54 protein-coding genes and 1 tRNA gene (1 of these 55 cut by a window edge) are annotated in these 56,005 nt (G+C 72.4%); 37 read left to right on the plus strand and 18 right to left on the minus strand.

The window, feature by feature from the left end:
• Window positions 1-448 precede the first annotated feature (448 nt).
• Window positions 449-1,222: a DUF4097 family beta strand repeat-containing protein gene (locus ACIBEA_RS20075; RefSeq protein ID WP_399262655.1), complete on the plus strand. Its 774-nt coding sequence runs from the start codon at window positions 449-451 to the stop codon at window positions 1,220-1,222.
• A 26-nt stretch (window positions 1,223-1,248) separates the two neighbouring features.
• Here ACIBEA_RS20075 and ACIBEA_RS20080 read toward each other — a convergent pair whose 3' ends face one another.
• The gene (locus ACIBEA_RS20080; protein ID WP_399262657.1) at window positions 1,249-1,776 is read right to left on the minus strand and encodes a DUF1877 family protein; all 528 of its coding nucleotides are present in this window, start codon (window positions 1,774-1,776) and stop codon (window positions 1,249-1,251) included.
• A gap of 149 nt (window positions 1,777-1,925) precedes the next feature.
• Between ACIBEA_RS20080 and lon the strand changes: the two genes are divergently transcribed.
• Both lon and ACIBEA_RS20090 read left to right on the plus strand, forming a co-directional pair.
• Window positions 1,926-4,322, plus strand: a complete 2,397-nt coding sequence (gene lon, locus ACIBEA_RS20085; RefSeq protein ID WP_399262659.1) for an endopeptidase La — start codon at window positions 1,926-1,928, stop codon at window positions 4,320-4,322.
• A gap of 99 nt (window positions 4,323-4,421) precedes the next feature.
• On the plus strand, window positions 4,422-4,868 hold the full coding sequence (locus tag ACIBEA_RS20090) for a MarR family winged helix-turn-helix transcriptional regulator (protein WP_399262661.1): 447 nt from the start codon (window positions 4,422-4,424) through the stop codon (window positions 4,866-4,868).
• 76 nt (window positions 4,869-4,944) lie between these two features.
• Here ACIBEA_RS20090 and ACIBEA_RS20095 read toward each other — a convergent pair whose 3' ends face one another.
• Entirely contained in the window at window positions 4,945-5,736 is a 792-nt protein-coding gene (locus ACIBEA_RS20095) for a hypothetical protein (RefSeq protein WP_399262663.1), read from the minus strand.
• A gap of 462 nt (window positions 5,737-6,198) precedes the next feature.
• Here ACIBEA_RS20095 and ACIBEA_RS20100 point away from each other — a divergent pair, with 462 nt between their 5' ends.
• The 5 genes from ACIBEA_RS20100 (at window position 6,199) to ACIBEA_RS20120 (ending at window position 12,068) form a co-directional block, all read left to right on the plus strand.
• Window positions 6,199-9,177 carry a nitrate- and nitrite sensing domain-containing protein gene (locus ACIBEA_RS20100; protein ID WP_399262665.1) on the plus strand — a complete coding sequence of 993 codons (2,979 nt, stop codon included), beginning with the start codon at window positions 6,199-6,201 and terminating at the stop codon, window positions 9,175-9,177.
• Entirely contained in the window at window positions 9,174-9,683 is a 510-nt protein-coding gene (locus ACIBEA_RS20105; protein ID WP_399262667.1) for a roadblock/LC7 domain-containing protein, read from the plus strand. The genes ACIBEA_RS20100 and ACIBEA_RS20105 overlap by 4 nt, the downstream gene beginning before the upstream one ends.
• Window positions 9,680-10,072 (plus strand): DUF742 domain-containing protein, encoded by a 393-nt coding sequence (locus ACIBEA_RS20110; protein ID WP_399262668.1) that lies wholly within the window; start codon window positions 9,680-9,682, stop codon window positions 10,070-10,072. Before ACIBEA_RS20105 ends, ACIBEA_RS20110 begins: the two co-directional genes overlap by 4 nt.
• On the plus strand, window positions 10,053-10,682 hold the full coding sequence (locus ACIBEA_RS20115; protein WP_399262670.1) for a GTP-binding protein: 630 nt from the start codon (window positions 10,053-10,055) through the stop codon (window positions 10,680-10,682). The genes ACIBEA_RS20110 and ACIBEA_RS20115 overlap by 20 nt, the downstream gene beginning before the upstream one ends.
• Window positions 10,683-10,757: 75 nt before the next feature.
• Window positions 10,758-12,068 carry a styrene monooxygenase/indole monooxygenase family protein gene (locus tag ACIBEA_RS20120; RefSeq protein ID WP_399262672.1) on the plus strand — a complete coding sequence of 437 codons (1,311 nt, stop codon included), beginning with the start codon at window positions 10,758-10,760 and terminating at the stop codon, window positions 12,066-12,068.
• Here the strand turns inward: ACIBEA_RS20120 and ACIBEA_RS20125 are convergent.
• The 3 genes from ACIBEA_RS20125 to ACIBEA_RS20135 form a co-directional block, all read right to left on the minus strand.
• Window positions 11,969-13,378, minus strand: a complete 1,410-nt coding sequence (locus ACIBEA_RS20125) for an NlpC/P60 family protein (RefSeq protein ID WP_399262674.1) — start codon at window positions 13,376-13,378, stop codon at window positions 11,969-11,971. The two genes, ACIBEA_RS20120 and ACIBEA_RS20125, sit on opposite strands and share 100 nt — an antisense overlap.
• A 216-nt stretch (window positions 13,379-13,594) precedes the next feature.
• Window positions 13,595-13,855 (minus strand): SHOCT domain-containing protein, encoded by a 261-nt coding sequence (locus ACIBEA_RS20130; RefSeq protein ID WP_399262676.1) that lies wholly within the window; start codon window positions 13,853-13,855, stop codon window positions 13,595-13,597.
• Entirely contained in the window at window positions 13,855-14,289 is a 435-nt protein-coding gene (locus ACIBEA_RS20135) for a DUF6325 family protein (protein WP_399262678.1), read from the minus strand. Before ACIBEA_RS20135 ends, ACIBEA_RS20130 begins: the two co-directional genes overlap by 1 nt.
• A gap of 119 nt (window positions 14,290-14,408) precedes the next feature.
• On the opposite strand from ACIBEA_RS20135, the gene ACIBEA_RS20140 reads away from it, so the two are divergent.
• Window positions 14,409-15,836: an FtsW/RodA/SpoVE family cell cycle protein gene (locus ACIBEA_RS20140; protein WP_399262680.1), complete on the plus strand. Its 1,428-nt coding sequence runs from the start codon at window positions 14,409-14,411 to the stop codon at window positions 15,834-15,836.
• Window positions 15,833-17,290 (plus strand): penicillin-binding transpeptidase domain-containing protein, encoded by a 1,458-nt coding sequence (locus ACIBEA_RS20145; RefSeq protein ID WP_399262682.1) that lies wholly within the window; start codon window positions 15,833-15,835, stop codon window positions 17,288-17,290. The genes ACIBEA_RS20140 and ACIBEA_RS20145 overlap by 4 nt, the downstream gene beginning before the upstream one ends.
• A gap of 30 nt (window positions 17,291-17,320) precedes the next feature.
• Here ACIBEA_RS20145 and ACIBEA_RS20150 read toward each other — a convergent pair whose 3' ends face one another.
• The gene (locus ACIBEA_RS20150; protein ID WP_399262684.1) at window positions 17,321-18,466 is read right to left on the minus strand and encodes a ferritin-like domain-containing protein; all 1,146 of its coding nucleotides are present in this window, start codon (window positions 18,464-18,466) and stop codon (window positions 17,321-17,323) included.
• 187 nt (window positions 18,467-18,653) lie between these two features.
• On the opposite strand from ACIBEA_RS20150, the gene ACIBEA_RS20155 reads away from it, so the two are divergent.
• The 3 genes from ACIBEA_RS20155 to ACIBEA_RS20165 all read left to right on the plus strand — a co-directional run bounded on the left by ACIBEA_RS20155 (window position 18,654) and on the right by ACIBEA_RS20165 (window position 20,787).
• Window positions 18,654-19,583, plus strand: a complete 930-nt coding sequence (locus ACIBEA_RS20155) for a diiron oxygenase (protein ID WP_399262686.1) — start codon at window positions 18,654-18,656, stop codon at window positions 19,581-19,583.
• 98 nt (window positions 19,584-19,681) lie between these two features.
• Window positions 19,682-20,419, plus strand: coding sequence for a TetR/AcrR family transcriptional regulator (locus ACIBEA_RS20160; RefSeq protein WP_399262688.1), 738 nt, complete (start codon window positions 19,682-19,684; stop codon window positions 20,417-20,419).
• 29 nt (window positions 20,420-20,448) lie between these two features.
• Window positions 20,449-20,787, plus strand: a complete 339-nt coding sequence (locus ACIBEA_RS20165; RefSeq protein ID WP_399262690.1) for a hypothetical protein — start codon at window positions 20,449-20,451, stop codon at window positions 20,785-20,787.
• Here the strand turns inward: ACIBEA_RS20165 and ACIBEA_RS20170 are convergent.
• The 3 genes from ACIBEA_RS20170 to ACIBEA_RS20180 all read right to left on the minus strand — a co-directional run bounded on the left by ACIBEA_RS20170 (window position 20,770) and on the right by ACIBEA_RS20180 (window position 23,934).
• A complete protein-coding gene (locus ACIBEA_RS20170) occupies window positions 20,770-22,107 on the minus strand; it encodes a histidine kinase dimerization/phospho-acceptor domain-containing protein (RefSeq protein WP_399262986.1) in 1,338 nt (445 codons plus the stop codon). The genes ACIBEA_RS20165 and ACIBEA_RS20170 overlap by 18 nt on opposite strands.
• 74 nt (window positions 22,108-22,181) lie before the next feature.
• Window positions 22,182-23,060: a hypothetical protein gene (locus ACIBEA_RS20175; RefSeq protein ID WP_399262692.1), complete on the minus strand. Its 879-nt coding sequence runs from the start codon at window positions 23,058-23,060 to the stop codon at window positions 22,182-22,184.
• 193 nt (window positions 23,061-23,253) lie between these two features.
• A complete protein-coding gene (locus ACIBEA_RS20180) occupies window positions 23,254-23,934 on the minus strand; it encodes a hypothetical protein (protein WP_399262694.1) in 681 nt (226 codons plus the stop codon).
• Between the two features lie 184 nt (window positions 23,935-24,118).
• Between ACIBEA_RS20180 and ACIBEA_RS20185 the strand changes: the two genes are divergently transcribed.
• Entirely contained in the window at window positions 24,119-24,937 is an 819-nt protein-coding gene (locus ACIBEA_RS20185) for a nuclease-related domain-containing protein (RefSeq protein ID WP_399262696.1), read from the plus strand.
• 388 nt (window positions 24,938-25,325) lie between these two features.
• Here the strand turns inward: ACIBEA_RS20185 and ACIBEA_RS20190 are convergent, their stop codons facing one another.
• Entirely contained in the window at window positions 25,326-26,315 is a 990-nt protein-coding gene (locus ACIBEA_RS20190; protein ID WP_399262988.1) for an ATP-dependent DNA ligase, read from the minus strand.
• Entirely contained in the window at window positions 26,315-27,256 is a 942-nt protein-coding gene (gene ligD, locus ACIBEA_RS20195) for a non-homologous end-joining DNA ligase (protein ID WP_399262698.1), read from the minus strand. The genes ACIBEA_RS20190 and ligD overlap by 1 nt, the downstream gene beginning before the upstream one ends.
• Before the next feature lie 31 nt (window positions 27,257-27,287).
• Here ligD and ACIBEA_RS20200 point away from each other — a divergent pair, with 31 nt between their 5' ends.
• Entirely contained in the window at window positions 27,288-28,388 is a 1,101-nt protein-coding gene (locus tag ACIBEA_RS20200; protein WP_399262700.1) for a Ku protein, read from the plus strand.
• A gap of 78 nt (window positions 28,389-28,466) precedes the next feature.
• Here ACIBEA_RS20200 and ACIBEA_RS20205 read toward each other — a convergent pair whose 3' ends face one another.
• From ACIBEA_RS20205 to ACIBEA_RS20215, 3 genes are all read right to left on the minus strand, one after another.
• Window positions 28,467-28,799: a DUF6479 family protein gene (locus tag ACIBEA_RS20205; protein ID WP_399262702.1), complete on the minus strand. Its 333-nt coding sequence runs from the start codon at window positions 28,797-28,799 to the stop codon at window positions 28,467-28,469.
• A 63-nt stretch (window positions 28,800-28,862) separates the two neighbouring features.
• Window positions 28,863-29,861 (minus strand): XdhC family protein, encoded by a 999-nt coding sequence (locus ACIBEA_RS20210; RefSeq protein ID WP_399262704.1) that lies wholly within the window; start codon window positions 29,859-29,861, stop codon window positions 28,863-28,865.
• Window positions 29,862-30,091: 230 nt separating this feature from the next.
• Entirely contained in the window at window positions 30,092-30,640 is a 549-nt protein-coding gene (locus ACIBEA_RS20215) for a TetR/AcrR family transcriptional regulator (protein ID WP_399262706.1), read from the minus strand.
• A 128-nt stretch (window positions 30,641-30,768) separates the two neighbouring features.
• Between ACIBEA_RS20215 and ACIBEA_RS20220 the strand changes: the two genes are divergently transcribed.
• Window positions 30,769-31,077: a hypothetical protein gene (locus ACIBEA_RS20220; RefSeq protein WP_399262708.1), complete on the plus strand. Its 309-nt coding sequence runs from the start codon at window positions 30,769-30,771 to the stop codon at window positions 31,075-31,077.
• On the opposite strand, the gene ACIBEA_RS20225 is transcribed toward ACIBEA_RS20220, so the two are convergent.
• Both ACIBEA_RS20225 and ACIBEA_RS20230 read right to left on the minus strand, forming a co-directional pair.
• Window positions 31,068-31,199 (minus strand): hypothetical protein, encoded by a 132-nt coding sequence (locus ACIBEA_RS20225; protein WP_399262710.1) that lies wholly within the window; start codon window positions 31,197-31,199, stop codon window positions 31,068-31,070. The genes ACIBEA_RS20220 and ACIBEA_RS20225 overlap by 10 nt on opposite strands.
• Before the next feature lie 290 nt (window positions 31,200-31,489).
• Window positions 31,490-31,561, minus strand: a tRNA-Arg gene (locus ACIBEA_RS20230).
• Window positions 31,562-31,666: 105 nt separating this feature from the next.
• Here ACIBEA_RS20230 and ACIBEA_RS20235 point away from each other — a divergent pair.
• The 15 genes from ACIBEA_RS20235 (at window position 31,667) to ACIBEA_RS20305 (ending at window position 49,740) form a co-directional block, all read left to right on the plus strand.
• Entirely contained in the window at window positions 31,667-32,161 is a 495-nt protein-coding gene (locus tag ACIBEA_RS20235) for a response regulator (protein WP_399262990.1), read from the plus strand.
• 10 nt (window positions 32,162-32,171) lie between these two features.
• Window positions 32,172-33,167 carry an ArgS-related anticodon-binding protein NrtL gene (gene nrtL / locus ACIBEA_RS20240; protein ID WP_399262712.1) on the plus strand — a complete coding sequence of 332 codons (996 nt, stop codon included), beginning with the start codon at window positions 32,172-32,174 and terminating at the stop codon, window positions 33,165-33,167.
• Between the two features lie 48 nt (window positions 33,168-33,215).
• A complete protein-coding gene (lysA, locus tag ACIBEA_RS20245; protein WP_399262714.1) occupies window positions 33,216-34,607 on the plus strand; it encodes a diaminopimelate decarboxylase in 1,392 nt (463 codons plus the stop codon).
• Between the two features lie 150 nt (window positions 34,608-34,757).
• The gene (locus ACIBEA_RS20250; RefSeq protein WP_399262716.1) at window positions 34,758-36,062 is read left to right on the plus strand and encodes a homoserine dehydrogenase; all 1,305 of its coding nucleotides are present in this window, start codon (window positions 34,758-34,760) and stop codon (window positions 36,060-36,062) included.
• Window positions 36,063-36,069: 7 nt separating this feature from the next.
• A complete protein-coding gene (gene thrC, locus ACIBEA_RS20255; protein WP_399262718.1) occupies window positions 36,070-37,140 on the plus strand; it encodes a threonine synthase in 1,071 nt (356 codons plus the stop codon).
• A 350-nt stretch (window positions 37,141-37,490) separates the two neighbouring features.
• Window positions 37,491-38,417 (plus strand): homoserine kinase, encoded by a 927-nt coding sequence (gene thrB, locus ACIBEA_RS20260; RefSeq protein WP_399262720.1) that lies wholly within the window; start codon window positions 37,491-37,493, stop codon window positions 38,415-38,417.
• Between the two features lie 428 nt (window positions 38,418-38,845).
• A complete protein-coding gene (gene rho, locus ACIBEA_RS20265; protein WP_399262722.1) occupies window positions 38,846-40,987 on the plus strand; it encodes a transcription termination factor Rho in 2,142 nt (713 codons plus the stop codon).
• Between the two features lie 317 nt (window positions 40,988-41,304).
• Complete coding sequence (locus ACIBEA_RS20270) at window positions 41,305-42,408, plus strand: LCP family protein (protein WP_399262723.1); 1,104 nt, start codon at window positions 41,305-41,307, stop codon at window positions 42,406-42,408.
• Between the two features lie 147 nt (window positions 42,409-42,555).
• Window positions 42,556-42,774: a 50S ribosomal protein L31 gene (rpmE, locus tag ACIBEA_RS20275; RefSeq protein ID WP_385774256.1), complete on the plus strand. Its 219-nt coding sequence runs from the start codon at window positions 42,556-42,558 to the stop codon at window positions 42,772-42,774.
• Between the two features lie 136 nt (window positions 42,775-42,910).
• Window positions 42,911-43,990 carry a peptide chain release factor 1 gene (gene prfA / locus ACIBEA_RS20280; RefSeq protein WP_399262726.1) on the plus strand — a complete coding sequence of 360 codons (1,080 nt, stop codon included), beginning with the start codon at window positions 42,911-42,913 and terminating at the stop codon, window positions 43,988-43,990.
• Between the two features lie 46 nt (window positions 43,991-44,036).
• Window positions 44,037-44,918 (plus strand): peptide chain release factor N(5)-glutamine methyltransferase, encoded by an 882-nt coding sequence (prmC, locus tag ACIBEA_RS20285; protein ID WP_399262728.1) that lies wholly within the window; start codon window positions 44,037-44,039, stop codon window positions 44,916-44,918.
• Between the two features lie 61 nt (window positions 44,919-44,979).
• Complete coding sequence (locus ACIBEA_RS20290) at window positions 44,980-45,627, plus strand: L-threonylcarbamoyladenylate synthase (RefSeq protein ID WP_385774262.1); 648 nt, start codon at window positions 44,980-44,982, stop codon at window positions 45,625-45,627.
• On the plus strand, window positions 45,624-46,262 hold the full coding sequence (locus ACIBEA_RS20295) for a protein-tyrosine-phosphatase (RefSeq protein WP_399262730.1): 639 nt from the start codon (window positions 45,624-45,626) through the stop codon (window positions 46,260-46,262). The genes ACIBEA_RS20290 and ACIBEA_RS20295 overlap by 4 nt, the downstream gene beginning before the upstream one ends.
• A gap of 782 nt (window positions 46,263-47,044) precedes the next feature.
• Complete coding sequence (gene glyA / locus ACIBEA_RS20300) at window positions 47,045-48,277, plus strand: serine hydroxymethyltransferase (RefSeq protein WP_399262732.1); 1,233 nt, start codon at window positions 47,045-47,047, stop codon at window positions 48,275-48,277.
• A gap of 116 nt (window positions 48,278-48,393) precedes the next feature.
• Window positions 48,394-49,740 carry an MraY family glycosyltransferase gene (locus tag ACIBEA_RS20305; RefSeq protein ID WP_399262734.1) on the plus strand — a complete coding sequence of 449 codons (1,347 nt, stop codon included), beginning with the start codon at window positions 48,394-48,396 and terminating at the stop codon, window positions 49,738-49,740.
• 20 nt (window positions 49,741-49,760) lie between these two features.
• Here ACIBEA_RS20305 and ACIBEA_RS20310 read toward each other — a convergent pair whose 3' ends face one another.
• Both ACIBEA_RS20310 and ACIBEA_RS20315 read right to left on the minus strand, forming a co-directional pair.
• A complete protein-coding gene (locus tag ACIBEA_RS20310; protein ID WP_399262736.1) occupies window positions 49,761-50,486 on the minus strand; it encodes a 4'-phosphopantetheinyl transferase in 726 nt (241 codons plus the stop codon).
• A 47-nt stretch (window positions 50,487-50,533) separates the two neighbouring features.
• Window positions 50,534-51,376, minus strand: a complete 843-nt coding sequence (locus ACIBEA_RS20315; RefSeq protein ID WP_399262992.1) for a metallophosphoesterase family protein — start codon at window positions 51,374-51,376, stop codon at window positions 50,534-50,536.
• A gap of 570 nt (window positions 51,377-51,946) precedes the next feature.
• Here ACIBEA_RS20315 and ACIBEA_RS20320 point away from each other — a divergent pair.
• The 6 genes from ACIBEA_RS20320 to atpA form a co-directional block, all read left to right on the plus strand.
• The gene (locus tag ACIBEA_RS20320; RefSeq protein WP_354382861.1) at window positions 51,947-52,360 is read left to right on the plus strand and encodes a hypothetical protein; all 414 of its coding nucleotides are present in this window, start codon (window positions 51,947-51,949) and stop codon (window positions 52,358-52,360) included.
• Between the two features lie 188 nt (window positions 52,361-52,548).
• Complete coding sequence (gene atpB / locus ACIBEA_RS20325) at window positions 52,549-53,400, plus strand: F0F1 ATP synthase subunit A (protein WP_399262738.1); 852 nt, start codon at window positions 52,549-52,551, stop codon at window positions 53,398-53,400.
• 71 nt (window positions 53,401-53,471) lie between these two features.
• Complete coding sequence (locus ACIBEA_RS20330) at window positions 53,472-53,720, plus strand: F0F1 ATP synthase subunit C (protein WP_351762174.1); 249 nt, start codon at window positions 53,472-53,474, stop codon at window positions 53,718-53,720.
• A 41-nt stretch (window positions 53,721-53,761) separates the two neighbouring features.
• The gene (locus ACIBEA_RS20335; RefSeq protein ID WP_399262741.1) at window positions 53,762-54,307 is read left to right on the plus strand and encodes a F0F1 ATP synthase subunit B; all 546 of its coding nucleotides are present in this window, start codon (window positions 53,762-53,764) and stop codon (window positions 54,305-54,307) included.
• Window positions 54,304-55,119 (plus strand): F0F1 ATP synthase subunit delta, encoded by an 816-nt coding sequence (locus tag ACIBEA_RS20340; protein WP_399262743.1) that lies wholly within the window; start codon window positions 54,304-54,306, stop codon window positions 55,117-55,119. Before ACIBEA_RS20335 ends, ACIBEA_RS20340 begins: the two co-directional genes overlap by 4 nt.
• A gap of 129 nt (window positions 55,120-55,248) precedes the next feature.
• Window positions 55,249-56,005, plus strand: the 5' end (the start) of a protein-coding gene (atpA, locus tag ACIBEA_RS20345; protein ID WP_399262745.1) for a F0F1 ATP synthase subunit alpha. The gene runs 839 nt beyond the window's last position; only the first 757 of its 1,596 coding nucleotides appear in the window; it begins with the start codon at window positions 55,249-55,251; its stop codon lies off the right edge, out of view.

The following is a 56,005-nucleotide window of genomic DNA, read 5'->3' on the forward strand; positions in this document are numbered from 1 at the left end:
GCCGCGCCCCCGGGCGGGGGCCCCGCCGCGGCCCCCCCCCCCCCCCCCGCCGGGGCCCCCCCCCCCCCCGGACGGGCTGAGTTGGGCGGGCCTCGCGCGCCGGGCGGGCTGAGTTGGGCGGGCCTCGCGCGCCGGGCGGGCTGAGTTGGGCCGGGCGGGTGCTGCCTCCGGCGGGTCCTCAAGTGCCGGACGGGCTGAGTTGGGCGGGCCTCGCGCGCTGGACGGGCTGAGTCGGGCGGGCCCCTAGCACCGGACGGGCTGAGTCGGGCGGGCCCCTAGCACCGGACGGGCTGAGTCGGGCGGGGCCTCAGGCGCCGGACGGGCTGGATCGGGCCCTCGCCGGAGGCGGGTCGCGTCGGTAGCGGGCGGACGGGGGTGGTGCTAGCACCACCTCGGGACGGGTAGCAGCGTCATCGATCGGCCGGGCCCAGGTCGTGAGACTGGTCGCATGACTTCACGCCGCGCCCTCACCCTGCCGGTCACGGCCCTCGCCGCCCTCGCCGCCGGCCTGCTCGTCTCCGGCTGCACCCCCGACCTCCTCGCCGGCGGGGACCAGAAGACGACGAAGACCGCGGCCGCCGACGCCACCGTCGCCGAGGCCGTCACCTCGGTGGAGATCAAGGACGCGCGCAGGGGCTCCATCGAGGTGGTTCCCGGCAACGGCCCCGGCGTAGCCGTCCACCGCACGGTCCACTACCGCGGCGACACCGTGCCGCGCCCCGACCAGCGGGTCATGGCCGGCGCCCTCACCTTCACCGACGACTGCGGCGACGGCACCTCCTGCTACGTCGACTACCGGCTGGAGGTGCCGGCCGCGGCCAAGGTGAAGCTGGGCACGAGCAGCGGCTCCATCAAGGTGACGGGCGTGGCGGAGGCCGACCTGGAGGCGAGCTCCGGATCCGTACGGGCCGACCGGATCGCCGGGGCGCTGCGCGTCTCGACCTCCTCCGGCGAGATCACCGGTACGGCACTGGGCGGGCCGGGCGCCGAGGTGAGCTCCAGCTCCGGCGACGCCCACCTCGACTTCACGCGGGCGCCCTCCTCGGTGACGGCGCAGGCCAGTTCGGGGAACGTGACCCTGCGCGTGCCCGGCGGCCCCTACCGGGTCGGCGTGAGCACCAGCTCCGGCGACCGCGAGGTGAGCGTCCCGACGGACGCGGCGGCCGCGGCGCGCCTGACCGTGACGACCAGCTCGGGCGACGTGAAGATCACAGCCTCCTAGACCTGGATGAGCTCCTGGACGACCCCCTAGGACAGCCACACCAGCAGCGCGTCACCGTCCGCCGCCGCGGCGCGGAAGAAGGGCAGCAGCTCTTCGTAGCGGGCCACGACGCCCTCCAGCGACGCCCCGCCCTCCCAGGCGTGCACCGGGTAGACGTCGGCACGGGCCAGGTCGGCCGGGCCGACGCCGCCCACCAGCCGCTCGCTGCCCGTCGCCGCCATGGCCGCGGCGGCGGTCCGCACCTGCCCGGGCGTCAGGCAGCGCGGCGGCCCGTAGCTCCACGCGGCCGCCCCCGCCCCGGCGCCCTCCGACCCGCTCCAGGGGAGCGCCTCCTCGCCGTGCGCGATGTCGACGGGGAAGCCGATGCGCCGGGTCAGGAACCCGAGGGCGTCCCATGCCGTACCGGTAGTGCACCACCGCTCCCCGCCCGTCCCGCCCGCCCCGAGCGCCTCCTCGGCCCGCGCCCCCAGGCACGCCTCGACCCAGGCCGGATCGCGCCGGGCGCGCTCCAGCTCGTCGACGGTCAGCCGGACGTAGCTCCCGAGGATGCTCATGCGCGAAGGGTAGGACCGACCACTGACAACGGCTCCGGGTCCGGGGAGGGCCGGACGCGTTCGCCCCGGGCGAACGGGGGTTGGGGAACATCGGGCGGCGCACAAGCATTGAGTCGGCATAGCTCAACTTCGCTGCCGGAGGGAAAATCATGGCTTCGACGTCCGTAACGCTCACTCTGCCCGTGCTGCCGCTTGACGACGAGGTCGTGCTGCCGGGGATGGTCGTTCCGCTGGACCTGTCCGACTCGGAGGTGCGCGGTGCCGTGGAAGCGGCCCAGGCCGCCGCCGGGACCGGGAAGCCACGGGTGCTGCTCGTACCGCGGGTCGACGGGAAGTACGCCGGGACCGGTGTGCTGGGCACCGTCGAGCAGGTGGGGCGGCTGTCCGACGGGGATCCCGGGGCTCTGATCCGGGGCCGCGGCCGGGTCCGGATCGGGGCCGGTACCACCGGACCCGGGGCCGCCCTGTGGGTGGAGGGGGAGACGGTCGACGAGCAGGTGCCGGAGCCGCTGCCGGGCGCCGTCGCCGAGCTGGTCAAGGAGTACAAGGCGCTCGTCACCAGCTGGCTCAAGAAGCGCGGCGCCTGGCAGGTCGTGGACCGGGTGCAGCAGATCGAGGGCGTCTCGGCCCTCGCCGACAACTCCGGCTACTCGCCGTTCCTGACCCTGGAGCAGAAGCTCCAGCTGCTGGAGACGGCCGACGCCGTCGCCCGCCTGCGGCTCGCCGTCACGATGCTCAGCGACCACCTCGCCGAGCAGGACGTGGCCGAGTCCATCGCCAAGGACGTGCAGGAAGGCGTCGACAAGCAGCAGCGCGAGTTCCTGCTGCGCCGCCAGCTGGACGCCGTGCGCAAGGAACTGCGCGAGCTGAACGGCGAGAAGGAGGGCGAGGAGTCCGACGACTACCGCGTCCGCGTCGAGGCGGCCGACCTGCCCGAGAACGTCCGCGAGGCGGCCCTCAAGGAGGTCGAGAAGCTGGAGCGGTCGAGCGACCAGTCGCCCGAGGGCTCCTGGATCCGCACCTGGCTGGACACCGTGCTGGAACTGCCCTGGAACGAGCGGACCGAGGACGAGTACGACATCCAGGGCGCCCGCGCGATCCTCGACGCCGAGCACGCCGGGCTGAGCGACGTGAAGGACCGCATCACGGAGTACCTGGCCGTGCGCAAGCGCCGCTCCGAGCGCGGGATGGGCGTCGTCGGCGGCCGTCGCGGCGGGGCCGTGCTGGCCCTGGTCGGGCCGCCCGGGGTCGGCAAGACCTCGCTCGGCGAGTCCGTGGCGCACGCCATGGGGCGCAAGTTCGTCCGGGTCGCGCTGGGCGGCGTACGGGACGAGGCCGAGGTCCGCGGACACCGGCGGACGTACGTCGGCGCGCTGCCCGGCCGGATCGTGCGGGCCATCAAGGAGGCCGGGTCGATGAACCCGGTGGTGCTCCTGGACGAGATCGACAAGGTGGGCTCCGACTACCGGGGCGACCCGGCGGCGGCGCTCCTGGAGGTCCTGGACCCGGCCCAGAACCACACCTTCCGGGACCACTACCTGGAGGTCGAACTGGACCTCAGCGACGTGGTCTTCCTCGCCACCGCCAACGTGCTGGAGGCGATCCCGGAGGCGCTGGCGGACCGCATGGAGCTGGTCCGGCTGGACGGTTACACCGAGGACGAGAAGGTCGTCATCGCCCGGGACCACCTGCTGCCCCGGCAGCTGGAGCGGGCCGGACTGGCGGCCGAGGAGGTCACCCTCGGCGAGGACGCGCTGCGCAAGCTGGCGGGCGAGTACACCCGCGAGGCGGGCGTGCGCACCCTGGAGCGGTCCATCGCGCGGCTGCTGCGCAAGGTGGCCTCCCAGCACGAACTGGGCGAGCGCGAGCTCCCCTTCCGGATCGGCGCGGACGATCTGCGGGGTCTGATCGGGCGACCGCACCACGTGCCCGAGGCGGGCCAGGACCCGGCCGAGCGGCGCACCGCCGTCCCCGGTGTGGCCACCGGCCTCGCCGTGACCGGCGCGGGCGGCGACGTGCTCTTCGTGGAGGCCTCGCTGGCCGACCCGGAGACCGGGGCCGCGGGGCTCACCCTGACCGGCCAGCTCGGTGACGTGATGAAGGAGTCGGCGCAGATCGCGCTCAGCTTCCTGCGCTCGCACGGCGCGGAGCTGGAGCTCCCGGTCGCCGACCTCAAGGACCGGGGCGTGCACATCCACTTCCCGGCGGGCGCGGTCCCCAAGGACGGCCCGAGCGCGGGCATCACGATGACCACGGCGCTGGCCTCGCTGCTGTCGGGCCGCCAGGTGCGGACGGACGTGGCGATGACCGGTGAGGTGTCGCTGACCGGGCGGGTGCTGCCGATCGGCGGGGTCAAGCAGAAGCTGCTGGCCGCGCACCGGGCCGGGATCACCACCGTGATCATCCCGAAGCGGAACGAGGCGGACCTGGACGACGTACCGGCCGAGGTGCTGGAGCGACTGGAGGTGCACCCGGTGACGGACGTGCGCCAGGTGCTGGAGCTGGCCCTGTCGGCCGCGGCGGAGCCGGTGGTCGTCGCCGCCTGACCGGGCGGACGGCCCGGGGTCCCGCTGCGGCGGGGTCCCGGGCCGTCGCGCGATCCGCTGCTCGATACTGGTGTTCCACACCATCGATGGGAGCAGTACGTGCACGGGAGCGAAGACCAGGAGTTCCTCGCGCTGGAGCGGGAGCTGTCCGTCTTCCTCCGGAGGGCCCGCGCCTCCTCCGGCGAGATGGCCCGGGCACTGCACCCGGAGTTGGAACCGGCGGCGTACGGTCTGCTCACCCGCCTCGAAGCGGCCGGCCGCCAGCGGGCCACCGACCTCGCCGTCTACTTCGGCGTCGGCAAGGCGACCATGAGCCGCCAGCTGCGCGCCCTGGAGACCCTCGGGCTGGTGGCCCGCGAACAGGACCCGGCCGACGGCCGCGCCTTCCTGGTCGACCTCACCCAGGAGGGCCGGGAGCGCTTCCTGCGGGTCCGCTACGCCCGCCGCGAGCAGTACATGCGCAAGCTCGCGGACTGGGACCGCGGCGAGGTCGCGGAGCTGGCCCGACTGCTCAACCAGCTGAACCAGGGCGCCGAGACCGAGTGACCCGCCCGCGGGCCCGCGGCTCCGCGGGCTCCGCACAGGCCCGCGGCTCCGCACGAGCGCACGGCGCCGCGCCGGCTCACAGCTCCGCGTAGGCCGCCGAGGCGTCGTCGTGGACCTTCGAGCGGACCCCCGGGCCGCCCGCGGCCGCCGCCGCGGATTCCAGCGCGCGGACCCGGTCGATCAGCGCCTCGGCGCCCTCCTTGCGCAGCACCGCCATGCAGTCGGCCCAGTCGCCCGCCCCGAAGGTGTCCGTCCAGCGGCTCGCTCCGTCCGTCAGCGCGGCCAGCGCCACCACCCGGTCGCGCGGGGTCCGGCCGGTGACCGCCCGGACGGCCACCGACGGGTCGGCGGCCGCGGTGAAGAAGGCGCCCGGCGCGTCCGCGTTGCGCAGCACGTCGGTCGCCGCCTCCGAGCGCAAGAGCTCGGCGGGCACCCGGTCGAGCCGGTCGTCGAGCACGGCCGTCACCCCGCCCTCCGGTCCGCGGAGCAGCAGCACGGAGTCGGACAGGACGAGGTGTTCGACGTACTCCGCGTCCCAGCGGACCACGACCACCGTCGCCTGTGGCGTGCGGACGTGAGAAAGGTCACAGGTTTCGCGGTGCGCGTCCGCCGTGCGGCGGATCGCCTCGGCGAGCACCCCGTCGAGGGGCATGTCCCCGTGCGATCCGGACAGTTCGGTCAGGTGTCCGCCGAGCCGGGCCACGAACCACGGCACGCCGTGCCCGCAGCCGACGTCACCGCTCGGGGGCGTGACCCCGTCCAGCGCGACGAGTACGCCACCGCCGCCCGACGTGGGCAAGCCGGCCGACAGCCAGTCCTCGTTGGGGCGTTCCGGGTTGCCGGGGGCGGAGGAGAGGTCGATGCGCATGCGGACAGTCTGCCCGGGATGTCCGGTCCGTCGGGGGTCGGGCGGGGGTCGGGCGAAGGTCGGCGGGGGCGCGGGCGGGTGAACGGGCCGGGTCGCGGCGGAAGTGCCGCGGCGGCGGGCGAGGGGTCGGCCGACGCGGCCAACGCCGCCCGAATGGTCCGAAAGTGGCGGAATCGAAGGGTCCGCGCAGCTGTGGGCGGGCATCCTGTCAAGCACCCATGGATCTTTCAACCGTCTGTCCGGACACCGGCCCTGACGAGGGGCTGCCCGAGTTGTTCGTCAACTCCTCCGTGTTGTTCACTCGTTCAAGTGGCCGGGTGAGCGATGTGCGGCTCTCTCCCAAACACACTGCGAAGGTCTGAAGCGGTACGAGGGGGCAGGGGGCGTTTACTTGTTGACCGGCCGGTACCTCGGCCACACGAGTAGACGAGCACGAGCACACGTACAGGATTGCGAGCACCGGTGCAGAAGAAGCCGTCTCGGAAGAACGGCACCGCCGCCACCCCTGCCGACGGCCACGCCGCGGCAGGTCGTGCGGGACGCACCGTACGGGTGCGCCGCAGGCTGGTCATGGGCGTTGCCGTCACCGGGCTCACCGTCCTCGCGGCCGGTGCCCCCGCGGTGGTCACCGCCACCTCCGAGCTGAACGACTCCCAGCAGTTGGTCACCCTCGCCGACCGGACGCAGCAGACGCTCACCCTGACGCACCTGCTCGCCGACGAGCGCGACGCCGTCACCGAGTACGTCGCCAAGGGGCGCCCCGCCACGGGCCCCGCGGGCAGGTCCGTCGTCGACGGACGCGCCGCGGGCACCGACCGGCAGACCGGCGAACTCCGCGCGGCGGCCGACGAACCGCTCGCCCAGGCGCTGGGCCGGATCCAGGGGGTGCGCGCCGAGGCCGTGGGCGGCAAGGGCGGCGCCCTGGCGGCCCACCAGGCCTACTCGGCCCTGCTCGCGGAGCTGACCGCCCCGAGCGCCCAGCTCGCCGAACTGACCCCGCCCCGCGCCACCGGAGCACTCGCCACCACGCGCCCGCTCGCCCCCCTCGGCCAAGCCGTGGAGCAGGCCTCGGCCACCCGCGGGCTGCTGCTCGCGGCGCTGGCCGTGCCGCGCGGCGAGCAGCCCCAGAACGCCGCCGCCGTCGACGAACTCGCCACCGCCGCCCAGCGTTCGCGGGTGCGGGAGCTGGCCGCGCTCGACGACTTCGCGCGCGCCGCCCGACCCGACGTGCGCCAGACCCTCGCCGCGACCGTCACCGGCCCCGAGGTGAAGAGCGCCGAGGACTACCTCAAGCGGCTCACCGACCGGCCCACCCTCACCCCCGCCGACCGCAAGCTCGACGGCGAGGCCGTGGGGAGCGCGCTGTCGGCGCGCATAGACCGGATGCGGACCGTCGAATCCACCCTCGCGGGGGAGCGTTCCAGCGCGCTGGCCGCGCTGCGCGACGATGACGTGACGGCCCTCGAACGTACGATCGCGATCCTCGGCGCGCTGTTCCTCTTCGCCGTCGTCTTCGCGACCGCCGTCGCGCGCTCCCTCACCCGGCCGCTGTCCGTCCTGCGCCGCGGGGCCGCACGGCTGGCGACCCCCGAGGGATCGGTGGAACCGGTCCGCTTCACCGGGCGCAACGACGAGTTCGCCGAGGTGGTCCGCCACCTCAACGCGGTGCGCGACCAGACCGTCTCCCTGCACACCCGGGTCGCCGGGCTCGACGCCGACCGCCGCCGCCTCATCGGCCGCAACGAGGCCCTCAGCAGCGGCCGCAGCGCCCTGGAGGACGAGCTCGCGCGGCTGCGCGCGGGGCTGGAGGAGCACCGGCGCATCATGTCGACGACCTCCGTCTCGCTCTCGCTGCGCACCCTCGGCCTGGTCGAGCGACAGCTCGCGGTCATCGAGGAGCTGGAGTCCAAGGAGCAGGACCCCGACCAGCTCGCCACCCTCTTCAAGCTGGACCACCTGGCGACGGTGATGCGCCGCCACAACGAGAACCTGCTGGTCCTCGCGGGTCAGGAACACGGGCCCGGGCACGCGGGCGCGGTCCCGCTGGTGGACGTCATGCGGGCCGCGGTGAGCGAGATCGAGCGCTACGAGCGGGTCGACCTCGCGGCGCTGCCGGGTGCCACGCAGGTGGCGGGGCACGCGGCCGACGACATCTCGCACGTACTGGCGGAACTGCTGGAGAACGCGACGACCTTCTCGCCGCCGGAGGCCAAGGTCAAGGTCTCCGGGTGGCTGCTCGACAACGGCGACGCCGTGCTGTCCGTCATCGACGAGGGCATCGGGGTCAGCGGGGACCGGCTCGCCGCCCTCAACTCCCGGCTGTCGGCGCCGGAGGCGTACGACGAGGAGCCCGAGGCGGAGCACGGGCTGGGCCTCGGGCTGTACGTGGCGGGACGTCTCGCCGCGCGCCACGGCGTCACCGCCGAGCTCCGCGTCTCCCGCGGCGGCGGTACGGAGGCCCTCGTGGTCGTTCCGGCCGCGCTGCTGCCGGTGGGCGTGCCGGGCTCCCCGGTGCAGCACCTGACGGCCCCGGAGGGCTTCGCCTTCCTGGACCTCCCCGGCGTGGTGGCCGAGGCCAACGGCAACGTCCTGGCGGCTCGCCCGCGCGGCGAGGGCGCGCCCGTGCCCGCCCCCGTGCCCGCCCCCGCGCCGGAGGCGACGCCGTCCGACGCCACGGACGCGCCGGACGCCCAGGGTGCCCAGCACGCTTCGGACGACACCGCTCCGGCGGGCGAGCGGGAGTGGATCCCGGTCGTACCGCTGAGCGAGAAGACCCCCGACCCGTCCCCCGACCCGTCCCCGGAACCGGCCTTCGAACCGGCCCCGGACCAGGACGCCGCCGCGGCGGACCCGGAGGTGCCCGACGCCGAGCGCACGCTCGAAGTCCGGCTGCCGGTGCTGCCGCAGGCCGCGGAACCGGTGGCGGAACCGGTGGCGGAGCCGGCCCACGAGCCGGCCGAGGAACTGCTGGCCCGCGTGGTGCCCTCCGTACCGGACGTCGCCCCCGCGGCCCCGCTGCCGCGGCGCGGCGACCTGCCCGGGCGCAAGGTGCCCGGCGGCCAGGAACTCCTCACACCCGCCACCCGCGCGGAGCACGGGCACGCCCAGGCTCCCGACGCACACGGCGACTGGGTGCCCCGGCAGGGCAGCCACCCCGCCGCCCTCGCCGACGAGGCGGTCACCGACAAGGGCCTGCCGAAGCGCACCCCGCGCACGGTGGCGGCCCCCGGCCGGGCCGCGGGTTCCACCACCACGGCCGGCGCCGGGACCCAGGCCGGCGGCGACGCCGAACCCAAGCGCGTCGACGCCGAGGAACTCCGCCGTCGCCTCGGCGGTTTCTACCAGGGGTCCAGGGACGGGCGGCGCGTCGTGGAGGCCGAACTCGCGGACGCCGAGGGCCAGACAGATCCGGGGGACACCGCACAGGAGGCACGCACATGACCGCGCCCAGTACGTACGGACTGAGCACCCAGGCCCGCAACCTGCAATGGCTGCTCACCGACCTGGTCGAGGAGGTGCCCGGCATCGTCTCGGTCGCCGTCGTATCCTCCGACGGCCTGCTGCTGCTCTCCTCCGAACCGGGCCCGACCGCCGGTGACGGTGAGGGTGACGAGGACGGCGGAGCGGAGCCCGGAGCCCGTCCCAGGGGCCCGCGGGGAGCCACCGCCGACCTCGCGACCATCGTGTCCGGGATCGGCAGCCTCACCACCGGCGCCGCCCAGCTGATGGACGGCGGGGGCGTCAAGCAGACGATGGTGGCGATGGAGCACGGCTCCGTCTTCGTCACTGCGATCAGCGACGGCTCCCTGCTCGGCGTGCACGCCACGCCGGACTGCGACATGAGCGTCGTCGCCTACCACATGGCGCTCTTCGTCGGCCGCGCCGGCCACGTCCTGACCCCCGAAGTCCGCAGCGAGCTGCGCCAGTCGATGGAGAACACCTCGTGAGGAGTCCGGCCACCGACCGGCTGCCGATACGCGGCGCGGACCGGCGCCCCGCCCGCGTCCGCCCGTACTCGCTCACCGGCGGGCGCACCCGCTTCGCGCAGGTCCTGCACGTCGAGAGCTTCGTCGCGACGCTCGACCCCGGGACCAAGGCCCCGCCGGCCCGGCCCGACAAGATGCCCGAGATGCGCGCGATCGTCGAGCTGTGCCGCCGCATGCGCACGGTCGCCGAGATATCCGCACTGCTGAAGCTCCCGCTCGGCGTGGTCCGCGTGCTCGTCAGCGACCTCGCCGACCAGGGAAGGATCCGCGTCTACGGGACCGGGTACGGCACCGGCCGCCCCGACCGCGCGCTGCTCGAAAGGGTGCTCAGTGGGCTCCGCCGTCTTTGACCCGACCGCCCCCGCGGATCCCGCGGACGATCCCGTCCAGCCCTGGCAGTACGACCGCTCCCGCGCCCCCGTCGCCGTCAAGGTGCTGGTCGCGGGTGGCTTCGGGGTGGGCAAGACCACCTTCGTCGGCTCGGTCTCGGAGATCACTCCGCTGCGCACCGAGGCGGTGATGACCCAGGCGAGCGCGTCGACGGACGACCTGACGGGGACCCCGGAGAAGGACACGACCACCGTCGCGATGGACTTCGGCCGGGTCACGCTCGACGACGACCTGGTCCTGTACGTGTACGGGACGCCCGGCCAGAAACGTTTCTGGTTCATGTGGGACGACCTCGTGCGCGGGGCGATCGGCGGCATCGTGCTCGCCGACACCCGCCGCCTGCGCGACTGCTTCCCGGCCCTCGACTACTTCGAGAGCTGCGGGCTGCCGTACGCCGTCGCCGTCAACCACTTCGAGGGTTCCGACTCCTACGAGCCCGAGGACGTGCGGGAGGCGCTGACCATCGCCGAGTCCGTGCCCGTCGTGGTCATGGACGCGCGCGACCGGGCCACGGTCGTGGAGTCCCTGCTGACGCTCGTGGGCCACGCCCTGGACGCCACCCCCGAATAGCCCCTCGCGTACCGCCCGTACGCACGTGGGCATGTACGCCCGTGCCCCCCGTATCGCCCGGAGAGACACACCGCCATGCGCAAGATACTCATCGTCGGAGCCGGGCAGTCCGGTCTCCAGCTCGCCCTCGGTCTCCAGGCCAAGGGGTACGAGGTCACCCTCATGTCCAACCGCACGCCGGACGAGATCCGCGGCGGCCGGGTCATGTCCACGCAATGCATGTTCGACACGGCGCTCCGGCACGAGCGCGACCTGGGGCTGAACTCCTGGGAGGACCTGGCTCCGCGGATCGAGGGGGTCGGCGTCTCGGTCGCCGCCCCCGACGGCTCCCGCCCGATCGACTGGATCGGCCGGCTCAAGGGCTTCGCGCAGTCCGTGGACCAGCGCGTGAAGATGGCGGGTTGGCTGGACGCCTTCGTGCGGCGCGGCGGCCAGCTGGTCATCCACGGCGCCTCCCTCGCCGACCTGGACTTCTTCTCCCGCACCTACGACCTCGTGCTCGTCGCGGCGGGCAAGGGCGAGCTGGTCTCCCTCTTCGGGCGGGACGCGGCGCGTTCCCCGTACGACGCCCCGCAGCGCGCGCTCGCCGTCTCCTACGTGCACGGGCTGGGCCCGCGGCCCGAACACCCGGACACCGAGGCGGTCCGCTGCAACCTGGTCCCGGGCGTCGGCGAGCTGTTCCTCATGCCCACGCTGACCACCTCGGGGCGCGCGGACATCCTCTTCTGGGAGGGGCTGCCGGGCGGCCCGCTCGACGTCTTCGACGGGATCAAGGATCCGGCGAAGCACCTCGCCTTCACCCTGGAGCTGATGGAGCGCTTCACGCCCTGGGAGTTCGCGCGGGCCAAGGACGTGGAGCTGACGGACGCGGGCGCCACCCTGGCCGGCCGGTACGCGCCGGTCGTCCGCAACCCGATCGGCCGGCTGCCCGGCGGCGGGGTGGTGCTGGGCGTCGCGGACGTGGTCGTGGCGAACGACCCGATCACCGGACAGGGTTCCAACTCGGCGGCCAAGTGCGCGGCCTCGTACCTCTCCTCGATCCTCATGCACGGGGACAAGCCGTTCGACGAGGCCTGGATGAAGGCCACCTTCGACAAGTACTGGTTCACCACCGGCAAGCCGGTCACGCAGTGGACCAACGCGATGCTGGGCGCCCCGCCGGAGCACGTGCTGGAGCTGATCGGCGCGGCGGGGCGGCTCCAGCCGGTCGCGGACCGCTTCGCCAACGGCTTCGACAACCCCGCCGACTTCGACGCGTACTTCTACGACCCCGAGGACACCGCGGACTACCTCGCGGAGGTCGCCTCGGCGGCCTCGCCCGCGCCGGACTCCGAGGACGCCCCGGTGGCCGAGGACGCGCCGGGCGGTGCCTCCTCGGAGGAGTAGCCGCTGTCGTCACCCGCCGCCGCGGACCCGGCGGCCGATCCGGCGCCCTCGGGCAGCGGCGGCGGGCTGTACGACGCCAGCGCGACCCCGTCGGGATCCGGCCGCACGGCCCCCAGCAGCGGGTTCGCGGCGATCGGCGACACCTTGACCTCGGCCCCCGGGCGGGGTGCCTGGATCACCTTGCCGTTCCCCACGTAGAGGGCCACGTGGGTCGCCTTGGGGAAGTAGACCACCAGGTCCCCGGGGCGCAGCCGGTCCAGCGGCACCTTGGGGAGCTGCGCCCACTGCTCCTGGCTGGTGCGCGGGATCGAGCGTCCGGCGTGCGCCCAGGCCTGCGAGGTGAGCCCCGAGCAGTCGAAGGAGGCCGGCCCCTCGGCGCCCCACACGTAGGGCTTGCCGATCTGCTCGCTCGCATAGGCGAGCGCGGCGCCGCCCGCCGCGCTCGGCGTACGGGTGCCGGCCGCGCCGGGGCTGCCCAGGCGCCCCGAATCCACCAGCTCCCGCTGCGCGTCGGCGCTCTGGCCGCGCTCCCGGTCGGCGAGCTCGGCCAGCTGCGTGGCGGTGAGCGAGGCCAGCAGTCGCTCGACCTCCTTGAGCCGCGCCGCGGCCTCGTCCTTGTGGCGCTTGCGCTCCGCCGTCAGGGTCTGCTGGGCGTCCAGCGCCTTGCGGGCGGCCGCCGCCAGGGTCCCGGCCTGCTGCTCGCCCTGCGCGAGCCGGGCCAGTACGCCGGCCCGACGGGCGCCCTCGTGCGCGGCGAGGCGGCGCTCGTCCAGGGCGCTGTTCGGGTCGCCCGACATCAGCATCCGGGCGTACGGGGAGAAGCCGCGGGCCCCCCGGTACTGCTCCCGGGCCAACCGCCCGGCCAGCGCCTGCTGGGCGCCGACCTCGGTGCGGGCCCGGCCGAGGTCGGCGCTGAGCCGGCGCTCCTCGGCGCGGCGCGCGGTGAGGGCGACTTCGGTGGCGTTGTAGGCCTCGGCGGCCTCCTCGGCCTTCTGGTAGAGCCCTTGCATCCGGGCGAGCAGCCCGCCCACGGCCGGCGCACCGGGCGCCCCGGGCAGGGCTTCGGCGGCGCCGGTGGCTCCGGGGGTCCCGGCCGCTCCGGGGGTCTCGGGAGCCTCGGGGGCTTCCGGGGTCTCAGGGGTCTCGGGCGCGGCCGGCGTCCGTGCGGACCCGGGGTCCGCGCCCGGCGCGGCGGGCCCCGAGGGCGGTCCGACCGGGGGGCCGACCGAGGGCGCGGCGACGGCGGACAGCGGGACGGTCGCGACCAGGGTCGCGGCGATGCAGGCGGCACGCAGCAGCCGACGTGACATGGGATCACCTCCGGGGAACCGAGGGCGTGATCGTGCCACGACCGGTATGACAAATCCCCCACCCGAGTCGGCCGGGTCGCCGCCCCCACCCGTCCGGCGCAAGGCACCCTCCGGTGGCCGCGCAGCTGCTGATCCGGTGCCGCGCGGGTGCCGCCGCAGCTTCCCCGCCGCTTCCTCGCGGGTGCCCCCGCGGGCTGCGCTCCGGCTCCGCTCCGGCTAGCCCTTCAGCAGGCGCGCCTTCGCCGCCGAGAACTCCTCCGGGGTCAGCAGGCCCTCCCGGGCCAGTGCGCCGAGCCGCTCCAGCCGACCGGCCAGGGCGGCGGCCTGCGGGGACATCGGGGCGGTGGCCGCCGCGCCGCGGGCGGGTTCGCCGCCTTCCCAGACGTACGCGCCGCGGGTGAGCAGGCCCCGCAGCAGCGGCCGCCCCGGCGGGCGCTCGGCGGGGCGGGCCACCGCGTGCACCGGTCGGATGAACATCACGCAGCTCCCGTTCCGCCCGTGGGCGTCCGCTCCATGGGCGTCCGCTCCGCGGGGATGCGGTCCGCGGGGATGCGGACCGAGCCCGCGATCCGGCCGCCCGCCGCCCGTACGGCGATCGCCGCGTCCTCGGCCCACACGTGCTCGACCAGCACCAGCAGCGCGCAGCTGCCGCGGTCCAGCAGGTCGGCCGCCTCGCGGACGTCCTCCGGCCCGATGAGCGGGGCCGCCTCCCGGCCGGTCAGCAGCCCGTGCAGTTCCTTGAACTCGTCGAACTCCGCCGCCAGCACCTCGCCCGCCGCCGTCTTCGTGGCCACGAGACCGTCGATCAGCCGGACGTTCCCGCTCTTGCGCAGGCCCATCACGGCCGCGACCGCGGACACCCGCAGCTGCTCCTCCGGGAAGGCGAGGACGATGAACTCCACAGGCCCCATGACCCCGACTCCTCGACTGACAGGCGCATGCGCGACCACTTCTGACGACTCTTCGGCGACTCTTCGGCTCACTATGACATAAAGGGACATAACCTACCGCCGCTTGCTACGTTGCCCTCATGACCGCACTGACGGCACAGGTCACGGAGCCCGCTCCGCCACCCGGCGCACCGCACGCCAAGCGCAGGGGCGTCGAGCTGAGCCTCCTCGCGGGCGCCGTCCTCATCTCCGTCCTCGGCCACCTCTACGTGGGCCTCGCGAGCGTCGGCCACCTCCCCCCGCACGCCTCCCGCCACGCCGCCGGGCTCGCCGTCGCCGCGCTCCTCGCGCACCTCGCCGTACGTCTGCGGGCCCCCGACGCCGACCCGCTGCTGCTCCCCATCGCCTTCCTCCTCAACGGCCTCGGCCTGGTCCTCATCCAGCGCCTCGACCTCACCACGCCCGGCCACCCCACCGCGGGCGACCAGCTGCTGTGGTCCGGGCTCGGGGTCGGGCTTTTCGTGGTCGCGGTGGCCGCGCTGCGCGACCACCGCTCGCTCCAGCGGTACGCGTACCTCGCGGTGGCCGTCGCCCTCGCGCTGATGCTGGTGCCCGTCTTCTTCCCGGCGGTCAACGGCGCCCACATCTGGGTGCGCTTCGCGGGACTCTCCTTCCAGCCCGGGGAGTTCGCCAAGATCCTGCTCGCCGTCTTCTTCGCCTCCTACCTGGCCGCGAACCGCACCGCGCTGGCCCTGACCGGCCGCCGGATCCTGTGGTTGCGGATGCTGCCGGGCCGCGTACTGGGCCCGATCCTGGCGATCTGGCTGCTGAGCGTCGGCGTACTGGTCCTGGAACGGGACCTCGGCACCTCGCTGCTGTTCTTCGGGCTGTTCGTGATCATGCTCTTCACCGCCACCGGTCGGATCGGCTGGATCGCCGTCGGGCTGCTGCTCGCGGGCGTGGGCGCGTACGCCGTCGGGACCTTCGAGCCGCACGTCCACGGACGCGTCGAGGACTGGCTGAATCCTTTCGCCTCCATCGAGCAGGGGCGCGGCCCGGGCCAGCTCGCCCAGTCGCTCTTCGCCTTCGGCGCGGGCGGACTGCTCGGCGCCGGGCTCGGCCACGGCCAGTCCTTCCTGATCGGCTTCGCCGCCAAATCGGACTTCGTCCTCGCCACCGCGGGTGAGGAGCTGGGCCTGGCCGGACTCTGCGCGATCCTCGTCCTCTACGCCCTGCTCGTCGCCCGCGGCTTCCAGGCCGGGCTGGCCCTGCGCGACCCCTTCGGGCGGCTGTTGGCCACCGGGCTCGCCTCGATCGTGGCCCTCCAGGTCTTCGTGATCGCGGGCGGGGTCACCGGGCTGATCCCGCTCACCGGCATGGCGATGCCCTTCCTGGCCCAGGGCGGCTCCTCGGTGGTGACCAACTGGGTCATCGTGGCCCTGCTGGTCCGGCTCAGCGACAGCGCGCGGCGGCCGCGCCCCCGCGGCGACTCCGCGGAAGGCGGGTCCGCGGCGCCGGGCGGGTCCGCGGCGCCGGGCGGCGCCGGAGCGGAGGGCGGGGCCGGATGATCCGGTACATCCGCTGGTGCGGGTACTTCTGCGCGGCGCTCTTCCTCGCCCTGTTCGTGGGCGTGGCCCGGGTCCAGGTCTGGGAGGCCCCGTCCCTGGCCGGGAACCCGGCCAACAAGCGTCCGGTGATCGAGCGGTACGCCCAGCCGCGCGGGAACATCCTCGTCGACGGCCGCCCGATCACCGGCTCTCGCGACAGCCGCCAACTGCTGCGCTACGAGCGGACCTACACGAACGGCCCGCTGTACGCGCCCGTCACCGGCTACTCCTCGCAGACGTACGGCACCAGCTTCGTCGAGCGCTCCGAGGACGCGGTCCTCGCCGGGACCGACCCCGGGCTGACCGCCTTCCCGCTCTGGTACGACCTGGCCCGCAGCCGCCCGGACGGCGGCAACGCGGTGCTCACGCTGAAGGGCGGCATGCAGCGCGCCGCCTACGCCGGACTCGCGGGCAAGCGCGGCGCGGTGGCCGCGGTCGAGCCCGCCACCGGGCGGATCCTCGCCCTGGTCAGCAGTCCCTCCTACGATCCGGCCGCGCTCTCGGGCACGGGCGCGGCAGTCAAGAGCGCCTGGGCCCGGCTGAACGCCGATCCGGCCCGGCCGATGCTCAACCGGGCGCTGCGCGAGACCTATCCGCCCGGCTCCACCTTCAAGATCGTGACGGCGGCGGCCGCCTTGGACTCCGGAGTGGTGAGCGACGTGGACGCCCCGACGCAGACCCCCGACCCCTACGTCCTGCCCGGCACCACGACCACGCTGCCGAACGCCTCCGGCGGCTGCCAGGACGCCAGCATGGCGGAGGCCGTGCAGTTCTCCTGCAACACGGTGATGGCGAAGATCGGGGTGCAGGTCGGGCTGCGCGGGATGGTGGAGGCGGCGCGCCGGTTCGGCTTCAACGACGAGGGGCTGCGGGTGCCGGCGTGGGTGTCGCGGTCCAACTTCGACACCGACATGAGCCAGGACCAGCTGGCCCTCTCCGCCATCGGCCAGTTCAACACCACCGCCACCCCGCTGCAGATGGCGATGGTCGCGGGCGCGGTCGCCAACGGGGGCGAGGTGCGCGGCCCGTACCTCATCGACCGGACCACGCAGGGCGACGGCGACCCGATCCGCCGCGGCGACCAGCGCGGCCCGGTCCGGGCGATGGGCCCGGGCACGGCGCTGCGGCTCCAGCAGCTGATGGTCAAGGTGGTGGAGGACGGGACGGGCCGCAACGCGGCGATCCCGGGGGCCCGGGTCGGCGGCAAGACGGGCACCGCCCAGCACGGGGTGGGCAACGAGGGCGTCCCGTACGCCTGGTTCATCGGCTGGGCGCAGGACGCGGCCGCGGGCCGACCCGCGGTGGCGGTCGCGGTGGTCGTGGAGGACGCGGCGGCCGACCGCGGGGACATCAGCGGCAACGGCGCGGCCGCCCCGATCGCCCGGGCCGTGATGCAGGCGGCCCTGTCCCGCTGACCGTCCGGCACCCCGTGACGACCGCGCGACCTACGTGCCGGACGCGCCGGAGGTGCCGGACAGGTCCGCGGTGCCCGACGCCCCGTCCGCGATCGCGGCCGCCACCTCGGCGACCCGCCGGCGTTCCTCCTCGGCGAACCGTTCGCGGTCGAGGTTCTCGGCGATCTCCTCGTCCTGGGTCATCAGCAGGTCGAGGTTGGAGTCGCCCATGTCGAAGACGCCCATGTCGAGGTAGGCCTTCTGCAGGCGCTCCCCCCACAGCCCGATGTCCTTCACGCAGGGCACGATCCGGCTGAACAGCAGCTTGCGGAAGAGGTGCAGGAACTCCGACTGCTCGCTCAGCTCGGCCGCCTCCTGCTTCCCGATGCCGAAGTTCTCCAGCACCTCCACCCCGCGCAGCCGGTCCCGCATCAAGTAGCAGCCCTCGATGACGAATTCCTCGCGCTCGCGCAGTTCGGCGTCGGTGAGCTGCTTGTAGTAGTCGCGCAGCGCCATCCGGCCGAAGGCCACGTGCCGGGCCTCGTCCTGCATGACGTAGGCGAGGATCTGCTTGGGCAGCGGCTTGTCCGTGGTGTCGCGGATCATCCCGAAGGCGGCGAGCGCGAGGCCTTCGATGAGCACCTGCATGCCGAGGTAGGGCATGTCCCAGCGGGAGTCGCGCAGGGTGTCGCCGAGCAGCCCCTGGAGGTTGTCGTTGACCGGGTAGAGCATGCCGATCTTCTCGTGCAGGAAGCGGCCGTAGATCTCCGCGTGCCGGGCCTCGTCCATGGTCTGGGTGGCGGAGTAGAACTTCGCGTCGAGGTCCGGGACCGACTCCACGATGCGCGCCGCGCAGATCATCGCGCCCTGTTCGCCGTGCAGGAACTGGCTGAACTGCCAGGCCGTGTAGTGCCGTCGCAGGTCACCCTTGTCCCGTTCGGTCATCTTGGCCCAGTGCCGGGTGCCGTAGAGGGTCAGGACGTCGTCGGGCGTGCCCAGCGGGTCGTACGGGTCGACTTCGAGGTCCCAGTCGATCCGGGTCGCTCCGTCCCACTGCTTGTCCTTGCCCTTCTGGTAGAGGGCGAGGAGCCGCTCGCGCCCCTCGTCGTACTCCCAGCTGAAACGGGCCGCGCCGGAGGCCGGAACCCGCCAGACGGGGTCGCCCGGGTCCTTGGTGTAGAGCGGGTGTGTCGACATGTACGCCCCCTGGGTGCGCGTGCGTTGACTGCCGTGCAGGACTCGACAGTTGGCAGCGTCACACGTTGGTAGACAGGCGGTCAACAAGTCGGGCACAGGGGATTGACGGGCTTGCTGACAAGCAGTCTCATAAGAGGTGACCGCTGGTAACCCACGTGGACCCCACCCTGTGAGAGGTGTCCGAGCCATGACGACCGTGACCGACCGGGCGGCCCTGCGCGACGCCCTCGGCCTCCTCAAGGACCGGGAACAAGTCGCCGAACGGCTGCTCGAATCCTCGGCCAAGCACTCCTTCGACCCCGACAAGGAACTCGACTGGGACGCCCCGACGATCGAGGGCAAGTACTACTGGCCGCCCGAACTGCTCTCCCTCTACGACACCCCGCTGTGGAAGAAGATGGGCGAGGAGCAGCGCATCGAGCTCTCCCGGCACGAAGCGGCCGCGCTCGGCTCGCTCGGGATCTGGTTCGAGATCATCCTCATGCAGCTGCTCACCCGACACATCTACGACAAGCCGCTGACCAGCAGTCACGTCCGCTACGCCCTCACCGAGATCGCCGACGAGTGCCGCCACTCGATGATGTTCGCCCGCATGATCCAGAAGGGCGGCGCCCCCGAGTACCCGGTCTCCCGCCTCAACCACAACCTGGCGCGGATCCTGAAGACCGTCTCGACCACGCCCGGTTCCTTCGCCTGCACCCTCCTCGGCGAGGAGATTCTCGACTGGATGCAGCGCCTGACCTTCCCGGACGAGCGCGTGCAGCCGCTGGTGCGCGGGGTCACCCGGATCCACGTGATCGAGGAGGCCCGGCACGTCCGGTACGCCCGCGAGGAACTGCGCCGCCAGATGATCACGGCCCCGCGCTGGGAGCGCGAACTCACCCGGGTCAGCTGCGGCCAGGCGGCCCGGGTCTTCTCGCTCGCCTTCGTCAACGGCCAGGTGTACGAGAACATCGGCCTGGACCGGGCCGAGGCGACGGCCCAGGTGAAGGCGAGCGGCCACCGCCGCGAGGTCATGCAGACCGGCGCCAAGCGGCTCACCGACTTCCTCGACGACATCGGCGTCCTGCGCGGGGTCGGCCGCAAGCTCTGGCAGAGCTCGGGGCTGCTCGCCTGACGCCCGCCCGATGTCCTCGCGCCGCCCGTGTGATGCCCGTGTGACGCGGGGGCCGGATGCCGGGCCGGTGGAGCGGTCCGTGGGGTTACCCTGCGGACATGACCCGGACTCCGCCGGCGGCCCCGGCGCCGCGTGCCTACCGCCGCCTGAGCGTCGAGGAACGGCGGGCGCAGATCATCGAGGCGGCCCTGTCGCTCTTCGCGCACCGGGCCCCGGAGGACATCTCCCTCGACGACGTCGCCGAGACCGCCGGGGTCTCGCGCCCCCTGGTCTACCGGTACTTCCCCGGCGGCAAACAGCAGTTGTACGAGGCCGCCCTGCGCTCGGCGGCCGACGTCCTCGGCCAGTGCTTCGCCGAAGCGCAGGCGGGGCCCCTGACCCAGCGGCTCTCCCGCGCCCTGGACCGCTACCTCGCCTTCGTCGACGAGCACGACGCCGGCTTCAGCGCGCTCCTCCAGGGCGGCAGCGTGGTGGAGACCTCCCGCACGACGGCCACCGTGGACGGCATCCGGCGCACCGCCGCGGGCCAGATCCTCTTCCACCTGAACGTCCCGCAGCCCGGCCCCCGGCTGCGGATGATGGTCCGCACCTGGATCACGGCGGTCGAGGCGGCCTCGCTGATCTGGCTCGACGAGGGCAAGGAGCCGCCGGTCGCGGAGCTGCGCGACTGGCTGGTGGACCAGTTCATCGCCCTGCTGACCGCCACCGCGGCCACCGACCCCGAAACGGCCGCGGCCGCCCGGGCGGCGCTGGCCCTGGAATCCGCGGACGGCCCGGTCGGGGTGCTCGCCCGCCGGGTGGTCCCCGTCGTCTCCGAGGCCGCCCACCTGCTGTGACAGCCCGGCCGTCCTGTGACACTGGTGGGGTGAGAAGCGAACCGACCCCCTTCGAGGGCGGCCCGATGGACGGCCGAGTCCTGCCGATCCTGCTCGGCCCGACCGGCCATCCGCCGAAGTGGTACGAGATCCCCGTCCCGGACGCGGCGGGCGGACCGCCCATGGTCCTGCTCTACCAGCGGGTCCCGGCGGGCTACTCCAAGCGCCTGCACCTCCAGAAGGGCTGGAAGTACGCCTACGACCCCTCGGGGCAGAAGCCGAAGCTCCGCTGGCCCTGGACCAAGGTGACCCCGGCCGCGACGGACCGCGCGACGGACCGCGGGGCGGAGCGGGGGACGGAACGCGACGGGTCAGGCCCCGTCGGCTGACGCGTCCCGCGAGGGCACGTCCCCCGTGGGCACGTTCTCCGGGGGGACGTCCCCCGTGGGCGCGTCCAGCGTCAGCGTCGCCAGCGCCCCGCCGTCCGCCGCGTTGGCGAAGACCAGCCGCGCCCCCAGGACCTCGGCCTGCCCGACGGCGATCGTCAGGCCGAGCCCGTGCCCCTTCGCGCCGCCGCCCGTGCCGGTGACCGCACCCCGCGGCTCCGACCGGAACCGCTGCGGGCCGTGCGCCACCAGGTACTCCGGATAGCCGTCCCCGTGGTCCCGTACGGTCACCACCGGCCCGTCCACCGTCAGCGCCACCGGCGCCCGACCGTGCTTGTGGGCGTTCGCGATCAGGTTCCCCAGTACCCGCTCCAGGCGCCGCCGGTCCGTCTCGACGTACACGTCGCGGACCACGACGACCTCCGTCGCCGTGCCCGAGGCCCGCACCGCCCGCTCCGCCACCGCCGCCAGGCGGTGCAGGTCCGTCTCGACCTGCTCGCTGCCCGAATCCAGCCGGGAGATCTCCAGCAGGTCCTCGGTGAGCTGGCGCATCGTGCGCACCCGCTCCTGCACCAGCTGCGTCGGACGGCCCTCCGGCAACAGCTCCGAGGCGGCCTGCAGGCCGGTCAGCGGGGTGCGCAGCTCGTGCGCCACGTCCGCGGTGAACCGCTGCTCGCTCAGCAGCTTCGACTGCAGGCTGCCGGCCATCGTGTCCAGCGCCGCGGCCACCGTCGCCACCTCGTCCTGCCGCCGCGCGGGATCCTTCGTCCGGGCGTCCCCGACCCGTGCGTCCAGGTCCCCCTGGGTGATCCGGCGGGCTACGGTCGCGGTCTGGTGCAGCCTGCGGGTGACCCGGGTGACGGCGAAGGCGCCGACCAGCAGGGTGCCCCCGATGGCCAGCACCGACGAGCCGATGATCGCCTGGTCCAGGCCGTTGATCGTGCGCGCGCTCTGGCTGTAGTCGACGGCCGTCGCCAGGGCCCGGCCGTCGGCGGGCGCCGCCGCCCACATGACCGGGTGGCCGTCGTAGTCGCTGACGATCGTGCCCCGCTGCCCGGAGACCGCGAGCGCGCGCAGCGAGGCCGGCAGTCCCGCCGGATCGATGGCGGAGTCCGGCGGCAGGTTTTCGCCGGCCTCGTACGAGCGGGAGGCGTCGTGCAGTTTGCCGAGGGCCTTGTCGCGGGCGGTGGCGACCGTCTGCCGGGTGACCGCGACGTGCACGAGCGCACCGAGCACGGCCGCGAGCGTGCAGCACATCACCACGATGAAGCACGCCGACTTCCAGGTCAGGGTGGCCGTCCAGGCCGGCAGCCGCAGCGGGATCCGGGCCCGGAGCGCTCGCGCGCGGGCGCGGACGCCGCGCGGGCCGCCGGGCGTGCGCGCAGTGCGGGGGGCGGTCACGACGTACCGCCGCCGTTCACCGTGCCGCCGCCCGCCACGCCACCGTTCCCGCCCCCGCCGTTCGTCCCGCGGCGGGGCCGCAGCGGCTGCGGGCTCACGCCGGCGCCCGGTCGTTGCGGCACCCGGATGATCTGCTCCCGCGTCGGCAGCATGGTCCGCTGCTTCTCGTCCCAGGACCAGGCGGTGTTCAGCTCGTAACCGGGGTTCGCGCTCGGCACGTGCAGCACCACGTCCCGCCCCGCCAGCTCGACGCTGATCACGGAGTCGGTGGTGGCCATGATCCGGTTCAGCCGGCCGTCCGCGTCGGCGGTGTAGACCCGCACCGACATCTGCTGGTCCGGCAGCTCGAAGCCGACGATCAGTTCGTCCTTGTCGTTGCCGGTCAGATCGCGGTAGTACGGCGTGAGCACCGGGCACTTCGCCGACTTCGCGGCGCCCGGCTCCGCGGGCTGCTGCCCGGTCGGGCACGCCAGGATCGCCTCGGCCGTCTCCCGCGGCATCCCGTCGGGCCCGACGGTGGCGCCCCGGTGGTTCCTGACCTCGGCCTGGATGAGCGCGACCGGATCCACTCCGTGCACGTTCTGGTCCTTGACCGGGGGGATGCCCTTGACGTACTCGGGCGGCGCCCCGCCCGGATCGGCGGGCGGCACGGTGGCGCCCTTGCGCTCGGGCCACAGGTGCACGGGCCCGTTCGCGGTCGGGGTCGCCCCGGCGCTGGACAGCCCGCCGGTGTTGCTGCATCCCGCGACCACCGGGGTCGCGGCCAGCAGCACGGCGGCGGCCAGCAGCGCGGGGAGCGCCGGGGTACGGGAACGGGAGCGCGCGGGGTGCCGGGTGCGGAGGCGCGTACGGACGCGCGTGCGGAACGTCTTCACGGACCCCTGCGTCCTCCCGTCCCCTGCGTCGCCGACCGAACCTGTCCCGTCAACCATATGCAGAGGTACGCCCCGATTGCGCGGCCGTCCGGTTCGTGAGCGCGACGGCGCGGGTCCGGGGACCGTACCGGGCGGTCCTACGGGAGGTCGTGGCGGGGGTCGTGGCGGGGGTCGTTACGGGAGTCCGGGCCGGTCAGGCCTCGGTGCGACCGCGCCGCAGCATCGCGAAGCCCAGGCCCGCCGCGCCGACGGCCGCCATGCCGCCGCCCGCGGCGATCAGCAGTGCGCCGTCGTCGGGCGCGCCGGTCAGCGTGCCGAGCCGCAGCGCCACCGTGCGGTCGGCGCCGGAGGCCGCGCCCGTGGTCGTGGACGTGCGCAGGGCCGTGGACGGGGTGATGGTGGCGGCGTCGGCGAAGCCGGTCCGCCGCGCGGTCTTGTGGCCGTCGGCGGAGGCGGCCAGCGCGGCCGGTACGACGTCGTTCCCGTCGGTGGCCGGCGAAGCCGCCGGGCCGGCCGACACGCCGGCGGACCAGGAGGAGATCCGGCCGTCGGGCTGGAGGGCGAGGCGCAGCCCGTCAGCGCGGCCGTAGCCGGGGGCGCCGGCGCGGCTGCTGAGCGTGGAGACCTTGGAGCCGTCGCGCAGGATGTCGGCCTGGTAGGCGCCCTGGGCGACCCGGTAGACCCGCGCGGTGGACACGCCGTCCGCAAGGGTCAGGCTCTTGACGAGGACCCGCTGCGGGGCGGTCGCGGCCTGTGCGGACGTCGCGGCGGGCAGCCCGTCGGCGAGCGCGGCGGCGGCGGGCAGGGCCAGCAGGCTTCCGGCGCAGGCGGTCACGGCGGCGGCGCGAACGATGGTGCGGCGGACGGTGCTCACGGGGTTCCTTCATCGCAGGTCGGGCCCTGGCGTGTCCAGGTGGCATAAACGTAGGCCGCGGCCGTTGCAGTTCCGTGGTGGCTTTGTAACAGCGAGGCGGCAGGGTCCCGGCGGTGTCGTTACACAACCGGGGGATTGCCGCGCGCGGCCGCGCCTGCTCCCATGGACGGCGGGGGTGAGGGAGATGCGTGATCGTGAACGGGAACACGGCCTCGGGCTCGGACTCAAGGTGCTGCCCGACCGCGGCCGACTGTGGGTCAATCTGCCTGACGGGCGCAGCGTCGCCTGGTACGACCGGCCGGCCGGCCGGGTCAGCGTCCTCTCCGACCGGCACCGGGACGCGGCGCTGGCGGTGTTACGTCCCTACCTGACCGGAGCCTGGACCGTCGGCCCGCCCCCCGTGCCCAGCGCGGCGGACCTGGCCCGGCTGTCCCTCCACCCGGACGACGACCTGGCCCCGAACCGCCCCGGCGAGGCCCTGCTGGGCGAGCTGGAACACGGCGCCGCGGGGGCCCGTACCCGCCACCGGATGCGCCCTGACCTGCTCGCCCAGGAGCGGGTGGGGGCCGAGCTGGACGCCCTGGAGGGCGCGGGCTGGCGGGTGCTGCACGCGGTGCCGCTGCCGGGGGCGGGCCGGATCGACCACCTGCTGATCGGGCCGGGCGGGGTGTGGTGCGTGCGCGCCGTCGCGGGCCGCCGGCAGCGGGTCCACGTCGGCGACCTGCTCGTCGCCGTCGGCCGCACCGAGCCCCGGCCGGACGTCCGCTGGGTCCGCCGGGCCGCCGAGCGCGCGACGCACGCGCTGGTCACCGCGGTCACCCCGGCGCTCGTGGTGGTCGAGTCGAACCGGCTGGAGAAGGTGCCGTCCCTGCGCGACGTGGCGGTCCTCGAACCGGCCACCGCGGCCGCACGACTCACCCGCGCCCCGGCCACGCTCAAGCCCTCGGACATCGAGGCTCTGTTCGCTGCTGCCCGCGACCGTCACACCTGGGCAGACGTCTGACCCACCCCCACGGCTCCACGCGCTCCACGTGGGGTCCTGGGCCGCCCGAATCCAGCCCTGCCGGTGTTCGAGGGGTCCCCTGAGGGACGGTCGCTCGTGAGGCTCCCGGGTCCAGGTGGGGTCCGGGGCTGCCCGAATCCAGCCCTGCCGGTGTTTGAGGCGTCCCCTGAGGGACGGTCGCTCGTGAGGCTCCCGGGTCCAGGTGGGGTCCGGGGCTGCCCGAATCCAGCCCTGCCGGTGTTTGAGGCGTCCCCTGAGGGACGGTCGCTCGTGAGGCTCCCGGGTCCAGGTGGGGTCCGGGGCTGCCCGAATCCAGCCCCGCCGGCGTTTGAGGCGCCCCCGGAGGGCACCGCTGCACCGCTGCCGCGCCCCACCGGGACGGACCGGCTCACCAGGAGGGGCGCAGCCGCAGCACTTCCGGCGGCGGGTGGCGGCCCGACGCGCAGCGGACCTCCACCGTCAGCGGCGGATCGACCGCGCGGTACGCCACCTCGCCGAGCCCGATCGCGGTGACCGTCCCGCCACCCGGGTCCCCCCGGCCCCGCGCGGCGGCCAGCACCGCGGCCACCTCCGCCCGGACGGCGGCGGACAGCGGACGGGAGACCAGGGGCGCGTCGAGGTCCGGGTCCGGGAGGCCCCCCGGACCGGTCCCGGCGTCCGGAGCCGTACCCGTGCCCGTGTCCGTCCCCGGGGCGGCGCCGGGCTCCGGATCACCGTCCCCGTCGCCCGAGAGGACCAGGACCAGCGCCAGCGGCCGCGCCGCCGTGCCCGTGTACCCGATCACCGCCGCGTCCCGCGTGTCCGTGTGCCGGAGCTTCTGCCAGCCCCGCCGGCCCGCCGGGTACGCCTGTTCCAGCCGCTTGATCACCAGGCCCTCGATCCCGCTGGCCGGCAGGGTCTCGTACCAGGTCGCCGCCAGTGCCGGATCGGTCGTCATCGGCACCGGCTGGAGCGGCGGCCCCAGCGGCAGCAGCAGATCGACCAACAGCGCCCGGCGCCGCTCGTAGGGCCGCGCCCGCAGGTCCAGCCCGGCCAGCTCCAGGACGTCGAAGGCCGCGTAGGACGCCGGCAGGCTCCTGGCCAGCAGCACCGCCCGGGCGGCCGTCGCCGCGGCCCGCCGCTGGACCAGCGCGAAGTCCGTGCGGCCCGCGTGCCAGACCACCACCTCGCCGTCCAGCGTGGTGCCGGCGGGCAGCTGCCGCGCCGCGGCGGCCAGATCGGGGAAGGCGCTCGTCACCACCCGCCCCGACCGGGCCTGCAGTTCCACGCCCTCGACGGTCCGCCGGACCACCAGCCGGTGCCCGTCGAACTTCGGCTCGTACGCCAGCCCCGCGCCCCGCGGCAGCTCCCGCACGGCGGCGGCCAGCGCGACCCGGATCACGGCGCACCCGCCGTACGACCACCAGGCTTCGTACGACCGCCGGAGCGCGGCAGCGCCCGGGCGCGGGCGGGGTCGGCCAGCGGCGCGAACAGGTCCCCGTCCCGGGCCAGGCGCGCCACCACCTCGTCGGCGACGAGGACCAGGGCCCCGGGGTCCCGGTCCCGCACGGCGCCGGCCACCTCCGCCCACGACACCGGCGCGGACACCGTCGGCAGCGCCCGCGCCCGCAGGGTGTAGGGAGCGGCGGTGGTCTTGGCGGCCGCGTTCTGACTGTGGTCGACGAACACCTTCCCGGGCCGCAACGCCTTCGCCATCCGGTGGACGACCAGCTCGGGCAGGGCGCCCTCCGCCTCCTGGGCGAGCGCCTTCGCGTACGCGGACACCCGCTCGGACGGGGTCGGCTCCAGCGGCACCGACAGGTGCATCCCCTTCGAACCGGAGGTCTTCGCGTACGCCTCCAGCCCGTCCGCCGCCAGCCGCTCCCGCAGCCACAGCGCGACGGCGCAGCACTCCACCACGCCCGCCGGGGCCCCGGGATCGAGGTCGAGGACCAAGCGGTCCGCGACCGCGGGCCGCCCGGTGGTCCACTGCGGCACGTGGAACTCCACCACCAGGTTCGCGGCCCAGACGAGCGTCGCCAGATCGCCCACGACGACCTGCTCGGCGAGCTCGTCCTCGGAGCGCGGCACCCGTACGGTCTCCACCCACGCGGGCGTGCCTGGCGGCGGGTTCTTCGTGAAGAACCGCTGGCCGTCCGGCCCGTCCGGATAGCGCAGGAACGACACGGGCCGGTCGCGCACGTGGGGCAACAGGGCGCCCGCGACGGTGGCGTAGTAGTGCAGCACCTCGCCCTTGGTGAAGCCGGTGCCCGGATAGATGACCTTGTCCAGGTTGCTGAGCGCGAGGCGACGCCCCTCCACCGTTGTGATCGGCGTCATACGATGAGATTGCCACGAAACAGGAGGAACCGTGCGATCCATTTGGAACGGGGCCATCTCCTTCGGCCTGGTCAGCATCCCGATCAAGCTCGTGAACGCCACCGAGAACCATGCGATCTCCTTCCGGCAGATCCACACCGCCGACGGCGGCCGCATCCGCTACCGCAAGGTGTGCGAGCTGGACGGCGAGGAGGTCGGCTCGGCCGAGATCGGCAAGGGGTACGAGGAGGCGGACGGATCGGTCATCCCGATCACGGACGAGGACCTCGCGACGCTGCCGCTGCCCACGGCCAGGACGATCGAGATCGTGACCTTCGTCCCCGCCGCGCAGATCGATCCGCTCCAGATGGACGCGGCGTACTACCTCGCGGCGAACGGCGTCCCGGCGGCCAAGCCCTACACCCTGCTGCGCGAGGCCCTCAAGCGCAGCGACCGGGTCGCGATCGCCAAGTTCGCGCTGCGCGGGCGCGAGCGGCTCGGGATGCTGCGCGTGGTGGACGACGTCATCGCCATGCACGGCCTCCTGTGGCCGGACGAGATCCGCGCGCCGGAGGGCGTGGCACCGGAGACGAAGGTGACGATCCGGGAAGCCGAGCTGGACCTCGCGGACGCCCTGATGGCCACGCTCGGCGAGGTGGAGGTGGCCTCGCTCCACGACGACTACCGCACGGCGGTGGAGGCCATGCTGGCGGCGAAGTCGGAGTCGGGGGAGGCCGTGACCCCGACGCAGGCCCCGGAGGTGAGCGGGAACGCGCAGGTGATCGACCTGATGGCGGCCCTGGAGAAGAGCGTACGGGCGGCCAAGGCGTCGCGCGGTGAGGCGGCGGAGCCGGCCGAGGTGGCCGAGGTGACCCCGATCCGCCCGCAGGCGGCCCGCAAGAACGCCCCGAAGACGGCCGCGGCCCCGAAGGCGGCCACCGGCAAGAAGTCGACCGCGGCGTCGCCCACCGCGAAGACGGCCGCCACCGCGACAAAGACGACGAGGGCGACGAGGGCGACGAGGGCGACGAAGGCCACGAAGAGCACGGCCAAGACGACGACGGCCAAGACGGCCAGGACGGCGTCCGCCAAGACGGCCAAGACGGCGTCCGCCACGAAGAAGGCCGCTCCCCGGGGACGTAGCTCGGCCTGACGTGAACGGGGTGGTGACGTGAACGTGACGGTGGGCGGCCCCACGGGCCGCCCACCACCACGTTCGACGCCGCTGCCCTCAGGAAGCGGCGGGACGGTGCCAGGTCGTGTACTCGGCGTCGCGCGCCGCCTTGACCTCATCCGGATGGCTGGAGGTGGTCGAGCCGAAGTTCCCGTACCCCTGCATCTCGTGCGGCCGCAGGCCGCCCTCGGGGATCTCGACCGGTTCCCGCTCCTCCAGCAGCTCGTAGACCGCGCCGCCGTCCGGTAGGTGCGGCTGGCTCTCGGGGGTGGGGGGCGCTGGTTCCTGCGCCCGGACCTTCTTGCCCATCCAGAACGCGCCGATCAGGAAGCCGACCACGGCAATCCCGACGACCAGGAACCACGCGATGTCGCTCAGGGTCGTTTCCATGTCGGATCTGTACCCGCGCCGGGCCCTCACCATGCCCAAGAAATCATGACAAACAACTAGAAACTATGAATTTATGGGCCCATCCGTATCGCGCAGCGCCCCCGTGGCCCGCGCCGCATTGCCCCGGGAGCTCAGCACGCCCAGGATCTCCGCGCAGATCGCGAGCGCGGTCTCCGCCGGCGTCCGGGCCCCCAGGTCCAGCCCGATCGGGCCGTGCACCCGGGCCAGCTGCGCCTCGCCCACCCCGTCCGCCAGCAGCCCCTCACGCCGCCGCGCCTGCGTCTTGCGGGAGCCGAGCGCACCGACGTACGGGATCCCGCTCGCGAGCGCGCCCCGCAGCGTCGGGACGTCGAAGTCCGGCTCGTGGCTGAGCATCACCAGGCACGCGCCGTCCCGGCGGGCCTCCAGCACCTTGCCCGCCTCGGCGCCGTCGTCGACCAGCACGGCGTCCCAGCCCAGCAGCAGGGCCTGGCGCTCGATGACGCGCGCCAGCTCGCCGCCCCCGCCGATCACCAGGCAGGGCGCGGAGGGGTACGCCTCGACGAGCACCAGCCCGGACTCCCCGTACAGCGCGTCGCGTCCCGCCCGGTGCGTGCCCAGCAGCTCCGAGGCTCGCCGCTCCGCGTCGGTGGCGGGGGCGTCGAGCGCCCGTACGACCTCACTGACGGCCTGGTCGGCGGCCTCGTTCAGGCGCGTCACCAGCGCCACCCCGACGCCCTCGGCCAGCAGGTCCCACCACGCGGCCGGTACCGCCGAGAGCGGCTGGAGCAGGATCTCCGCCTGCCCGCCGCAGGTCAGCCGCGCCTCCACGGCCTCCGCCCCGCGGACGGACACCTCGCACACCCGGGCGCTCTCCCCGGCCCCGACCGCCCCCGCCTCCGCGACGAGCTCGGCGTCGAAGACCCCCCGGTACAGGGCCCCCACGCATTCCCCGCGCGGATCGACGAGCACCGCCCCACCGGCATCCCGGGGCCCGAACCCCTGCTCGGTGACGGGCCGCGCCAGAAAACCGGCCCGCCCCTCCGAGATCCACTGCCGCGCCGTCCCGGCCAGCTCACGCATGCCTGCCACCTCGATCGCCGTTAGACTCCCGATCCACAAAGTGCCAGGTCAGCGGCACGATGCAGCCTGCCCCAGATCCTAGGGACCCCGGCCCTCCACCCCAACCCGCAAAACCGCCGATCCGCGCCCCACCCCACTCGTACGTCCCGCCGGAACCCGATCACCGCGCGGGCGGCAGAAGCCCGATCGTGTCAGCGCGCCACGTCGTGGTGTTCCGGCACCGGCTCGGCTCAACCCGAGGTCGGGAGGGCGCAGAGCAGGGCCGCTGCAGCTCTGTCGAAAGGGGCGATGCTGCCCGCGGCGCGACACAGGATGTGGGCGCCTTCGAGTGTGACGATCATGAGGGTGGCCAGGTCAGCGGCCTGGGACGCGCTCATTCCGGCTTGGGCGAGTTTTCCGGTGAGCTCGCCGCCCCATCCGGCGAAGGCTTCGGCCGCGACAGTGCGCAGGCTGCTCTGGTCGGCAATGGCCGCACCGCCGTCGACGGTGACCGCCGCGATCGCGCAGCCGCCGCCCTCGGCGGACGCCTGCACGACAGGGCGGACGTTGCCAAGGAACGCCGCCACGACTTCGCGTGGCGTGCGGGCCGGCAGTTCGTGCAGGTGACCGAGGACGTCTTCTGCGTTGCGGCGGGCGGCTTCGAGTGCGAGTTGCTGTTTGCCGCCCGGGAAATGGTGATAGATCGCTCCGCGCGCGGCCCCGCTCTCGGCCAGGACGTCGGTGAAGGACATCGCGGCCAGGCCGTGGCGCTGGAGCAGTCCGATCGCTGCGCTGATCATGCGGGACCTTGTGTCCGCGGCCATCGCGACCCCCTTGACTAGTACGGACATCCTAGTCCATGCTCACCCCACTAGGACGCACGTACTAGTCGCGTGGGCTGGACAGCCCCCGAAACCGGAGGTTCGTGATGGGCAAGGCCTTTCTCTACACCGAGATCCAGGCGGCAGTGCCGTTCGATCAGTTCGACTGGCGCCAGGTCAACGTGGCTCTGAAGACCGCGCCGGGCCTGATCCGCAAGACGTGGCTGTCCGGGATCGGCACCCACACCATCGGTGGTTTCTACGAGTTCGACAGCGCCGAGAACGCCCTGGCCTTCGCCCAGGGCCCCTTCGCCGAAGAAGCCCGCCGGGCCGGAGCCCCGGCAACGACCCGACTGTTCGACGGCGACATCGTCAAAGACGCCAGTACCGACCTGAACTCGCCCTACTACACCTGACACCGCAGGGCGCCGCCGAGGTCAAGCGGATCGCCGCACACCTCTTCGGCGAGGGCGCGGCCCGTACCCGCGACCAGGCCCAGGATCTGATCCTCTGCCCGAACCCTTGCGTCGGCGATCATCGAGGCAGGGTAAGGAGCCTTCTGGACGGTGCCGTTGCTCGACGACGCTGTCGGTGGGGTGTGGAGCCCAAGAGGCGCGATGCACTCCGCGACCGCCCTCCTCCTGGGCACGAGGGACCCGCGAAGGAGACTCCCGACACCGCGGCCTGACGGACCGTGTGTGGACCACAAGCCGCCCCGCGGGATCCGTGCGCGACAACGACGAAGGCCCGGACTCAGTAGGACTGAGTCCGGGCCTTCGTACTTGGCACTTCAGCTGGTCAGCGTCACTTTCACACGACCAGCTGGAGTGCCCCCGGCAGGATTCGAACCTGCGCACACGGCTCCGGAGGCCGTTGCTCTATCCCCTGAGCTACGGGGGCGTGTCATCCGCTGTGCGGCGACGGGTTGAACACTACCAGCTTCCGTGGGGTGATCAGGAACCCGTTTGTGGGGGAGGAGGGGTGGGTCGCCCGGACGGGGTGGAAGTGGCAAAAACCCGGACGCGGGGGCTTAGGGCGACCTACTCTCGAGTTGTGTCAGGCGCCTCGGGTCGGGTGCTTGTTGTCGACGACAACAAGGTCATCCGGCAGCTGATCAAGGTCAATCTCGAGCTGGAGGGCTTCGAGGTCGTGACCGCGAACGATGGTGCCGAGTGCCTGGACGTGGTGCACCGGGTGTGTCCCGATGTGATCACCCTCGACGTCGTCATGCCGCGGCTGGACGGGTTCGGGACCGTCGCCCGGTTGCGGGCCGATCCGCGGACGCGGCTGGTGCCCGTCGCGATCGTCAGTGCGTGCAACCAGTACGAGGGGGAGCCCGGGACCGTGGCGCAGGTGGACGCGTTCCTCGCCAAGCCCTTCGAGCCGACCGAGCTGGTGCGGGTCGTGCGGCGGCTCATCGAGCGCAAGCGCGGCGGTGTCGGGGGGCGGGGAGTTCACATGGCGAAACCGGTTCGCGTCAGGGGGGACCTTCTCCCCTAGGGTGGGTCCCGTGACCCCCGCTGACCTCTCCCGTACCGTCGTGCGCGCCGTGCGCTGCGCCGTCGAGGACGGGGAGCTGGGTGCCGGGGCGGTCGTGCCCGAGCGGATCGTCGTCGAGCGGACCCGGCCCGGGGGAGTGGGGGAGTACGCCAGCCCCGTCGCCCTCCAGCTGGCCAGGACGAGTGGACGGGCCCCCGCCGAGGTGGCCGATCTGCTGGCCCGACGGCTCGCAGGCGTGGTCGGGATCCGGCGCGTGGAGATCACCGGCCCCGGATTCCTCAACTTCAGTCTCGACGATGTCGATGCCGCCGAGGACGTGGTGCGGGCGGTGCGCGCCCGCGGGTTCGCCTACGGGTCCGCCGAGCGCCCCCGCGAGGACGCGCCGCCCGCCGTCGATGTCGCCGTCACCGTCGCCGGCGAGGAGCCCCGGGCCCGCGCCGTGCGCGAGGCCGTCGGACGCCTGCTGGCCGGCCAGGACGTGCCGGTCGGGCCCGCGGCGCCGGACGCCGCGCCCGTGGCGCGCGCCGACGGGGACGTCGTACGGCGCTTCGGCGCCGACGCCGCGCGTTGGGGGATGCTCGCCACCGACCCCGCGCAGCCTCCGCACTTCGACGCGAGTCTGTCCGTACAAGGGGAGGCGAGCGAGTTCTTCCGGGTGCGGTACGCCGTCTCCCGCTCCCGGGCGCTGGTGCGCAATGCCGGGCAGCTCGGGTTCGGGCCGTCGAGCACGGCCGCGGGCGCCGGCAGCGGTCCGCTCCTCGATGCCCTGCGCGAGTACCCGCTCGTCCTGGAGGCCGCCGCGCACCACCGGGCGCCCGAGCGGCTCGCCCGTCACCTCGTCGTGCTCGCCGACGCCCTCCTCGACTTCCAGTACGACGTGTTGCCCAAGGGGGACGAGAAACCCTCGGCCGCCCACCGCTCCCGGCTGGCACTCGCCGACGCCGCCGGGACGGTGCTGGCCGGTGGCCTGACCCTGCTCGGCATCGGCGCCCCCGACGTCGTCTGACCGGGCGCGCCGCCCCCATGGACTTGTAGAAGGAGAAAGAGAAGCGCCATGAGCCGTTCCGCACACCCCGCCGGTCCCCGTTACGCCGACGTCCTGCCGGAGGGCCACTACGCCCCGCCGGCCGCCGACCTCAACGTGCTCCCCGAGAAGGTGTGGTCCCGGACCGTCACCCGTGACGGCGACGGCGTGGTCAGCGTCGGCGGGGTCGAAGTGACCCGGCTCGCCGAGGAGTTCGGCACCCCGGCCTACTTCCTCGACGAAGAGGACTTCCGGGCCCGCTGCCGCGCCTGGGCGCACGCCTTCGGGCCGGGCGCCGACGTCTTCTACGCGGGCAAGGCGTTCCTCTCCAAGGCCGTCGTGCGCTGGCTGAAGGAAGAGGGGCTCAACCTCGACGTGTGTTCCAGCGGCGAGCTGGTCACCGCGCTCGCCGCCGAGATGCCCGCCGAGCGCATCGCCTACCACGGCAACAACAAGTCGGTCCCCGAGATCCGCCGCGCCGTCGAGGCGGGCGTCGGACGGATCGTCCTCGACTCCTTCCAGGAGATCGTCCGGGTGGCGCACGTCGCCGCCGAGCTGGGGGTCCGCCAGCGCGTGCAGATCCGCGTCACGGTCGGCGTCGAGGCCCACACGCACGAGTTCATCGCCACGGCCCACGAGGACCAGAAGTTCGGCATCGCGGTCGCCGACGGGATGGCCGCCGAGGCCGTGCGCCGGGTGCTCGGTCACGAGAGCCTCGAACTGATCGGCATCCACTCCCACATCGGCTCGCAGATCTTCGACATGGCCGGCTTCGAGGTGTCCGCCAAGCGCGTGGTGCAGCTGCTCGCCGCCGTGCGCGACGAGCACGGCGTCGAGCTGCCCGAGATCGACCTCGGCGGCGGCCTCGGCATCGCCTACACGGACAGCGACGACCCGCGCGAGCCGCACGAGATCGCCAAGTCGCTCACCGAGATCGTCGCGCGCGAGTGCGAGGGCGCCGGGCTGCGCGCGCCGCGCATCTCCGTCGAGCCCGGCCGCGCCATCGTCGGGCCCACCGCCTTCACGCTCTACGAGGTCGGCACGATCAAGCCGCTGCAGGGCCTGCGGACGTACGTCAGCGTCGACGGCGGGATGTCGGACAACATCCGCACCTCCCTCTACGACGCCGAATACAGCGTGGCCCTGGTCTCGCGCCGGTCCGACGCCGAGCCGATGCTCTCGCGCGTCGTCGGCAAGCACTGCGAGAGCGGCGACATCGTCGTGCGCGACGCCTTCCTGCCCGCCGACCTGGCGCCCGGCGACCTGATCGCCGTGCCCGCGACCGGCGCGTACTGCCGCTCGATGTCGAGCAACTACAACCACGCGCTGCGTCCGCCGGTCGTCGCCGTGCGTGACGGCGCCGCCCGCGTGATCGTCCGACGTGACACGGAGGAAGATCTCCTGCGCATCGACGTCGGATAATGAAATAACCGTCTCACTCAATGGACCAAGGATGGAAAGTTCTGTCCATTGAGTGAGACTTGTTCACACCTGGTGCGCAAGACCGCGCAGCGGGGGCTGATGGACGGATCGATGCAGAGATCGATCCGTGGATCGAAAGGTTTGGGTCGAATGATGCGTACGCGTCCGCTGAAGGTGGCGCTGCTGGGCTGTGGAGTGGTCGGCTCAGAGGTGGCGCGCATCATGACGACGCACGCCGACGATCTGGCGGCGAGGATCGGCGCGCCGGTCGAGCTGGCCGGCGTCGCCGTGCGGCGGCCCTCCAAGGTGCGCGAGGGCATCGACCCCGCGCTCATCACCACCGATGCGACCGCCCTCCTCAAACGGGGTGACATCGACGTCGCCATCGAGGTCATCGGTGGCATCGAGCCCGCCCGCACCCTGATCACCACCGCCTTCGAGAACGGCATCTCGGTGGTGTCGGCGAACAAGGCGCTGCTCGCCCAGGACGGTGCCGCCCTGCACGCGGCGGCCGACGCGCACGGCCGCGACCTCTACTACGAGGCCGCCGTCGCCGGTGCGATCCCGCTGGTGCGCCCGATGCGCGAGTCCCTCGCCGGCGACAAGATCAACCGGGTGATGGGCATCGTCAACGGCACGACGAACTTCATCCTCGACAAGATGGACTCCACCGGCGCCGGCTACCAGGAGGCGCTCGACGAGGCCACCGCCCTCGGGTACGCCGAAGCGGACCCGACCGCCGACGTCGAGGGCTACGACGCCGCCGCCAAGGCCGCGATCCTGGCCGGCATCGCCTTCCACACCCGGGTGCACCTCGACGACGTCTACCGCGAGGGCATGACCGAGGTCAGCGCCGCCGACTTCGCCTCCGCCAAGCGGATGGGCTGCACCATCAAGCTGCTCGCCATCCTGGAGCGCGCCGCCGACGGCCAGTCCGTGACCGCCCGGGTCCACCCGGCGATGATCCCGCTCAGCCACCCCCTCGCCTCGGTCCGGGAGGCGTACAACGCCGTCTTCGTCGAGGCCGAGGCCGCGGGACGGCTGATGTTCTACGGTCCGGGCGCGGGCGGCGCGCCGACCGCCTCGGCGGTCTTGGGCGACCTGGTGGCCGTCTGCCGCAACAAGCTCGCGGAGGTGACCGGGCCCGGCGATTCGGCGTACACGCGGCTGCCGGTCAGCACCATGGGCGAGGTCGTCACCCGCTACCACATCAGCCTGGACGTGGCCGACAAGCCGGGCGTGCTCGCCCAGGTGGCGACCACGTTCGCGGAACACGGTGTCTCCATCGATACCGTGAGGCAGCAAGGACGTCCGGACGGGGTCGGCAACGAAGCCTCCCTCGTGGTCGTCACCCACCGCGCGCCCGACGCCGCCCTCTCCGGGACCGTCGAGGCACTGCGGAAGCTGGACACCGTACGCGGTGTCGCCAGCATCATGCGTGTTGAAGGGGAGTAAGGGACCCATGACCGACAACGGCACCCACCAGTGGCGGGGCATCATCGAGGAGTACCGGCACCGACTTCCGGTGACGGACACGACCCCGGTGGTCACGCTCCGCGAAGGCGGCACGCCCCTCGTCCCCGCCCAGGTGCTCTCCGAGCGCACCGGCTGTGAAGTCCACCTCAAGGTCGAGGGTGCGAACCCGACCGGGTCCTTCAAGGACCGCGGCATGACCATGGCGATCACCAAGGCCAAGGAGGAGGGCGCCAAGGCCGTCATCTGCGCCTCCACCGGCAACACCTCCGCCTCCGCCGCCGCCTACGCGGTGCGGGCCGGCATGGTGTCCGCCGTCCTCGTGCCGCAGGGCAAGATCGCGCTCGGCAAGATGGGTCAGGCGCTCATCCACGGCGCCAAGATCCTCCAGGTCGACGGAAACTTCGACGACTGCCTGGACCTGGCCCGCGCGCTGGCCGACAACTACCCGGTCGCGCTGGTCAATTCCGTCAACCCGGTCCGCATCGAGGGCCAGAAGACGGCCGCGTTCGAGATCGTCGACGCGCTGGGCGACGCGCCCGACATCCACGTCCTCCCGGTGGGCAACGCGGGCAACATCACCGCGTACTGGAAGGGGTTCAAGGAGTACAAGGCCGACGGCCTCGCCTCCCGCACCCCCCGCGTCTGGGGCTTCCAGGCCTCCGGCTCCGCGCCCATCGTGCGCGGCGAGGTCGTCAAGGAGCCGCACACGATCGCCACCGCGATCCGCATCGGCAACCCCGCCTCCTGGGAGTACGCGCTCCAGGCCCGCGACGAGTCGGGCGGCTTCATCGACGAGGTGACGGACCGCCAGATCCTGGCCGCCTACCGCCTGTTGGCCGCGCAGGAGGGCGTCTTCGTCGAGCCCGCCTCGGCCGCGTCCGTCGCCGGTCTGCTCAAGGCCGCCGAGCTGGGTCTGGTCGACCCGGGGCAGAAGATCGTGTGCACCGTCACCGGCAACGGCCTCAAGGACCCCGACTGGGCCGTTGCGGGCGCCCCGCAGCCGGTCACCGTTCCGGTGGACGCCGAGGCCGCCGCCGTACGCCTCGGCCTGGTCTGATCCGACGGCCGTGGCCGGGACGACCTCCCCGCCGCGGCCGTCGCCGGGTTCCGGAAGCCTTCGTCAGAGCCTTCCGGAATCCGGCAAGTCGGCCCGAAGGGCCACAAAAGCCTGACGGAGCACCGCGACACGCATCGTGCGCCTCCTGTGCGCCCTATGTCGGAGAAGAACCTTCCTTCGATACGCTGTACTGACATCCGCCATCGCGCACGTGACGCGGTGCTGCCCCGAGGGCCTTCGGGTGTCGTACGTTCTCCAGTACATTTCGCAGCGAAGATTCACAGCTGAAGATCCACGGTTAGAGATCCACGGTTAGAGATCTCGCACAGTCACAAGGAGTGTCATCGAGCGTGGCCGGTCCAGCATTCCGCGCCGCCGCCGTACGGGTGCGCGTTCCCGCCAGCAGTGCCAACCTCGGCCCGGGCTTCGACGCCTTCGGACTCGCCCTGGGGCTCTATGACGACGTGGTCGTCCGCGTCGCCGATTCCGGCCTGAACGTCGACATCGCCGGCGAGGGCGCCGACAACCTGCCGCGCGACGAGAGCCACCTGCTCGTGCGATCCATGCGCATCGCCTTCGACCTGCTCGGCGGTCAGCCGCGCGGCCTGGAGGTCGTGTGCGCCAACCGCATCCCGCACGGTCGCGGCCTCGGCTCCTCCTCCGCCGCCATCTGCGCGGGCATCGTCGCCGCCCGCGCCGTGACCATAGGCGGCGAGGCACGCCTCGACGACACCGCCCTGCTGGAACTGGCCACCGAGATCGAGGGCCACCCCGACAACGTCGCCGCCTGTCTGCTCGGCGGGTTCACCCTGGCGTGGATGGACGGGGGCAGCGCCAAGGCCATCCGTATGGAGCCCGCGGATTCCATCGTTCCGGTGGTCTTCGTCCCCTCCAAGCCGGTTCTGACCGAGACCGCCCGGGGCCTGCTGCCGCGCTCCGTCCCGCACGTGGACGCCGCCGCCAACGCGGGCCGCGCGGCCCTGCTCGTCGAAGCCCTGACCAGGCGTCCCGAGTTGCTGCTCCCCGCCACCGAGGACCGGCTCCACCAGGAGTACCGCTCCCCGGCGATGCCCGAGAGCGTGGCACTCGTCAACAGGCTGCGGGCGGACGGGATCCCCGCGGTCATCTCCGGCGCCGGACCCACGGTCCTCGCGCTGGCCGACAACGACGCGGCCGACAAGGTCGCGCAGCTCGCGGGCGAAGGGTGGGCGGCCAACCGGCTGGCCCTCGACGCCGCGGGCGCGAGCGTCCTTCCGTTGGGCAGCCAGGGCGGCTAGACACAGCCGCCAGGGGGTGGGGCGGCCGGGCAGGCCGCCCCCGCGGACGGGCGCTATTGCCGGTGACCGAGAGGGGGAATATCTGTTGGATCCGGTAGTGTTAGTCTCAAGTGCGCATCCGAAGCCGCCATGGCTCGGTGCTCAGTGTCCCCATCAGGGACCACCTTTCTTCCGGGAGCCTCCCCAACTGCTTTGATCATTGCCAAGCAGTTTCGAGCACGCTCCGGAATCGGCGTGACATTCCCACGCTTCCAGCTCGGGGGCTTCTCGCCGGAACCCATGCACGTTTCCCTCCGCCGCGGTATCTCTGCCGGCGGACCACCGCCCCGGCCACGGTCCACGACCCATCAAGTCATGGCCCGTTGTCGGACAGCACAACCGGTCGCCGAGCCAGACAGGCCGACGTCCGCTCCAGGGAAGGACCCTTCGTGAGCGACACCACCGATCTGATGGGCGCTGCCGACACCACTGTCGACACCAGTGCCTCCGCCGCGGGCGCCGCACCCAAGCGTCGCCGCTCCGGCACCGGCCTCGAGGGCATGGTCCTGGCCGAGCTGCAGCAGGTCGCGTCGGGCCTCGGCATCAGGGGCACCGCGCGGATGCGCAAGAGCCAGCTGATCGAGGTCATCAAGGAGACGCAGGCCGGTGGCGCCTCCGCCGCCAAGGCCGCGGCCCCCGCCGACACCGCCGAGGCCAAGCCGAAGCGTCGCGCCACCAGCAAGGCCCGTACGGGCGAGGCCGCCGCCGCGGCGCCCGCCGAGAAGCCCGCCGCGCAGGCCCAGATCGACATCCCCGGTCAGCCGGCCAGCGATGACCAGCCGGTCGAGCGCCGCCGCCGCCGCGCCACGGCCCCCTCCGGCAGCCCGGAGTCCGCGGCCCCCGCCGCGGTCGTGCAGGTCGAGACCAAGCCCGAGACCGCCACCGCGGCCGTCACCGCGCAGCCCGACGCCAAGGCCGAGGCGGCCACCGCCGTCTCCGGCCAGGACGCCGCCGAGGGCCGCACCCGCCGGGACCGCCGCGACCGCGGCGACCGTGCCGAGCGGGGTGACCGTACGGAGCGCCAGCGCGAGCGCCGTGACCGTGGCAAGGGCGACGACCAGGGCCAGGGTCAGCAGGGTCAGGGCCAGCAGGGTCAGGGCCAGCAGCAGGGCGGCCAGGGCCAGCAGCAGGGCGGCGCCGAGCGCGCCGACCGCCAGGACCGCCAGGACCGGCAGGGCGGCCGTCAGGGCCGTGGCCAGGGCCAGGGTCAGGGCCAGCAGCAGGGGGGCCAGGGTCAGAGCCAGGGCCGTCAGGACCGCCAGCAGGACAACGGTCCGCAGGACGACTTCGACGAGGACGGTCGGCGCGGCCGTCGTGGCCGCTACCGCGACCGTCGTGGCCGTCGCGGCCGCGACGAGTTCACGCCGAACGAGCCGCAGGTCGCCGACGACGACGTCCTGATCCCCGTCGCGGGCATCCTCGACATCCTCGACAACTACGCGTTCATCCGGACCTCGGGCTACCTGCCCGGCCCGAACGACGTGTACGTCTCCCTCGCCCAGGTCCGCAAGGCCGGTCTGCGCAAGGGTGACCACGTCACCGGTGCCGTGCGCCAGCCCAAGGACGGCGAGCGCCGCGAGAAGTTCAACGCGCTCGTGCGCCTCGACTCGTGCAACGGCATGGCGCCCGAATCGGGCCGTGGCCGCCCCGAGTTCCAGAAGCTGACCCCGCTGTACCCCCAGGACCGGCTCCGCCTGGAGACCGACCCGGGCGTGCTGACGACCCGCATCATCGACCTCGTCGCGCCGATCGGCAAGGGCCAGCGCGGTCTGATCGTGGCCCCGCCGAAGACCGGCAAGACCATGATCATGCAGGCGATCGCCAACGCGATCACGGTCAACAACCCCGAGTGCCACCTGATGGTCGTCCTGGTCGACGAGCGTCCGGAAGAGGTCACCGACATGCAGCGGTCGGTCAAGGGCGAGGTCATCTCCTCGACCTTCGACCGCCCGGCCGAGGACCACACCACCGTCGCCGAGCTGGCCATCGAGCGCGCCAAGCGCCTCGTCGAGCTGGGTCACGACGTGGTCGTCCTGCTGGACTCGATCACCCGTCTGGGACGCGCGTACAACCTCGCGGCCCCGGCCTCCGGCCGCATCCTGTCCGGTGGTGTCGACTCGACCGCGCTCTACCCGCCGAAGCGCTTCTTCGGTGCCGCGCGCAACATCGAGGACGGCGGCTCGCTGACCATCCTGGCCACCGCGCTGGTCGACACCGGCTCGCGCATGGACGAGGTGATCTTCGAGGAGTTCAAGGGCACCGGCAACATGGAGCTCAAGCTCGACCGCAAGCTCGCGGACAAGCGGATCTTCCCCGCCGTCGACGTCGACCCCTCGGGCACCCGCAAGGAGGAGATCCTCCTCAACAGCGAGGAGCTCGCCATCGTCTGGAAGCTGCGCCGGGTGCTGCACGCGCTCGACTCGCAGCAGGCGATCGAGCTGCTGCTCGACAAGATGAAGCAGACGAAGTCGAACGCCGAGTTCCTGATGCAGATCGCGAAGACCACGCCGTCGGGCAAGAACGACGACTGATCTCCGCGCCGCCGCACCATGAGCAGCGACGCAACCGCCCCCGCCGGTCACCCGGCGGGGGCGGTTCGGCGTTTGTGGGCCCGTGCGACCTTCACCACAGGGGCGGGGGCCCCGGGGAGCCGCGCCCGCCGTACGAAGGCGCAGGTGGCGGGGGCGTTGCGCGGAGCGTCCGCAGGATGATCGGATGGACGTTCATCACCGAATGGTCACATTCGGCGTGGAACCCTAGGGTCCGCTGGACCGTCTGAAGGAGAGGACATTCGGCAACGGGGGTGGCGTCCGGACCGGGTCGCCGGGACATCAGGACTGAGGAGAGCATGAGCCAGGACAGCAGGGGCAGCGGCAGGCGTGCCGCCAGGCGCAGCCGCCGGAAACCGACGACGAAGCGCCGCAGGGCCCTGACCATCTCCGCTTGGACCGCGGCGGGGGTGGTCCTGCTGGGTGGGGCGGGCCTGGGGTACTTCTACGTGAAGTACAACAGCAACCTGAAGAGCGTGGACATCGACGCCGCGCTCGGCAAGGACCGCCCGCAGAACGTGGACAACGGCTCGATGGACATCCTGGTCCTCGGCTCCGACACGCGCGGCGGCGACAACGCCCAGTACGGGGCCGACGACGGTGGTTCGGCGCGCTCGGACACCGCGATGGTCGTCCACCTCTACGACGGCCACAAGCAGGCGAGCATCGTCTCGATCCCGCGCGACACCATGGTCACCCGGCCGGCCTGCACGACGAGCAACGGGAAGACGGCCAAGGCCACCTTCGAGCAGTTCAACGAGGCCTACACGGTCGGCGGGGCCGCCTGCGCGGTCAAGACCGTCGAATCGATGTCGGGGATCCGGATGGACCACTACATCGAGGTCGACTTCACCGGCTTCAAGAAGATCGTCGACAGCCTGGGCGGCGTCCCGCTGACCACCACCAAGCCGATCAAGGACGACAAGGGCAGCCACCTCGACCTCCCGGCCGGCGCCCACAAGCTCAACGGCGAGCAGGCCCTCGGCCTGGTCCGCACCCGCAAGAGCGTCGGCGTCGGCAGCGACCTCGGTCGAATACAGCTCCAGCAGGCCTTCATCAAGGCGCTGATCAAGCAGGTCAAGAGCATCGGGGTGTTCGACAACCCCAAGCGACTGCTGGCCGTCGCGGACACCGCCACCAAGGCGATCACCACCGACAAGGGCCTCGGCGACGTGAAGTCCCTCATGGGCTTCGCCGCCGGCCTGCAGGGCCTCGGCGCCGAGAACATGCACATGGTCACCCTGCCGGTGATGGACTGGCCCAAGGACAAGGACCGGGTCATTCCGCTGGAGAAGGAGTCCAAGCAGGTCTGGGAGGCCCTGCGCGGTGACCGGCCGATACCCGAAGAGGCCACGCAGAACTCCGCCAATGACAAGAGCGGGGCGGGTTCGATCGTCCAGTAGGAATACCGGAGGTCCCGTGCCCGTTATGGCTGGCGTCCTGAATTTTGACAGGCGGCCCGGTCCTGGCAGACTGGTCCGTCGGCCCCGGTTCACGCAGCGCGCAATTCGGCCCCTGCGACCCGGTGCCCTCCCGATCTAGGAGACACCTTGAAGAGCGACATCCACCCCCAGTACGTCGAGACCCAGGTCAGCTGCACCTGTGGCGCGTCGTTCACCACCCGTAGCACCCTGGCCGAGGGCACCATCCGTGCCGAGGTCTGCTCCGAGTGCCACCCGTTCTACACGGGCAAGCAGAAGATCCTCGACACCGGTGGCCGCGTGGCCCGCTTCGAGGCCCGCTTCGGCAAGGCTGCCGGCTCGAAGTAGCGAGCCCACGGCGCCGGTCTACGGCCGCCCCCACCACGCGCGGGGGCGGCCGGACCGGCGCCTTTGTCGTCCTGGCCCCACGCGGTGCCAGAGCCCTTCCGCAGCCCGTTCGTACTTTTCACCCCAGGAGCCCCCGATGTTCGAGGCGGTCGAGGACCTGATCGGCGAGCACGCCGATCTTGAGAAGAAGCTCGCCGACCCGTCGGTCCACTCCGATCAGGCCAACGCGCGCAAGCTCAACAAGCGCTACGCGGAGCTGACCCCGATCGTCGCGACGTTCCGGGCGTGGAAGCAGACGGCGGAGGACATCGAGACGGCCAAGGAGTTCATGGCCGACGATCCCGACTTCGCCGCGGAGGTCAAGGAACTGAGCGCCCAGCGCGTCGAGCTGACCGAAAAGCTCCGCCTGCTGCTCGTTCCGCGCGACCCCAGCGACGACAAGGACGTGCTCCTGGAGGTCAAGGCGGGCGCGGGCGGCGACGAGTCCGCCCTCTTCGCCGGTGACCTGCTGCGCATGTACCTGCGCTACGCGGAGCGCGTCGGCTGGAAGACCGAGATCATCGACGCCACCGAGTCCGAGCTGGGCGGCTACAAGGACGTCCAGGTCTCCGTGCGCACCAAGGGCGGCAACGGCGCGACCGAGCCCGGCCAGGGCGTCTGGGCCCGCCTGAAGTACGAGGGCGGCGTGCACCGCGTCCAGCGCGTTCCGGCCACCGAGTCCCAGGGTCGTATCCACACCTCCGCCGCGGGCGTGCTCGTCACCCCGGAGGCCGAGGAGGTCGAGGTCGAGGTCAACATGAACGACCTGCGCATCGACGTGTACCGCTCGTCCGGCCCCGGCGGCCAGTCCGTCAACACCACCGACTCCGCCGTGCGCATCACGCACGTGCCGACCGGTGTCGTGGCGTCCTGCCAGAACGAGAAGAGCCAGCTCCAGAACAAGGAGCAGGCCATGCGCATCCTGCGTTCGCGGCTGCTGGCCGCCGCCCAGGAGGCCGCGGAGCAGGAGGCCTCCGACGTGCGCCGCAGCCAGGTGCGCACCGTCGACCGCTCCGAGAAGATCCGCACGTACAACTTCCCGGAAAACCGGATCTCGGACCACCGGACCGGCTTCAAGGCGTACAACTTGGACCAGGTGCTCGACGGCGACCTCGACTCGGTCATCCAGGCCTGCGTCGACACGGACTCCGCCGCCAAGCTCGCGGCCGCGCAGTAACCCTTCCGTCCGTCCCACCCGTACGACAGCAGCCCGGAGGACCAGCGTGCAGCCACAATCTGGGGGGCGACCCCCAGGCCCCCGCAGTCTGCTGCTTGCCGAGGTGGCCCAGGCCACCCAGCGGCTGGCCGCCGCAGGCGTACCCTCCCCGCGTTTCGACGCGGAGGAACTCGCGGCCTTCGTGCACGGCGTCAAACGGGGTGAACTGCACACGGTCAAGGACGGCGACTTCGACGCCCGGTACTGGGAGACCATCGCCCGCCGCGAAGCGCGCGAGCCGCTCCAGCACATCACCGGACGCGCCTTCTTCCGCTACCTGGAGCTCCAGGTGGGACCGGGTGTCTTTGTCCCGCGACCGGAGACCGAGTCCGTCGTGGACTGGGCCATACAGGCCGTACGGGCGATGGACGTCGTCGAACCGCTGATCGTGGACCTCTGCACCGGCTCCGGCGCCATCGCGCTCGCCATGGCGCAGGAGGTCCCGCGCTCGCGCGTGCACGCGGTGGAGCTGTCCGAGGACGCCCTCCAGTGGACCCGCAAGAACGCCGAGGGGTCCCGGGTCAGCGTCCACCAGGGCGACGCGCTCAGCGCGCTGCCGGAGCTGGACGGCCAGGTCGACCTGGTGATCTCCAACCCGCCGTACATCCCGCTCACGGAGTGGGAGTACGTCGCCCCCGAGGCCCGGGACCACGACCCGGAGATGGCGCTCTTCTCCGGCGAGGACGGCCTCGACACCATCCGCGGCATCGAACGCACCGCCCACCGGCTGCTGCGTCCCGGCGGGATCGTCGTCATCGAGCACGCCGACACCCAGGGCGGCCAGGTGCCGTGGATCTTCGCCGACGAGCGGGGCTGGGCCGATGCCGCCGACCACCCCGACCTGAACAACCGGCCGCGCTTCGCCACCGCCCGCAAGGCCATGCCGTGACGAGCCCCATCCGCCCGGTGCACACCCCTGCCACGATCACCCCGCACGAGGAGGCCCGCTGATGGCCCGGCGATACGACTGCAACGACGCGACGGACCGCAAGACGGGCCTTCGCGAAGCCGCATCCGCCGTGCGCCGCGGCGAACTCGTCGTGCTGCCGACGGACACCCTCTACGGGATCGGTGCGGACGCCTTCAGCGCGGAGGCCGTCGGCGACCTGCTGGCCGCCAAGGGTCGGGGCCGCAACATGCCCACGCCCGTGCTCATCGGCTCCCCGAACACCCTGCACGGCCTGGTCACGGACTTCACCGAGCAGGCCTGGGAGCTGGTCGACGCCTTCTGGCCCGGCGCGCTGACGCTCGTCGCCAAGCACCAGCCGTCGCTGGCCTGGGACCTCGGTGAGACCCGTGGCACCGTGGCCGTGCGCATGCCGCTGCACCCCGTCGCGATCGAGCTGCTGACCGAGGTCGGGCCGATGGCCGTCTCCTCGGCGAACCTCACCGGTCACCCCGCGCCGGAGGACTGTGACGCCGCCCGCGAGATGCTCGGCGACTCCGTGTCCGTGTACCTGGACGGCGGGCCGACCCCCGGCATGCAGCCGTCGTCGATCGTCGATGTCACCGGGAAGGTTCCCGTTCTGCTGCGCGAGGGAGCGTTGACCGCGGACCAGCTGCGCGAGGTCGTACCCGACCTCGAGGTGGCCCCGTGAGCCCTGAGGGGCGTGGCATAGCAAGGGCCGGAGGGGACGCCTTCCGCATACTCCACGTCAGCACCGGCAACGTCTGCCGCTCGCCCATCACCGAGCGGCTGACGCGGCATGCCCTGACCCACCGCCTCGGTGGGGCGCCGGCCGGTGGACTCATCGTCGAGAGCGCCGGGACCTGGGGGCACGAGGGTGCGCCCATGGAGGCGAACGCGGCGGCGGTCCTCGCGGACTTCGGTGCCGACGCGAGCGGGTTCATCGGGCGGGAGCTGCTCGACGAGCACGTCATACGCGCCGACCTGGTGCTGACCGCCACGCGGGACCACCGGGCGCAGGTCATCTCGATGGGGCACTCGGCCGGACTGCGGACCTTCACGCTCAAGGAGTTCACCCGGCTGGTCCGGGCGATAGACCCCGCCACGCTGCCGCCGCTCGACGACGGCATGGCGGAGCGGGCGCGGGCGTTGGTGCGGGCTGCCGCGGCGCTGCGGGGGTGGCTGTTGGCGCCGTCGCCCGATGCGGACGAGGTGTACGACCCGTACGGTGCGCCGATCACGTTCTTCCGCTCGATCGGCGACGAGATCCAGCAGGCGCTGGACCCGGTGGTCACCGCCCTGACGGGCGTCGGCGACCGCCGCTGACCGCCGGGGGCCGTGCCCCCTCCCGCCCTCCCTCTCCCCCAGCCACCGCTGGGAGGTACCCCCCCGGCGGGCTGAGTGTGGCCGACCCCGCGCGTCCGCTGCGGCGCGGTGGTGCCCTCAATCGCCGGGCGGGCTGAGTGTGCCGGCCTCGTGCGTCGGCTGCAGACTGGTGGTGCCCTCAATCGCCGGGCGGGCTGGATGGGGGCGACGTCGCGTGTCAGCTGCGGGCTGGTGGTGCCCTCAATCGCCGGGCGGGCTGGATGGGGGCGACCTTGTGCGTCTGCTGTGGGTTGGTGGTGCCCTCAATCGCCGGGCGGGCTGGATGGGGGCGACCTCGTGCGTCTGCTGTGGGTTGGTGGTGCCCTCAATCGCCGGGCGGGCTGAGTGTGGCCGGCCTCGTGCGTCCGCTGCGGCGCGGTGGTGTGCTCAATCGCCGGGCGGGCTGGATGGGGCCGGACCCGGTGTGTTGCGTGCCGCTGGGGGCAGATCCAGCCTCGCCGGCGATTGAGGCGCCGCCGGAGGCGGGCTGAAGGCGACTGAGCGTCGAGCGTCCGCTGCGGGCCGGTGGTGCTCTCGCTCGCCGGGCGGGCCGGATGGGGGCAGGTTCAGCCTCGCCGGCGATTGAGGCGCCCCCCGGTGGGTGGCGGAGCGCCGCTTTCCGGCAGCGGCGCTGGGTGCCGCCCTCCACGCCCCCCGGGCAGGAACGGCGCAGGAAAGGCGGGATCAAAGGGGCGGGCCTAGAGTTGGGCTACCCGGTCCACCCACCGCGTCGGAGCCGTGCCATGAGCGTCATCACCCAGCCGACGGACACCCTGCGCCGCCAGGATCCGCTGATGGCCGACGTCCTCGCCGGCGAGGCGCTGCGCCAGGCGGAGAGCCTCCAGCTCATCGCGGCCGAGAACTTCACCTCCACCGCCGTCCTGGCGACCCTCGGCTCCGCCCTCGCGAACAAGTACGCCGAGGGCTACCCCGGCGCCCGCCACCACGGCGGCTGCGAGTACGCCGACCAGGCGGAACGCGTGGCGGTGGAGCGGGCCCGGGCCCTCTTCGGGGCCGAGCACGCCAACGTCCAGCCGCACTCCGGCTCCGCCGCCGTGCTCGCCGCCTACGCCGCGCTGCTGCGCCCCGGCGCCACCGTGCTGGCCATGGGGCTCCCGTACGGCGGCCACCTCACGCACGGTTCCCCCGCGAACCTCTCCGGCCGCTGGTTCGACTTCGTCGGCTACGGGGTCGACGCCCGGACCGGGCTCATCGACTACCTCCAGGTCCAGGAGCTGGCGCGAAGGCACCGCCCCGAGGCGATCGTCTGCGGCTCCATCTCCTACCCCCGCCACCCCGAGTACTCGGCCTTCCGCGAGATCGCCGACGAGGTCGGCGCCCTTCTCATCGCGGACGCCTCCCACCCCATCGGGCTGGTCGCGGGCGGCGCCGCCCCGAGCCCGGTCCCGTACGCGGACGTCGTCTGCGCCACCACCCACAAGGTGCTCCGCGGCCCCCGCGGCGGCATGATCCTGTGCGGCGCCGAGTTCGCGGAGCGGATCGACCGCGCCGTCTTCCCCCTCACCCAGGGCGGCGCGCAGATGCACACCATCGCGGCCAAGGCGGTCGCCTTCGGCGAGGCCGCGACCCCGGCCTTCACCACCTACGCCCACCGGGTCGTCGCCAACGCGCGCGCCCTGGCCGAAGCACTGCGCGTGCGCGGACTCGCGGTCACCACGGGCGGCACCGACACCCACCTGATCACGGCCGACCCGGCGCCCCTCGGCGTCGACGGCCCCACCGCGCGGGGGCGCCTGGCCGCCGCGGGCCTGGTGCTGGACACCTGCGCCCTGCCGTACGGGGACCAGCGCGGCCTGCGGCTCGGTACCGCGGCGGTGACCACCCAGGGCATGGGGGAGACGGAGATGGCCCGGATCGCCACCCTCTTCACGGCGGCCCTGACCGGGGGCGAACCCGCCCGCGTCCGGGCGGAGATCGCCGAACTGGCCCTGGGATTTCCCCCGTACGGGGAGTAACCAGCGAGAACAGCGGGTAGTGGAACCGGTTCGGGGTCCGCCTGCGTCCCCTTACGGGGGGACATCGCGGCTAATGTGTGGGGCTGAGATGGCCGGCGATACATCTGGGGCAGCCCGTGCGTGAATATCTGCTGACGCTCTGCGTCACGGTGGCGGTGACGTACCTGCTCACCGGGCCGGTACGGAAGTTCGCGATCGCGGCCGGTGCGATGCCCAAGATCCGTGCGCGCGACGTGCACCGCGAGCCCACTCCACGCCTCGGCGGCATCGCGATGTTCGGCGGACTGTGCGCGGGCCTGCTCGTCGCCGACCACCTGCCGAACCTCAACGGCGTCTTCGAGCTGTCCAACGAACCACGGGCGCTGCTCTCCGGGGCGGCGCTCATCTGGCTGATCGGCGTCCTCGACGACAAGTTCGAGATCGACGCCCTGATCAAGCTCGGCGCACAGATGATCTCCGCGGGCGTGATGGTCATGCAGGGCCTGACGGTCCTGTGGATCCCGGTCCCCGGCATCGGCACCGTCTCGCTCACCCAGTGGCAGGGCAACCTGCTCACCGTCGCGCTCGTCGTCATCACCATCAACGCCGTGAACTTCGTGGACGGACTCGACGGTCTCGCCGCCGGCCTGGTCTGCATCGCCGCCGCCGCGTTCTTCCTCTACGCCTACCGCATCTGGTTCGGCTACGCGATCGAGGCGGCCGCCCCCGCGACGCTCTTCGCGGCGATCCTGATGGGCATGTGCATCGGCTTCCTGCCGCACAACATGCACCCCGCGCGGATCTTCATGGGCGACTCCGGGTCGATGCTGATCGGCCTCGTGCTGGCCGCCTCCGCCATCTCCATCACCGGGCAGGTGGACCCGGACGCGATGGCCCTGTTCGCCGGTGGTGAGCGCAACGCGACCCACGCGATGCTGCCCGTCTTCATCCCGCTGCTGCTGCCGCTGACGATCATCGCGATTCCCGTGGCGGACCTGGTCCTGGCCATCGTCCGGCGCACCTGGAACGGTCAGTCGCCCTTCGCCGCCGACCGCGGACACCTGCACCACCGGCTGCTGGAGGTCGGGCACTCGCACAGCCGCGCCGTGTTGATCATGTACTTCTGGTCGGCGCTGATCGCCTTCGGAGCACTGGCGTACTCGGTGCACTCCGCCTCGATGCTGATCGTCCTCGTGATCGTCGCGCTGAGTGCGGTCGGGCTCGTCCTGCTCCTGCTGCCGCGCTTCACCCCCCGCGCGCCGCGCTGGGCGGAGTCCTTCCTGCCGCCGCGCTACCGGCGTCGGCGCACCACGGTGGTCGGCGCGGCCGCGCCCACCGCCGTCGAGGCCGTGCGGAGCGGGTCCCCCACCGGACCGCCGGAGGAGGCCCTGGAACGGACCCCGGCCTCCTACGGTCTCCACGGCGCCACCGCACTGTCCAGCCGCCCGGCCAACGGCCGTACGCGGGACCGCGAGCGGGCCTGACCGGGCCGCTGCCCGGAGCCTCAGGAAAGCGAGCGTGCGGGGGCGCGCAGCAGGCCCGGGCCGTGGGCCGGGGCGTCGTGGGCGGACGGCGGGGCGTCCAGGACGATCGCGGTGACGATGACCCCCTCGCGCACCGTCCACCGGCCCGCGAAGACGCTCAGCTCCGGTTCGGCGGAGACCAGTGCCGGCGGGAGCAGGCGCGCGGAGAAGGTCCCGGCCACCGGATCGATCCGGATGAGGGCGTCCTCGAACTCCAGCTCCTGCGAGGTCTGCGGGAACCACGCCTTGTAGACGCACTCCTTGGCGCTGAAGAGCAGCTTCCCCCAGTGGATGCCGGGGTGCAGGGCCGTGTGCCGCTTCACCTGTGCCTGTTCCAGCGGGAGGGCGATGCTTTCGAGCACGCCGTCCGGGAGCGGGCGGTCGAGTTCCGCGTCGATGCCGATGGCGGCGACCCGCGACGCGTCGGCGACGACCGCGGCGCGGTAGCCGGTGGCGTGGGTGATCGAGCCCCGCACCGAGGCGGGCCACAGGGGAGCACCCCGCGGTGTCGCGAGCAGGGGGGCCGGCGGGGCGCCGAGGGCGGCCAGCGCCCGGTGGGCGCAGTGCCGCGCGGTCGCGAACTCGCGGCGGCGGTGCTCGACCGAGTTGCGGACGAGGGCCGCCTCCTCGGGGTACAGCGAAGAGAACGGCACGTCCTCGAAGGTGTCGAAGGACCGGACGTGCGGGGGCAACAGCGACTCGATCATGACTTACCTCTTGCTCTTCCCGCCGCCGGCTCCCCGGCGGAGGCGGTTCACCGGCTGCGGGCGGGGTCCGTCGCGGCGGCGCCCGCCAGGATCTGGACCGGTCGGCCCGGCGGGGTCGCGCGGCGCTCCCACTCCCTCGGGTAGCCGAGGGAGACCTCGTGGTGCGGCACTCCGTCGCAGTGGATGGTGCGCGGGATGTGCAGGTGGCCGTAGACCACCGCGGCCGCGCGGTACCGGCGGTGCCAGTCGGCCGTCTCCTCGGTGCCGCACCACAGCGCGAACTCGGGGTACCGCAGGACGCGGGTGGGTTCGCGGACCAGGGGGAAGTGGTTGACCAGCACGGTGGGCAGGTCGGGCGGCAGCGCGTCGAGCCTGGCGCGGGTCTCCTCCAGCCGGGCCCGGCACCACGCCTCGCGGCTCGGGTACGGATCGGGGTGCAGCAGGAACTCGTCGGTGCAGATCACTCCGGCCTGGTCGGCCAGTTCGAGGGCGTGCTCCTGGGACACCGCACCGGCGGGCCGGAAGGTGTAGTCGTAGAGGACGAAGAGCGGGACGACGGCGACGGGGCCGTTCTCCCCGTGCCACACCGGGTACGGGTCCTCCGGGGTGATGACGCCCAGCTCCCGGCAGATGTCCACCAGGTGTCGGTACTTCGCCTCGCCGCGCAGCTGCACCGGGTCGCTCGGGTCGGTCCACAATTCGTGGTTCCCGGGTACCCAGATCACCCGGGCGAACCGTTCCTGCAAGAGGGAGAGCGATTCCCGGATGTCGGACACGGTCTCGCCGACGTCACCGGCCACGATGAGCCAGTCGTCCTCCGAGTCCGCCCGCAGGTCCCGGACGATCTCCCGGTTGCGTTCGTACCGCACGTGCAGGTCGCTGATGGCCATCAGCCGCCCGGCAGGTGCGGGGCGGGGGGCCGTGGCGTGGTTCTGGTGACTCAACTGCTTGTCGCTCCTCCCGGGTTCGGGACTGATGGCCCCGAAACACCGGCCCGCCCCGGAACAACATACCCAGGGGGGGAGTGGGTGTGCAGTAAGGGGTCGGCCGCACCGTTCCCGGCCATCGCCGCCGGCGTCCCCACGAGGGTGATCGAGTGCGGCGGGCGATCCGGCCGAATCATTCGCACGAAGTTCGGTGCGCGCTGACACCCGCCCGTCTGGGGAGGGGCTCGTCCGGGACCGTAGATACTGGTCCCGGACAGGCCCCTCGTCGTGCTCCCGGACCCGCGCAAGGCTGCTCAGTTGAGCGAGCGTTGACCCATACGTGTGACGAGCGGCATAATAGTTGAGTAAAGTCTCCATCAAATACTTTGTGATACCGTTCGCAAGCGCCCGGGATGAGTGCGCGAAGACCGTGCAGTGCGAACCGTCTTCCCTCACACGCAAGTTACTCCCGGTCACATCCGTCCACTGGCGGTGACCAGACCCCACCAACACCTCGCCGGAGGAGCTGCCGTCATGCAGTCCAACGACGCCCGAACACTTCTGTACTGCTTCGTCCCCACGACCGTCGTCGGCGGTATCGGGATCGCGGTCAGTGCTGCCCTCGCGGGCGGCAAGGGCGCGCTGGGTGCCGCCTTCGGCGCGGCACTCGTCCTCGTGTTCATGGGGGGAGGGCTGATCGCCCTTCAGCGGACCGCTCGTTCCTTGCCCCATCTCTTCCAGATGATGGGTCTGTTGCTCTATACGACGCAGATCCTTGTACTGATGATCGTGCTGAGCATCGTCAAGCGCGTCGCGGTCTTCGATACCAAGTGCACCGCCTTCACCCTGCTCGCGGCCACGCTCGTCTGGATGGCCGCGCAAGTGCGGGCGCACATGAAGTCGAAAATCCTTTATGTAGAGCCAGAAGGGGCCAGCACGCCCTCGTAGTGTGTAGGCCGGGTGTAAAGAGGCTTCCGCTCGTTTGCTATCGTCTCGCCACAACTGCGGCAGGTTTGCGCGGGCGGCGTGCAGGGGCGACAGATGAGCGTAGTTGGCCCTTGGTACTCAATAGCCGCACATAGGTATCCGCCAGTCCAGTCCAGTGCCGTTCCGCGGTCGCAGGCCGCGCCGACACAATGAGGTTGCCGTACCCATGCGTCAAGTTGAAGGAGCTCGCGGTGAGTGACGCCATGACGCTCGCCTTCGAGACTGATTGTCACATCTTCGAAGGGTGCGGCTTCCCGACCCCCGGCCTGCACTCCTTCTTGTTCAAGCCGATGTTCACGGTCGGCGGTATCGAGGTCAACAAGCCGATTGTTCTGGCTTTGCTGAGCTCGCTCATCGTCGTCGGGTTCTTCTGGGCGGCTTTCCGCAAGCCGAAGCTGATCCCGGGCAAGCTGCAGATGGTCGGCGAGGCCGGATACGACTTCGTCCGCCGCGGAGTGGTCTACGAGACGCTCGGTAAGCGCGAGGGCGAAAAGTACGTCCCGCTCATGGTCTCGTTGTTCTTCTTCATCTGGATGATGAACATCTGGTCCATCATCCCGCTGGCCCAGTTCCCGGTGACGTCGGTCATTGCCTTCCCGGCCGGCCTTGCCGCGATCGTGTACGTGCTGTGGGTGAGCGTCACCTTCAAGCGCCACGGCTTCATCGGCGGCCTCAAGAACATCACGGCCTACGACAAGTCGCTCGGGCCGGTGTTCCCGGTGGTCATGCTGTTCGAGTTCCTGTCGAACATGATCATCCGGCCGTTCACCCACGCTGTCCGTCTCTTCGCGAACATGTTCGCGGGTCACGTACTGCTGCTGATCTTCACCATCGCGAGCTGGTACCTGCTCAACGGCATCGGTATCGCTTACGCGAGCGTCTCGTTCGTGATGGTCCTCGTGATGACAATCTTCGAGTTGTTCATCCAGGCACTGCAGGCGTACGTCTTCGTCCTGCTCTCGTGCAGCTACATCCAGGGCGCTCTCGCCGAGCACCACTGACGGTCGAGCACCCCCCATATACATCCGGTGGCCAACCCCCACCGGCACGTGAAACAGAAGGAAGAAACGGCATGTCTGCTCTCGAGACCCTCGCTGCGGTCAACCTCCAGGGCAACCTCGGAGCGATCGGCTACGGCCTCGCCGCGATCGGCCCCGGCGTCGGCGTCGGCATCATCTTCGGTAACGGTACCCAGGCGCTGGCGCGTCAGCCCGAGGCTGCCGGCCTCATCCGCCAGAACCAGATCCTCGGCTTCGTCCTCTGTGAGGCGCTCGCCCTGATCGGTCTCGTCATGGGCTTCGTCTACCCGGTCCCTTCTTGATCTCTCGCGACTGAGAAACATTTTCGACGGAAGGCACTGATGTGATCGCCCTGGTACCGCTGGCAGCCGAGGAGATTCAGAATCCCCTCGTCCCGCCGATCCCCGAGCTCGTCATCGGTCTGATCGCCTTCGTCATCGTCTTCGGCGTCCTCGCGAAGAAGCTCCTCCCGAACATCAACAAGGTTCTGGAACAGCGTCGCGAGGCCATCGAAGGCGGTATCGAGAAGGCCGAGTCGGCCCAGACCGAGGCCCAGAGCGTGCTGGAGCAGTACAGGGCTCAGCTCGCCGAGGCCCGCCACGAGGCTGCCCGCCTGCGCCAGGACGCGCTGGAGCAGGGCACTGCGCTCAAGGAAGAACTGCGCGCAGAGGGCCAGCGGCAGCGTGAGGAGATCATCGCTGCCGGCCACACCCAGATCGAGGCCGACCGCAAGGCCGCGTCTCAGGCGCTGCGTCAGGACGTGGGCAAGCTCGCCACCGACCTGGCCGGCAAGCTCGTCGGCGAGTCCCTCGAGGACCACGCCCGGCAGAGCCGCACGATCGACCGCTTCCTCGGCGAGCTCGAGGAGAAGGCCGAGGCTGCCCGATGAACGGAGCGAGCCGCGAGGCTCTGGCCGCCGCACGCGAGCGTCTCGACGCGCTGACGGACAACACGTCCGTCGACGCGGCGAAGCTCGCCGGTGAGCTGGCTGCCGTCACCGCGATGCTCGACCGTGAGGTCTCGCTGCGTCGGGTCATCACGGACCCGGCGCAGGCCGGCGAGGCCAAGGCCGAGCTGGTGAGTCGTCTGCTGAACGGCCAGGTGGGCGGGGAGACCCTCGACCTGGTGTCCGGCATGGTCCGTTCGCGCTGGTCGCGGCCGCGTGACCTGGTGGACGCGCTGGAGGAGCTGGCGGACACCGCCGAGCTCACCGGTGCACACCGGTCCGGTGCGCTCGACGACGTCGAGGACGAGCTGTTCCGCTTCGGCCGGATCGTCGCGTCGAGCACCGAGCTGCGCGCCGCGCTGACCGACCGTATGGCCCCCGGTTCCGCCAAGGGTGCGCTGCTCGCCAGCCTCCTCGGCGGCAAGGCCGACCCGGTCAGTGAGCGTCTGGTCACGCGCCTCGTCACGCACCCGCGTGGCCGCAGCCTGGAAGCGGGACTGGAGTCCCTCTCCACGCTCGCAGCCGAGCGCCGCAGCCGCATGGTCGCCACGGTGACCTCCGCGGTTCCGCTCAGCGACGTGCAGAAGCAGCGCCTCGGCGCCGTCCTGGCCAAGCTGTACGGCCGCCAGATGCACCTGAACCTCGACGTGGACCCCACGGTCCTCGGCGGGATCGTGGTGCGGGTCGGCGACGAGGTCATCGACGGCACCATCGCGGACCGCCTCAGCGAGGCGACCCGCCGCATGGCCGGCTGACCGGCCACCCAACACAAGAAGCATTTCCAGCGGCCCGGTTGGGCCGTGCAGAACTTGCAGAAGATTCCTGGGGGTCGCCCCCAGACCCCAAAGAAGCTTCAGGCCCAACAAGGAGAGCAGGGAACCCAGATGGCGGAGCTCACGATCCGGCCGGAGGAGATCCGGGACGCACTGGAGAACTTTGTCCAGTCGTACCAGCCGGACGCGGCCTCGCGCGAGGAGGTCGGAACGGTCAGCGTTGCCGGCGACGGCATCGCGAAGGTGGAGGGTCTTCCCTCCGCCATGGCGAACGAGCTGCTGAGGTTCGAGGACGGCACCCTCGGTCTCGCCCTCAACCTTGAGGAGCGGGAGATCGGTGCGGTCGTCCTCGGCGAGTTCAGCGGTATCGAGGAGGGCCAGCCGGTGCAGCGCACCGGCGAGGTGCTCTCCGTCGGCGTAGGCGAGGGTTACCTCGGCCGCGTTGTCGACCCGCTCGGCAACCCGATCGACGGCCTCGGCGAGATCGCGACCGAGGGCCGCCGCGCCCTCGAGCTGCAGGCCCCCGGCGTCATGGTCCGCAAGTCGGTCCACGAGCCGATGCAGACCGGCTACAAGGCCATCGACGCGATGGTGCCGATCGGCCGTGGTCAGCGTCAGCTGGTCATCGGTGACCGTCAGACCGGCAAGACCGCTCTGGCCGTCGACACGATCATCAACCAGCGCGACAACTGGCGCTCGGGCGACGTGAACAAGCAGGTCCGCTGCATCTACGTCGCCATCGGCCAGAAGGGCTCGACCATCGCGTCCGTTCGCGGCGCCCTGGAAGAGGCCGGCGCGCTCGAGTACACGACGATCGTCGCCGCCCCGGCGTCCGACCCGGCCGGCTTCAAGTACCTGGCGCCGTACA

The organism is Streptomyces sp. NPDC051555 (genome assembly GCF_044454405.1).
GTDB lineage: Bacteria > Actinomycetota > Actinomycetes > Streptomycetales > Streptomycetaceae > Streptomyces.

Excerpts from the sequence above, each read along its gene's own strand:
- ACIBEA_RS20075 (WP_399262655.1), top strand. The coding sequence starts at position 449 with ATGACTTCACGCCGCGCCCTCACCCTGCCGGTCACGGCCCTCGCCGCC.
- ACIBEA_RS20080 (WP_399262657.1), bottom strand. The coding sequence starts at position 1,776 with ATGAGCATCCTCGGGAGCTACGTCCGGCTGACCGTCGACGAGCTGGAG.
- lon (WP_399262659.1), top strand. The coding sequence starts at position 1,926 with ATGGCTTCGACGTCCGTAACGCTCACTCTGCCCGTGCTGCCGCTTGAC.
- ACIBEA_RS20095 (WP_399262663.1), bottom strand. The coding sequence starts at position 5,736 with ATGCGCATCGACCTCTCCTCCGCCCCCGGCAACCCGGAACGCCCCAAC.
- ACIBEA_RS20105 (WP_399262667.1), top strand. The coding sequence starts at position 9,174 with ATGACCGCGCCCAGTACGTACGGACTGAGCACCCAGGCCCGCAACCTG.
- ACIBEA_RS20120 (WP_399262672.1), top strand. The coding sequence starts at position 10,758 with ATGCGCAAGATACTCATCGTCGGAGCCGGGCAGTCCGGTCTCCAGCTC.
- ACIBEA_RS20125 (WP_399262674.1), bottom strand. The coding sequence starts at position 13,378 with ATGTCACGTCGGCTGCTGCGTGCCGCCTGCATCGCCGCGACCCTGGTC.
- ACIBEA_RS20130 (WP_399262676.1), bottom strand. The coding sequence starts at position 13,855 with ATGTTCATCCGACCGGTGCACGCGGTGGCCCGCCCCGCCGAGCGCCCG.
- ACIBEA_RS20135 (WP_399262678.1), bottom strand. The coding sequence starts at position 14,289 with ATGGGGCCTGTGGAGTTCATCGTCCTCGCCTTCCCGGAGGAGCAGCTG.
- ACIBEA_RS20140 (WP_399262680.1), top strand. The coding sequence starts at position 14,409 with ATGACCGCACTGACGGCACAGGTCACGGAGCCCGCTCCGCCACCCGGC.
- ACIBEA_RS20145 (WP_399262682.1), top strand. The coding sequence starts at position 15,833 with ATGATCCGGTACATCCGCTGGTGCGGGTACTTCTGCGCGGCGCTCTTC.
- ACIBEA_RS20150 (WP_399262684.1), bottom strand. The coding sequence starts at position 18,466 with ATGTCGACACACCCGCTCTACACCAAGGACCCGGGCGACCCCGTCTGG.
- ACIBEA_RS20155 (WP_399262686.1), top strand. The coding sequence starts at position 18,654 with ATGACGACCGTGACCGACCGGGCGGCCCTGCGCGACGCCCTCGGCCTC.
- ACIBEA_RS20160 (WP_399262688.1), top strand. The coding sequence starts at position 19,682 with ATGACCCGGACTCCGCCGGCGGCCCCGGCGCCGCGTGCCTACCGCCGC.
- ACIBEA_RS20185 (WP_399262696.1), top strand. The coding sequence starts at position 24,119 with ATGCGTGATCGTGAACGGGAACACGGCCTCGGGCTCGGACTCAAGGTG.
- ligD (WP_399262698.1), bottom strand. The coding sequence starts at position 27,256 with ATGACGCCGATCACAACGGTGGAGGGGCGTCGCCTCGCGCTCAGCAAC.
- ACIBEA_RS20205 (WP_399262702.1), bottom strand. The coding sequence starts at position 28,799 with ATGGAAACGACCCTGAGCGACATCGCGTGGTTCCTGGTCGTCGGGATT.
- ACIBEA_RS20210 (WP_399262704.1), bottom strand. The coding sequence starts at position 29,861 with ATGCGTGAGCTGGCCGGGACGGCGCGGCAGTGGATCTCGGAGGGGCGG.
- ACIBEA_RS20215 (WP_399262706.1), bottom strand. The coding sequence starts at position 30,640 with ATGATCAGCGCAGCGATCGGACTGCTCCAGCGCCACGGCCTGGCCGCG.
- ACIBEA_RS20220 (WP_399262708.1), top strand. The coding sequence starts at position 30,769 with ATGGGCAAGGCCTTTCTCTACACCGAGATCCAGGCGGCAGTGCCGTTC.
- ACIBEA_RS20225 (WP_399262710.1), bottom strand. The coding sequence starts at position 31,199 with ATGATCGCCGACGCAAGGGTTCGGGCAGAGGATCAGATCCTGGGCCTG.
- lysA (WP_399262714.1), top strand. The coding sequence starts at position 33,216 with ATGAGCCGTTCCGCACACCCCGCCGGTCCCCGTTACGCCGACGTCCTG.
- ACIBEA_RS20250 (WP_399262716.1), top strand. The coding sequence starts at position 34,758 with ATGATGCGTACGCGTCCGCTGAAGGTGGCGCTGCTGGGCTGTGGAGTG.
- thrC (WP_399262718.1), top strand. The coding sequence starts at position 36,070 with ATGACCGACAACGGCACCCACCAGTGGCGGGGCATCATCGAGGAGTAC.
- ACIBEA_RS20270 (WP_399262723.1), top strand. The coding sequence starts at position 41,305 with ATGAGCCAGGACAGCAGGGGCAGCGGCAGGCGTGCCGCCAGGCGCAGC.
- prfA (WP_399262726.1), top strand. The coding sequence starts at position 42,911 with ATGTTCGAGGCGGTCGAGGACCTGATCGGCGAGCACGCCGATCTTGAG.
- ACIBEA_RS20290 (WP_385774262.1), top strand. The coding sequence starts at position 44,980 with ATGGCCCGGCGATACGACTGCAACGACGCGACGGACCGCAAGACGGGC.
- glyA (WP_399262732.1), top strand. The coding sequence starts at position 47,045 with ATGAGCGTCATCACCCAGCCGACGGACACCCTGCGCCGCCAGGATCCG.
- ACIBEA_RS20310 (WP_399262736.1), bottom strand. The coding sequence starts at position 50,486 with ATGATCGAGTCGCTGTTGCCCCCGCACGTCCGGTCCTTCGACACCTTC.
- ACIBEA_RS20315 (WP_399262992.1), bottom strand. The coding sequence starts at position 51,376 with ATGGCCATCAGCGACCTGCACGTGCGGTACGAACGCAACCGGGAGATC.
- ACIBEA_RS20320 (WP_354382861.1), top strand. The coding sequence starts at position 51,947 with ATGCAGTCCAACGACGCCCGAACACTTCTGTACTGCTTCGTCCCCACG.
- atpB (WP_399262738.1), top strand. The coding sequence starts at position 52,549 with ATGAGGTTGCCGTACCCATGCGTCAAGTTGAAGGAGCTCGCGGTGAGT.
- ACIBEA_RS20330 (WP_351762174.1), top strand. The coding sequence starts at position 53,472 with ATGTCTGCTCTCGAGACCCTCGCTGCGGTCAACCTCCAGGGCAACCTC.
- ACIBEA_RS20340 (WP_399262743.1), top strand. The coding sequence starts at position 54,304 with ATGAACGGAGCGAGCCGCGAGGCTCTGGCCGCCGCACGCGAGCGTCTC.